The following is a 57,189-nucleotide window of genomic DNA, read 5'->3' as shown; positions in this document are numbered from 1 at the left end:
CAGCCATCGTGGAGCAGCCACCGCCACGTGGCGCACGCACCACCATTTGGTTGGTCGCCGGGCTCTTCGCCTCTTCGATCGCGCTGATGGGCCTGCTGCCGATCGATCGCGTTGTTGCGGCGCCAGGACGCGTCGTGTCTCAGGCTGCGACAGTGACGATACAGCCTATAGAGACAGCTATCGTCCGCTCCGTGGAGGTGAGGCCCAATCAAATAGTGCGTGCCGGACAGATACTCGCGCGTCTGGATCCGACTTTCGCGGTCGCCGATCTCAGCACTATAGAAGCACAGGCGGCGGCGCTTTCTGCGGAAGTCGCTCGCCTGCAGGCGGAAGCCGACGGCGTCGACTACATACCGACTAGCTCGCCTCAGGCACTTCTCCAGGCCACGGTATTCGCGCAACGCCGAGCAGAGCTTGGGTTCCGCATGGACCATTTTGGCCAGCGCATGGAAAGTCTCCAGGCGGGTGTCGACCGTGCGCAATCGGAGATAGTTTTTCTCCAGCGTCGCCTTGGCGTTCTCACGCAAATCGAGTCGATGCGGGAAAATCTCGCGCGGCAGGAGATTGGCAGCCGCCTAAATCTCCTTTTGGCAGCTGATTCCCGCCTCGAAGTTTCCCGCGCCCTGTCAGCGGCTGAAGGAACGGTGCGGACTGCCGAGCGTGATATCGAGGCGATACGCGCTGAACGGAACGCCTTCCTGGGTCAATGGAGGACGAGGACAGCGCAGGACTTGGCCACTCGCCGAACGGAGTTCGCTGACGCCGATGAACGGCTAAACAAGGCTCGGTTGCGACGGACCCTTGTCGAGATGCGCGCGCCTATGGATGCCGTGGTTCTCGAATTCGGCCGTACGGCACCGGGAGCAGTGCTTCAGAGCGGCGAGTTACTGATGACGCTTGTTCCGCTCAACGCCCCGCTCGAGGTTGAAGCGGATATTCAGGCCCGGGACATGGGATTCATCGCGCCAGGTGATCGCGTCGCCGTCAAACTGGAAGCCTATAATTTTGTGCGCCACGGCTTGGCGCGGGGGGCGGTACGTACGGTTAGCGAAGACACGTTCGGCCGCGATTCTAACCAGCCCGGGCGAGAGCAAAACACTCAGCTTCGGCCTGCCTTTTATAGAGCACGCATCGCGATCGAGGATATATCGGAGCTACGCAATCTCCCCGCGGACTTCCGACTCACGCCTGGCATGCCAGTCGCGGCAGACATTGTAGTCGGGCATCGGACGATCCTAAGCTACCTTTTCGAAAGTGCGATGAGTGGCATGTCCCGCGGCATGCGCGAGCCATGACATTCTCGCCTCCGAACCAACGCGTTGGCCGGAGCTGGTGGGCGGCGGCGTTGCGGTTGTTGGGTGTTGGTGCTCAGGCTCGGCCAGCTGGTCCTCCAGCTGCAAGGCCGGGCGATGATAACAAAGCCGAGCTGGTGGACGTTACAGTACTGGCGCGTCGCGCGATGGCCGGAGACACATCCGCCTGCTATGCTTTGGGTCTCACTTTCCTCGATGGTCGCGGCGTGGTGCCGAGTGCCGTCGAGGCGGAACGCTGGCTCACACTCGCTTCCAATTCGGGGCACCCTTCTGCCAAGGCCGCTTTGGCTGCAATGGCCCTGCAGGGTGCGACGGGAACTGAGCACCAATCCGGGCTATTCGCGGAGGCGCCCCGCGGAGGCGCCCCAGATTTGGCTTTAGCAGCAAGGTTGTCGGCCGAGGCGGCCGAGGCGGGGGTACCGGAAGGCCAGGCCCTTTTTGCATATCTGCTGGCCACTGGAAGCGGGATTCCCGAGGATCACACAGCCGCCGAGCACTGGTATCGCAAGGCGCTTGAGGCCGCTGACATTCCTCAGGCCATGCTGGGCCTGGGCCTGATGCGAATTTTCGGCATGGGGTCGCCTGCGGATCCTGCTGAAGGGGCCACACTCGTTGCAAAGGCCTCAGACGCTCAACTCACCGCGGCGACGTATATGTTGGGCGTATTGCATCAAAGCGGAACGGGGGTCTCAGCCGACGCTGGAGCCGCGGTGGGATATTATAGGCAAGCGGCTCAGGCCGGTCACCGAGCGGCGCAGGCGCGCCTTGGCCTACTTCTTCTCGAAGGGACGGAGACCGTCGTCGCGGACGTCTTACAGGGAGAGACTTGGCTACGCCGGGCAGCCCTAGCTGGCGACACGGAGGCAGCAGCTCTTCTAGGAGACCGTTCCATCCGAAGCGATGAAGGCCTGCCCCCCAATTATCTGGAGGCCATAAACTGGTACCGCCTTGCGGCAGACGGCGGGCATCGCATGGCGCAGCGTGCGCTTGGCATGCTTCTCATATCGGGTAAGGGGGGCATACTCGACACAGCCGAGGCGATCCGGCTCTTCTCACTGGCTGCCGATGCTGGGGACGAGCATGCGAGTGCGGATATCGGCAATCTGATTCTGGGAGGACTGCGCGAGGGCTCCGAGTTCGCCAAGGGTATTGTTACTTTTTTCGATGAAAAAGCCAGGAATGGTGACCCTGTGGCCGCCTACAACCTTGCCGTTTGCTATCTTCACGGCGTCGGTGTCGCGCCGGACCATGAAGAAGCAAAAAAATGGCTGCGCGAAGCGGCAACCTCAATAAACAACGCTCAATATTGGTATGCTAGATTGATTTCTGAGAATGGCTCGGAGGACGAACTAGTCGAAGCGCGCACTTGGTATCTCGAAGCGTCTAATGCAGGTTTGGTTGACGCAACTGCCGCATTAGCCGAAATGTTGGATAATGGGCGGGGTGGACCTTCAGATCCGGCGTTCGCCCTCAGCCTGTACATCCAAGCGGCGGAGGCAGGTCACATCGGTGCCATGTTTGGTGCTGGAGCAATGCTTCAGGGCGGACATGGCATTATGCCAGACCCGATTGCAGCAAGGGACTGGTTTTATAAGGCGGCCGCCCAAGGGCACCCGGAGGCCCGGTTAATGCTGAGGAAATTGGGTGAAAGCGAAATGGGACACACCTCCGGAAATCGTACTTTTTAGCAAAAACGCACCCCCCACAATTGCAATATAATATTTTTGGCGATTTTACAATATGCGCAAATGTGCGCATTATCGCCGTTGAAATATATGCTAAATTTCCTTAATCTAATCTAGAAATCCGGCGTAATGGGAAATCAAGCGATGTCTGGAACGGTTACTCTGCCTGGCGGCACGGCCCTGCCAACCACAATTACCGTGCCGTCAGAGGTGCAGGGCTTGGCACAAAGCGCTGCTTCGCAGTTGACGGCGATAATTGACGCTGGGGGTACCGTCAGCACGATCGCGCCAGGCGACACCCCGACACCCCTTTCCCCCGGCGAGCAGGGCATCATTCAGCTTGTCACGACCGGGCCTTCGGGTGGCACTGTCGCCTTGGGAGATGGCTACAATGCCATTCTCATCACCGGCAACGACGCGCCGACCACTGTGGTCGGAGGCAGCGCGAGCGGCCAAGTTATTATCGGGAACGGTCCATTGGTGGCGAATACCGGTACCGGCAGCGCGACCGTAACCGGCGGCTTTGGTAATAACCTGATCGGTACCGCGGCAACGGGTTCTCAGGGTGCTCGCATTGGAACGGGTGACGGCAATGACACTATCATTGCGGCAAGCGGTAACAGCACCATAACTGCTGGCACGGGCAGTAACCTCATTAGCTTGGGCGCGGGCAATAACGTCGTTTACTCGCAGGGCGTCGATAGCATTATTGCCGGCTCGGGCCAGGATACCATTGGTGTCGAGGCCGGCAATATTGTGGTTTGGGGCGGCGCGGGCGCCATGACATTCATCGGCGGCACCGGAAGCGCCACCGTGGCAGCTGGCTCGGGCAGCGCAACCATTTTTGGCGGCACGGGTGGAGGTATTTTCTCTGGCGGCCTGGGTGGAAACAACGTGTTGGTCGCTGGCAGCGGCCAGACCACCGTCTTTGGTGGCGGCAGCGGCAGCACGCTGTTCGCTGCAGGTGCGGGTGGCGATATGCTCGTTGCTGGGATAGGCAACCAAACTCTGAGTGGTGGCAGCAGCACGGGGAATAACACCTTCTTCGCCGGCTCCGGGGTCAACATTATTGGTGGTGGGACAGGCAACGATACCATCTTTGGCGGTAGCGGTGTGGCTACTGTACGCGGCGGCGCTGGCGCCGATGTCTTCGCCTTCGTCAACGGATCGGGTGGAGCGAATGCGGTGGTCCGCATTGAAGACTTCACTGTTGGCACTGACCGCGTTGCACTCTCGGGCTTCGGCACGAACGTGGCCTCCGTCCTGGGGACGCAGACGGCCGCCTCGGGCGGCGGAACGCAGATCACGCTGAGTGACGGTACGCGTGTGGTGTTCGGTAACATGAGCTCCGTGTCTGGCAGCGTCTTCGGCTGATACTCGGAGCGCTATTTGCGGCGATGGGCGAGCGGCTATGCCGCTCGCCCCCGCTACACCCAGCCGGATGCGTGCATGTCGACATGGGCTTCGCCATCACCAGACCATCCGGCCGCTTTTGCTGCACGGAAAGGTCGAGTTCTGTTGGCGGCTGGGCAGCGGGAACTGGCTATTTCCTGGCTTGACCGAGCTGCCCGCCTCGCTCCCGAGGATGTTTTTGTTCGCCTCTCCCTCGCCAGTGCGATGGCTGCTGCCGGTGATGGGCACGCACGCCGTCTATTCGGCGAAATGGTGCGCTGCGGGGGACCGAGGGAGGCATTTCTAGGCCTCGCCATTCTTGATTTCCGGCAGGGAAAACTCCTGGAAGCATCGAAAACGCTCGGGACAATGCTGCAGCACTTCGCTCCACCCGAGGGGCCGGCGATGATGAAGGCTGCCGAACAAATCTCGGAAGCGTGTGGTCTGCCGGGTTGGGTCAGCTCTAATGCGGATGGCGAGGTCACTGTTCATCTTCGGCAGGGAGTGACGGCTAAGCCGACCGGTAGGATCAATGGAACAGATATCCCATTTGTCTCCGTGAAACCTTCCTCGGCAGGCAGATGGTCCAGCCGCTTATCCGAGAGCCAATTCCATGGCCTCCTGAGCGTCGAGGCCGCCGGCCTTCCTCTCCTTGGAAGTCCGCTCGATGTGAGCGTCCTTCGTCGCCTGGAAGGCGTTGTCCAGGCACTCGACGGCGGCCTGAAGGGGTGGATTCGCTATCCTGCGGATCCAGACAAAATTCCCTACATCGACATTACGCCTGCCGGTTCTTCCCCTACCGCAAGCTTTACCCTGGCGACGACCGGCCTCGATCAAGACAGTTCGGCCCCAATTGTGACGGGTGGGCAACGCTGGGCGTTTCAAATGGCTCGCCAGGATATTCCCTGGCTCGGGCCGCTCCACGTTACGTGCCCTGGTGGCCGTGCCCTCTTTGGCAGCCCGATCGATCCGACACTGGACGAACGCACAGCTTTGCGTGCGGCCTACCAGTTGCGAGACGTTACCCTGGCCCATCCAGGATGTGGTCACGAAGCGGATTATACGCGGCCCCTCCCTGCCATGGCCCCCATGCCGCAGCGAACACCAAGTATTGTTTCGCACGCGCCGGGCATCGACGTGATCATTCCCGTCTACCGCGGTGCCGCGGAGTTCCGGGCCTGCCTGGACTCGGTGTTGCTAGCCGATACGGGTGCAGTCCGGATTATCATCGTGGATGATGGTTCGCCCGATCAGGAGCTGCGCGCGGAGGTGGCGGCTGCGCAAAAGTATGTCGGCGTTGAGGTGCTTAGTCATAGCCGCAATCTCGGCTTCCCGGCGGCGATCAATACAGGCCTGCGCGGCAGTGCGGGCCGGGACGTCGTGCTTCTCAATAGCGACACCCTGGTTCCCCACGGTTGGCTCGAGCGACTGCGGGCCGTGGCCTATTCGGCATCTGATATCGGAAGCGTCACGCCGTTCACGAACAACGGTTCGATTGCATCCTACCCCGATCCAGGAGGCAACGAAGCACCGGATGGTTTGGATGGCCTGACGGCCCTGGATCAGGCGGCATGGGCGGCGAACGGGGCGGGTTCAGTCGAGCTTCCGACCGGCGTCGGCTTTTGCATGTACATCCGGTACGACTGTCTTGCAGAGGTAGGCCATCTGCGAGACGATGTCTTTGCACAGGGCTACGGTGAGGAGAACGACTGGTGCCTGCGCGCCCGCCGTCTTGGTTGGCGGCACGCCCTGGCCACTGGTGTCTTCGTGGCGCATCTCGAGGGCCGATCATTCGGGCCGGCCAAGACCCATCTGATGCGACGTAATGCAGACATCCTCGAAGGGCTTCATCCTGGCTACGGAACCCTGGTGCGGCAATTTCACGCGCGGGATCCTCTGGCTCCCGCGCGACGCGCCATTGATATCGAGCGTTGGCGGCAGGCGAAGTCCGCGGCGGGCGCTATCATCCTCATCACGCATCGCCGCGGCGGCGGCGTCGAACGCTTCGTAAGCGAACGGGCCCAGGCACTCCGGGTGGTTGGGCTGCGTCCCATCATCATGCGCCCGTCAAGCAATACGAAGTTGGCCGCGTGTGTCCTTTCTGACGGTACCGGTGCCAATTATGCGAACCTTTGTTTTGCGCTACCCGACGAGAAGGAATCACTGCTCGAGCTGTTGCGCGAGGAAGGCGTACGACGCGTGGAAATCCATCACCTCCTCGACCACGGGCCAGAAATATCTAGTCTTGCAGATGAATTGGGAGTGCCTTTTCATATTGCCGTGCATGATTATGCATGTCTTTGCCCCCGTATCAGTCTCCTTGGACGAAACGGGCGATACTGCGGCGAGCCCGATCTGCCAAGCTGCTCCACCTGTGCGGAAGATTGGGAGGAAGGCGGTGATCAATCTGATGTCGCCGGCCTGAGGGTCAATTCAAGGAAGCTGTTTCAGAGAGCACAACTCATAACGGCCCCATCGCTGGACGTTGCGGACAGGCTGACCCGGCATCTTGGCACGCTAAGCAGCCTTCGCGTGACCCCCTGGGAGTCGCTGCAGGGGACCGATAGCCCGCTTAAGGAGCGCCACCTCGACATGGGCCAGGACGCGGTCCTAGCCGTCGTCGGAGCAATTGGACGTGAGAAGGGTTACGACGTGCTGCTTGCCTGCGCGCGAGATGCGGAGCGGCGAGGTCTTCCCCTTAGTTTCCTGGTCGTGGGTCGGACTATGGATGACAATCGTCTCCTGCGTACTGGGCGCGTCTTCGTCACCGGCCCTTATCAGGAGGGCGAGGCTGAGGATTTGCTCAAACGACATGCACCAGCCGCAGGCTTCGTGCCATCGGTAGTACCGGAGACTTGGTGCTTCGCCCTGACCGAGCTCCTGAAGGCACGGCTGCCGGTTGCTGCTTTCCACCTTGGCGCCCAGGCTGAGCGCTTGGAGGCAGTGCGGGGCAGTTTGCTGCTTCCGATTACTGATACGGCGCCCGCAATCAACGCGGCGCTCCTCGAATGGCTCGGCTTTCCGACGCGATCCTCAGATGACGCGAATGAAACTGCCATTATTGCGTAATCATCTTGAGTTCAGGTGCACATATGAAAAACCATCCTCCTGCCATCTCACCGATCCAGACTGCGGTCCAGGTCCTTTCGTTTGATCCGGGCGTCTACAGCGTGAGCTTTAGCCCTGAACGGATGCAGGACAGCGATATCGGCTTCAGCTTTCCGCGTGCCCGCCTTGATGCGCCGACGGGCGGCGAAGGCCTCGTCATCGTCGCATTGCAGGGGGAGAATGGTTGGCTCTCACGTCCCGGCGATGTTGCCATGGTGCAGGTTGCGGGCGCCAGGATGAGCCTGCTCCTGACGACCTATCAGATCGAAGGCGCAAATGCGCCCGCGTTGCTGCGCGTTAGCCGTCTCGACAATGCTATGGCGGTACCGGCACCGGCTCCTGAGAAGGCAATAACCGCGTCGGCGTCGGGTCTGGTGCACATCGGTGCCCAAGGAGACACGCCCTTCGGTTTCGATGGCTGGGCTGGGGCCGCCCTAGGGGCGGATGGCTTGATCGAAGGATTTTCCCTTCAGCCGCCAGCGGGGCTGGATCCGACTGCTATCGAATATCAGGGCATCCTCGGCATCGATTGGAAGACGCCTTGGTCCAAGGGTGGCGAGTTTTGCGGCAGTCGGGGTCTTGCGCTTCCGTTGCTCGGTTTCGCTATCCGTCTACAGGCGGACGCGGCCGGCTCCTATGGCTGTACTTACCAGGCACGTTTTGCGGATGGCAGCATCATCGAGGCGGCCGATGGCGCACCATGCGAGGCATCCTCGGCAGCAGCCCTGGTCGCCATTTCGGTTTCCTGGGTTGCCCGTGAGAATGTAGCGGTCCCTCCAGTGGCGCCAACGCACGAGATCAATCCCCCAAAGCGGACATCCTCGGCCAGTCTGGCCAAGTCAGCGGTGCCTTCTTCAGAGCCTACCGCCGCGAAGCCCGGAGCCTCCAGGAAATCGGCCACGGTCCCCAAAGCGATCGCTCCAAAATCGCCTTCATCATCCGCGCCTGCCCGTCAGAAAGTTGCGCCCCCCTCCTCGGTTTCGGCCAGCGAGATCAGCAAACTAAAGAAGACGTCGGGGGCTACCCGGCCTAAATCCGAGGCGCCGCCTCCAAAGACGGCCGCCGCCAAGGCTGGAGCCTCCAAGAAATCGGCCGTAATCCTTCCAGTGGGTGATCCAAAATCCGCATCACCATCCAGGCCCGCCGGTGATAAATTCGCCCCGCACTCCTCGATGTCGCCGGAGGAAATCAGACCATCGAAAAGGGGGGCCGCAGCCGGCCGGTCTAATTTAGTGGTGCCGTCGCCGAAGCCTACAACTTCCAGGAAAGCAGCCAAGATTTCCTCTGCCAGCGCCCCAAAATCTGCCTCTACGCGCAATGGAAGAAACAATACTGACAAATTAGCGCCCAAAAAATCGGCGAAAATTTCGGCCACACCTGCACCAAAAGCCAAAAAGCGCTCCAAGCGCCCTTAATTTTATGGCCAGAATTGCTTGTAGCGAAATCCATTCCGCCAAACTGTCATTATGACTCTAGGTGCGGAACGTTAAAGAGCAGGTAAGCCGTGAATTTTCTTTTCGTGCATCAAAATTTTCCTGGGCAGTATTTGCACTTGGCCTCATGGCTGGCCTCGTCTCCCAAGCATAACGTGGTCTTCGTAAGCGAGCCGAACGAGAACTCCCTTGCAGGTGTGCGGCGCGTTCCTTATCGGCCGGTTCGCGGATCCATGCTGGGCATCCATCCCGATGCCACAGAGTTCGAGGCGGCCATGATTCGTGCGACTTCCGTAGCGCAGACCTGCGCCGAGCTTGCGCGGACCGGCTATCGACCTGACTTCATCATTGGCCACAATGGTTGGGGCGAACTGCTGAATCTCAAGGACATCTGGCCGAAGGCCATCCTCGATGGATATTTTGAGTTCTTCTATAAACTCGAAGGCGCAGATGTAGGCTTTGACGCAGAATTTCCTCTTCCCGAGCACGATCGATCTCGTGTGCGAGCGAGGAATGCAGTGAATCTTTTGGGCCTAGAAGTATGTGATCGCGGACATACACCTACTCGGTGGCAACATAGCACCTACCCTGGCTGGAGTCGCCGCAAGATCAGGGTAACCCCTGAAGGGGTAGACCTCTCTCGGTGCCGCCCTAATCCTTCGGCTATTTTCCAGCTTCCAGGTACTCAACATATGCTGAAGGCAAATGATCAGCCTGTTGTTACCTTCGTGGCCCGCAATCTTGAACCTTATCGCGGCTTCCACGTGTTCATGCGGTCATTGCCGAGTCTGCTACGAAATAATCGTGCCTTGCAGGTCGTGGTAGTTGGCGGTGAAGGCGTCTCCTATGGACAGCCTCCTCCGGCCGGAAGCTGGCGCGATTACATGCTGGCAGAACTCGATGGGCAATTCGAAAAAGAACGCGTACATTTCGTCGGTAAATTAACTTATCATGATTACATTACACTGCTTCAAGTGTCCTGGGTTCATGTATACTTAACTTATCCCTTCGTCGCCTCTTGGTCCTTGCGCGAGGCGCTAGCAACTGGTTGCTGCGTAGTCGGAAGCGACACAGAGCCGGTGCGAGAATTTATTGCGTCCAACGAGAACGGGGTGCTCGTACCTTTTTTTGATAGTGAAGGTCTCGCTGAAACAGTATCGGAACTCCTCTGCCATCCCGCACGACGTCGCGCGCTATCTCAAGAGGCTGCTCGCCGAGCGGAAACCTTTGGTCTACCAGCCTGCTTGGAGAATTTTGTTCGTAACCTCTGTCGAGGTTAGAGTCCTTGTGTGGACGGCTCCCTCGACGCAAGAGTTTTGGACGTTTTGGCGCCGCGGTCGGGTGCGGTCATGTGTCCGGCCTGTTGGTACGGCGCATGACCGCTGGCCCTGATGCAGTTCGCGGCCCGGCTCCCAATCAGTTCGTCGCGCTCGGAGGCGCAGGCCTCTAAACGGGTTTTGCCAGGCCCCGGGTTCGACCGGTTTGCCATCACGTCTTTTCACCCTCACACCCCGCCGGTCACGATGCTGACCGTCGGGATATCTTCCCGCCCTCAGGCTGCGGCGGCCACGCTGGGCGAGGCACGATAGCTGCCTCCCCTGGTGAGCAGCGCCCAGACGATGCGGGCTGTCTTATTGGCCTGCGCCACGGAGGCGAGGCGCGCCGGGCGGCGCTCCAGGATGCCCTTCAGCCAGGCGACCCCCGGCGTCGATTTCCTCCGCGCATGTCGGATCACCGCGGTGGCGCCCAGCACCAGCAGCCGGCGCAGGCTGCGGTCGCCTTGTTTGGAGGTACCCATCCGGCCAAGGCCGCGGGTTGGTGTTGATCAGGCGGCGGCCGCCTGTTGGGTTTGTGCTGCCTTCCAGTTCCATGGGAGCAACTCATGCAGGAGCGAGGCGGGTTGATCGGCGGTCCGTGCCAGCACATCGGCCAGCCACGCGCGCGGATCGACATCGTTCATCTTGGCCGTGACGATCAGCGAGTACATGGCCGCCGCCCTTTCTCCGCCGCGGTCCGAGCCCGCAAACAGCCAAGCCTTTCGGCCCAGGGCGATCCCGCGCAGCGCGCGTTCAGCGGCATTGTTGGTCATGCAGATGCGGCCATCGCCAAGGAACCGGCTGAACGCCTCCCACCGCGTCAGCATGTAGTTCATCGCCTTCGCCAGGTCGCTGTGGCGTGACATCTTCGCGCGGGTCTCCCGCATCCAACTTTCGAGCTCGGTGACCAGCGGCGCGATGTCCTTCTGCCGCACCGCCAGGCGCTGTTCAGCCGGCAACCCATTGATGGCGCGCTCAGCGGCAAAGATCAGGTCGATCCGCCGTACCGCCTCCGCCGCCAGCGGCGCCCGCGCCAACTCTGCCAGCTTGAACAGCTTGCGCCGGCCATGCGCCCAGCAGGCAGCCTCGGTGATCGGCCCGGGCTTGCGGCCTGGCAGATACAGCTCGTTGAACCCCGCATAGGCATCGGCCTGCAGGATCCCGGCATAACCGGCCAAGTGCCGCTGCGGATGCTCGCCGGTACGATCACGCGAGTAGCGGAACATCGCTGCCGGCGGCGCCGGCCCCCCGAATGGTCGGTCGTCGCGCACATAGGTCCAGGCCCGCGCGATGACCGTCTTGTCGCGCGCCAGCAGCGGCACGGTGGTGTCATCGCCATGCAACCGCGCGGCCGCCAGGACATGCACGTCGATCAGCCTTACCAGCGGCGCCAGCATGGCCGTGCAAGTGCCCACCCAGTCGGCGATGGTCGAGACGCTGAGCTCGATGCCCTCTCGGGCAAAGCTTTCGCTCTGACGGTTCAGCGGAAGGTGCTGGCCAAACTTCGCTTCCAGGATCATGGCCAGGAGGTTTGGCCCGGCGCGGCCGCGGATGATGGGATGGAACGGCGCTGGCGGCTGGGTGATGACCTCGCAGGAACGGCAGCTGAACCGCTCGCGCACGGTCTGCACCACCTTCCACTGGCGCGGGATCACCTCGAGGGTCTCGGTGACATCATCGCCCAGCTTGGAGAGCTTGCCGCCGCAGCAGGGGCAGGCGACAGGGGCGGCAACCACCACCCGCTCGCGCGGCAGATGTTCCGGTAGCGGTGCGCGTACGGGCTTGCGTGCCGGGCGATCCACCGTGGCATCCTTCGGCGCTGGCTTCTCGGCTGCGGCCGCCGCCTCGCTGGCCGCGGTGACCAGCTCGTCGAGTTGCAGTTCCAGCTGATCGATCAGCTTGCGGCCACGCTCGGAGGAGGCGCCGAACTTGTCATGCTTGAGCTTGGCGATCAGCAGCTTGAGTTGCAGGACCAGGGCCTCGGCACCCGAGGCGCGGGCCTCGGCCTCGCGCCGCGCCGCCTGCTCGGCCGCCAGTGCCGCGCGCAGCATGTCGATATCGTCAGGCGTGGAATCCGGCGCGGGCATAACGCTGCGAAGTGAATCACGCGCTGTTTCGGACCGCCAGCACTATCCGGCGACTTGCGGGCGCCAAGTGTGCTGCGGGTTCCGCCAGTCGATGCCGTCCAGCATATAGGCCAGCTGCGATGCCGAGATGGCCACCGCGCCATCCGCCGGGGCGGGCCAGATGAACCGGCCGCGTTCCAGCCGCTTGGCGTAGAGCGACATGCCCAAGCCGTCATGCCAGACGATCTTGATCAGCGAGCCGCGCCTGCCGCGGAACACGTAGAGGTCACCGGCATGCGGGTCACGCCCCAGCGCCTGCTGCACCTGCAGCGCCAGACCGTTCATGCCTCGCCGCATGTCGGTGTGGCCCACCGCCAGCCACACCCGCGCGCCCGCGGGAACGGGGATCATCGACGAAGCGCTGCCAGGACGCGATGCAGCCCGACGGCGCCGACCGTCTCGCTCACCCGCAACGTCGTGCCATCCGGCAGAACGATCTCGATCCGAGGGTCCGTCTCGACCGGCACGTCAGCACCCGGGGGCGCAGCTGGAGCCTCGGGTGCGGCCAACACCCGCATGGGCAGGAAGGCTGGTTGATCCACCAACTCTCCGCGCCGATGCGCGTCCCGCCACTGCCACAGCAGGCCACGGCTGACCTCGTGCCGCCGAGCTACCTCCGCTACCGTCGAGCCCGGCTCCTCGAGCTCGGCCAGGATCCGCAACTTCTGCTCCGGCCGCCAGCGCCGTCGACGCTCGACCCCGGTGATGATCTCCATCCACGCCTCCGTCCTTACCGACGCTCACAAGAGCGCCCGTACGAACACAGGACAGGTTTAGCCGCGCCGCGGTAGGCGGTGCTCGCCGGACGGGTACGTTTGGAGATACCCCCCTGCCGCTGCTTACCGCCGCTGCTGTTCTGCTTGGGCACCAGCCCGATCCAGGCCGCGAACTGACGGGCGGAGCGGAACTGGCTGGGGTCGGTGACGGTGGCCACGATGGCCGATGCTGTGATCGGCCCGATGCCAGGGATGGTGGCAAGCCGCCGGCTGGTCTCGTTGTCCTCGTGCCAGGCCAGGATGGCTGCCTCGATCTCCTCTACCCGCTTGGCCTGCGCCTCCAGTTCGGCGGCGAGTTCACCGAGTGCCTTGCGGGCCAGCACTGGCACATCGACCTTATCCTCCGCCATGAGCACGGCAACCAGATCCGCCACCCGCCCGATCCCCTGGGGGGCGGTGACGCCCAATTCGGCCATGTGCCCGCGCAGCGCATTCACCAGCATGGTCCGCTGCCGCACCAGCAGCTCGCGTGTCCGGTGCAACATCAGCACGGCCTGCTGCTCGGCGGTCTTGATCGGCACGAAACGCATCGTTGGACGCGTCAACGCCTCGCAGATCGCTTCCGCATCCGCAGCATCGGTCTTGCCCCGCTTGACGTAAGGCTTCACGTAACTGGCCGGCATCAGCCGCACCTCATGGCCCAAATCCCTGATTTGGCGCGCCCAATGATGCGCCGTGCCGCAGGCCTCGATGCCGACCAGGCATGGCGCCAGCGCCTCGAAAAATCGCAGCACATCCGTACGTTGCAGCTTGCGCCGCAGCACAGCCTGGCCCGACTTATCCACGCCGTGCACCTGAAACACGTGCTTGGCGATATCCAGACCGATCGTGGTAATCTCCATGGCGGACGGCTCCTTCCTGCTCGTTGCTCGCAACAGCCACGAGCTTGGCACATCGATGCCGAACAGGAGCCGTCCACCGCATCAGTTTGATAATCAGCGATGGGCCACGCGACGCAGCAGCAGGGCGCCCATTGCGACGTGGATCATGGCCTCGGACACGTCGAGGCGCTTCTCGTAGTCGCGGACCAGCCGCCGCCAGCGGATCATCCAGCCGAAGGTGCGCTCCACGACCCAGCGTCGCGGGATGACCTCGAAGCCCTTCGCCGTGTCGGATCGGCGGACGATCTCGACGACGAAGTCGAGTAACGCAGCCTTGTCCATCAGCTTGGTGCGGTCGTAGCCCGCGTCGGCGAACAGGTGCTTCAACCAAGGCCAGCGCTTGCGGATGGCGGCGAGGATCGTCTGCGCGCCAACGCTGTCCGATACGTCGGCAGGCGTGAGGTTCACCATCAGCAGCCGCCCATCGGTATCCACCGCGACGTGCCGCTTGCGGCCGACGATCTTCTTCCCGTGTAGCTGCTGCGTGAATTCTCCCCGGAAGTGCTGGCTGAAAATTCCTCAGTCCAGCGCGACTGCCCGCGCCCGGGGGTGAGCCCCCGGGCGCGGGCGGCGCCGGCCATGCCCGAGGATGCTGACCGGCATCACGGGAGTCGTCGGTGGTCACCCTTGGGGAGCTTGTCATGATCCTGGATCTTCATCGGCAGGGATTGAGCGTCTCGGCCATCGCGCGGCGCACCGGCCACGACCGAAAGACCGTCCGCAAATATGTCGAGCGCGGCCTGGAGCCGCCGACTTACACTCCGCGGCCGCCCATGCCCTCGCCGCTGGCGCCCTTTGATGCCTTTCTGCGGGATCGGGTCGGGCGCTTCCCTGACCTGACCGGACGGCGCCTGTGGCGAGAAATCCGCGAGCTCGGATTCACCGGCGGCTACGCCACGGTGACCGACTTCCTCCGCACCGTCCGCCCGCCAGTCGAGCCGCCCTTCGAGCGTCGCTTCGAACCCCTGCCAGGCCGCCAGGCGCAGGTGGATTTCGCCCACTTCAAGGTCCGCTTTGAGGATGATCCCCGCACCGAGCGCATCGTCTGGCTATTCTCCATGGTGCTCGGCCACAGCCGCATGATGTGGGCCCGCTTCGTCGCCCAGCAGGATCTCGCCACCGTGCTCCGCTGCCACGTCGCGGCCTTCGCCGCGTTAGGCGGCGTGCCGGAGCAGATCCTCTATGACCGCATGCGCACCGCCGTTCTCGGCGAGGTCGATGAGCGCGGTATCGTGTACAACGACAAGCTCCTGGCGCTCGCTGCCCACTACGCCTTCGTGCCGAAAGCCTGTCGTCCCTACAGGGCCAAAACCAAGGGCAAGGTGGAGAGGCCGTTCCGCTACGTCCGCGAGGACTTCTTTCTGGCCCGCAGTTTCCGCAGCCTGGACGACCTGAATGCCCAGTTCACCCAGTGGCTCGACCAAGTCGCCAACCGCCGCCTGCACGGAACCACGGGCCGCATCGTCATCGAGCACTTCGCCGAGGAACAGCCGACCCTTCGGCAGCTGCCGGCCGGGCCTTTCAATGCCGTGCTCCGCCTCGAGCGGCGCATCTCGCACGAGGGTATGATCTCGGTGGGCGGCAATTTCTACTCCGTCCCCGACGGCACGCGCCGACGCCCCGTCGAGGTCCAGGTCACCGCCTCCGAGGTCCATATCCTGGAGGACGGCCGCCTCATCGCCGCACATCCAGTGTTGGAGGGGCGCGGCCGGCGCCGCATCGCCGAGGGACACCGCAGCCTCCCGCCGCCCCACAACAGCGCCACACCGCGTGCAGGCGCCGCGGCGTCACCATCGGTAACCGCCGCGGCAGCTGGCGTGGCACCACGCTCGCTCGCCATCTACGATGGCGGTCGGCCGGCGCCTGGCCACCGGGGAGGCCGCGCGATGAACGCTGCACCCGCCACTCTTGATCGCATCCGCCGACACTTGGTCGGCCTAAGGATGCCGCGCTCCATCGAGGTGCTGGATCACCTGCTGCGCCAACTCGAGCGCGGCGAGATCTCTCCCCTCGAGGCGATCGATCAGCTGCTCGACGAGGAACTCAGCCTGCGCGAGGGGCGTCGCGTCAAGGCAGCCCTCAAAATGGGCCGGCTGCTGAACATCAAAACGCTGGCCGGGTTCGATTTCTCGTTCCAGCCCTCCCTCGACCGCAACCGCATCCTCACCCTCGCGGGCCTCGACTTCATCGATCGGCACGAGGTGCTCCACTTCCTCGGCCAGCCCGGCTGCGGCAAGACCCACCTTGCCATCGCGCTCGCCGTCGAGGCGGTAAAGGCCGGACGCAGCGTCTATTTCACCACGCTTGCCGAGCTGATCGCCTCGCTCGCTAAGGCGGAGCGCGAGGGCACCCTGCGCGAGCGCATCCGGTTCCTCTGCCGCCCCCAACTGCTGGTCGTCGATGAGATCGGCTACCTGCCCGTCGTCCCCGGCGGCGGGAACCTGTTCTTTCAGCTGGTCAACGCCCGCTACGAGCGCGGCGCCATGATCCTCACCTCCAACCGCGGCTTTGCCGAATGGGGCGAGGTGTTCGGCGACACCGTCGTCGCGACCGCGCTGCTCGACCGCCTGCTCCACCACGCCATCGTCGTGCGCATCGAGGGCGCCAGCTATCGCCTCCGCCGCCATGCCGACCTGCTGCCCGACAGCGCCGGTACCCGGAACATCCAGCAGTCCCATCCACGACCACGACGGCGCGGCAGACCGCCGAAGGCACGCCTTCCCGAACTCACCGCCGCGACATAGCCGCCAGCCGAATTGGGGAACTTTCACCCAGAACTTCTGAGGAATTCAACCTCAGCATTGACACGGTCTGCCATGGGCCGAAGTGCACCGGCAGCATCCGCCAGCCGCCCGCACTGCGGGCCGTGTAGCGGATCGCGTTCAGCACCTCCCGCAGGTCAACCGCTGGTTTACGCTCCCGCCGTGACGGCTTCGGCAGCAGCGGCTCGATCCGCGCCCACTCCTCGTCCGTCAGGTCAGACGGGTAGCGCTTCGTCTTTCGGCCAAGCTCAGCCATCCGGCATCGGGTGTCTCGGGTCCACATCCCGAGCTTGAATCACCCCCGGCCGCGCCGCGCCAAGCCATTCTCAAGCGATCACTTACGCCACCACCCAAGCCCTGCTTGCGCATGCACGAGGCACGTGGGTTCGTGCCCCCGCAGTCAGCCAACCAAGCCCCTTGTTGGTTTTATCCAGGCTACTCCAAGCATGCAAAATATCAGCAAAAAACAAACAAAGTGGCGATGGTGCCGGCCGGCATTTGCTGCCACTTGTAACTTACGCTGGCTGCGCTGTGGCAAGTCTTCGGCTTGCAACGTGGCTATGTTCGATCCCTCATCGCCGCCGGGTGGGGATGGGTGGCGCCGCGCTCCGGCAAGCGCGGATCTATTTCCGTTTGGTGGGAGCGTGCCGGCTTCCATTTCAGGTGTCCTGTGTCGTCATCACTTGCCCAGTCCGATATTCCCCCGACCTTGGTCGTGACCTCCAGCGGGGAGGCCGCCTTCGAAGAGAACGGCACGGGGCCGGTCTACACCGCAATGGGCATTGACCCGGAGGGGGACCCGCTGACTTGGTCATTGAGCGGTGACGATGCGGGGCGGTTCAACATTGACGCCGGCACAGGCGTGGTGACTTTCAAGGTGCCGCCGAACTATGAGGCGCCGTCCGATTTTGATGGTGATAACATATACCGTATCGTGGTGTCGGTCACCGACAACATCGAGTCCAGCGCGTCGCTCGATGTCGCAATCACGGTGACGGATGCCAATGATGCGCCGCAGATCACTCTTTCGCTGCCGCTGGCCGTAGAGTTTGGCACCTTTGCCGACAATCCCTTCGCCGGCATCAGTGTTGGGTCCTTCAGCGCGCCGGCCTTTGCCGATGTTGATGGGGATGGTGACGTCGACCTTGTGGTGGGCGCGGGTGACGGGCCGCTGCTGGCCTATGAAAGGAACGGTGCCGGCTTCAGCCCTCTCGCCGTCAACCCCTTTGCCGGAATCAGTGTTGGCTCCCGCAGTTCGCCAGTCTTTGCCGATCTTGATGGCGATGGCCGCGCCGACCTGGTGGTGGGGAACGTTGACGGCACATTATCGGTCTACCTGCAGACCGACTTTGGTTTCACGCCTGATCCTCTCGATCGTTATGCTGGTCTCCAAGCGGGCGGTGCGGCAAAGCCAGCATTCGCCGATTTGGACGGCGATGGCAGCCTCGACCTCGTCGTATGGACGGAGTCAGGCGTTCAGGTGATTGGCCAGGTCGGCGTTGCCTTTACCATTGACCCTCTCGCCGGTGTTGGCGGGAGCATCCCTAACGCGCCTGCCTTCGCAGACCTGGATGGCGATGGCGACTTCGATCTCGTCATGGGGGCGCAGGACGGCACTTTGGTTGCCTATGAAAACACTGTCGATGGCTTCAGCGTATTCGCGACCAATCCCTTTGAGGGCGTCGACATCGGCGATTCCAGTTCGCCCAGCTTTGCCGATCTGGATGGCGATGGCGACCTCGACCTTGTGGTGGGGGATTCTGCCGGCACGCTGACAGCCTATGAGAACACGGGTGGCCCTCTGGTCCCCTTCGTCGAGAACGACACCGGCGTTGTATTCACCGCGACGGGCACCGACCAGGACGGCGATGCATTGACCTGGTCGATTAGCGGCGGAGCAGATGCGCTGCTGTTCGCGATAGACCCCGTCACAGGGGAGGTGAGTTTCGTAAATGCGCCGGACTTCGAGGGCCCCGCCGATGCCGGCGCTGACAATGTCTACGACATCATCCTCACCGCCGCCTCGGATGGCGGTCTGACCAGCACCCCTCAGGCCGTCGCCATTACGGTGGCCAACGTCAACGACGAATCCTCTGTGTCCATCGCGGCCACCTCTGGCAGCAAGGCGGAGGGTAACGCTGGCACCACCAGCTATACCTTCACAGCCACACGCACAGGCGACATCTCAGTGCCGCATACAGCGAACTGGGCTGTCACAGGCTCGGGCACCAACGCAGCCGCAGCAGCGGACTTCGTGGGTGGAGTGCTACCCACGGGCACGGTAGCCTTTGATATCGGCGAGACCAGCAAGACGATCACCATTGAGGTGGTAGGCGACGCTGCTATCGAAAGCGACGAGGGCTTCACCGTCACCCTGAGCAGCCCTAGCACGTGGCTGGTGATTGGTACGGCTTCTGCCACAGGCACCATCATCAATGACGATGCCTCTGTGTCACTCGCAGCCACCTCTGCAACCAAGGCAGAAGGTCAGAGCGGCACCACCAACTACACCTTCACAGCGACACGCACAGGCGACAGCTCTGTGGTGCACACCGCTGCCTGGGCTGTGACAGGGTCAGGCACCAACGCAGCCGCAGCAGCGGATTTCGTGGGCAATGCGCTGCCCACTGGCACTGTGACCTTTGACATCGGCGAGACCAGCAAGACCATCACGATCGAGGTCGCAGGCGATGCCTCTGGCGAAACGGACGAGGGCTTCATCGTCACTCTCAGCATTCCCAGCACGGGACTGGTGATTGGCACCGCATCTGCCACGGGCACGATCGTTAATGATGATGCATTCGTCGGCACGCCCAACGCAGACACGCTCACAGGGTTGGCTGGGAATGACACCCTGATCGGCTTGGGCGGAAATGATGTGATCGATGGGGGCGCTGGCGTTGATCTGGCTTCCTTCAGCGGTGCGCAATCCGCCTATCGTCTTGGCTATGACGGCGCCACACTCATCGTGTCAGGTCCTGACGGTACGGATAAACTTTCAAACGTCGAACTCTTGAGCTTTGGTGGCGCTGCACCCGTGCTGGTGAGTTCGCTCCAAGGCTTAGAACCATTGGTGACTGTGCTAACGGGCGGCGTATCGACCCAGATTCTGCCTGACCGCTATGTGGGTCCTGTTGCCTGGCTGGAATATCAGACACTGGGAAGTCCCAATAGCGATGTGGTGATCGGCACGTCACGCAATGACTTCTTCAATCTGTTGGGTGGTGATGACGCAGCCAACGGCGGAGCGGGCGATGATGTGTTGGATGGCGGCACAGGCTCCAACTTCCTCACAGGTGGCGCTGGTCGCGACGACTTCTTCCTGGATGGTCGCGGAGGCACTACCACCTGGGCAACCATCACAGACTGGGAAGTGGGTGAGCGTCTGTCGGTGTTCGGCTGGCTTCCTGGTGTGAGCCAGGTGCTGTGGGTCGACAGTGCTGGTGCGCCTGGCTGGGAAGGCGTCACCATGCACGGTGATCTGGATGGCAATGGCGTGATCGACACCTCAGTGACCTGGACGGGTCGCACACGAGACCAACTGCCCGCGCCGCTGCAGTACGACGGTCTACTATGGTTCACGTGACCTGAGGTCCAGGTAGCGTGCGGACACTAAGCCGGCGTGTGGTGTTTTTGCCGGCCCCGGTTTTCTGGACAAACGGTTGCAAGATGCGGGGCGCCTGAAATCGGTGTCGTGGCTTACGGCGCAAGCAAGCAGTGCTATCCGCGATAGTTTATGAAAACAGGGCAAACGGTTAAAATTTATGATTTTAATTAAATAAATATTTTCATTTATAAATAAAATACAATAAATATTTCCTGCATTGTTGTCGTTTATTTTAATGCTTTTGCGTGCGGGTTGACCTGCCGTGCGCGCGATCCAGAAAGAGGCCCAGTTGATATGACAGCGACGTCGCCGCGTTGGCTTACGGCACGCGCAGCATCCACCGCGTTCATGCGCTGCCCGAACTGCACAGCCAGCATCATGCAGCGCCCGGTGCTGGAAGTGCCCACACCTCGCGGAGAGTGGCTTCGCTTGTTGGCGTGCGAGGCATGTGGCGCGCATTTTTTCGAAAAGCTGGCCGTCGGAGATTATGCCGAGGATCCGCCGGGCGGCGGTGCCGCTTTGGCGTTTTATCTGCAGCAGGGCGCAAATATGGGCGGCATGGCTGTGCGGTTGGCCTCTCTCGGCCGCCAGCCCGGTTCGCGCTACCTTGAAATTGGCTGCGGGTTCGGCCTTGGACTCGACATCGCGCGCCGCACTCTCGGCTGGGACGTGACGGGCCTCGACCCGTCTCCTTTTGCCGCAGCCGGACGTGACTTGCTCGGCCTGCCCATCACGCCGCGCTACCTGCTTTCCGATGATCCGCTGGGCGAGAGTTTCGATGTCGTCCATGCCTCCGAAGTCCTGGAGCATGTGCCTGATCCGCTTGCCATGCTGATCACACTGCGGCGCGCGCTTCGGCCGGATGGGACATTGGTGCTCACCACCCCGGCAGCCGAACTGATCGCGCCCGAAACGGGGGAAGGCCTGCTCATCCCGCTTCTCTCAGCGGGCTGGCACATGGTGATCCAATCGCGGGCGAGCCTTGCGATGCTGTTGCGTCGCGCCGGTTTCGACGAGGTGAATGTAACGCGTGAAGGTGCGCAGCTGATCGCCATCGCCGGCGCGCCGCCCCATGGCTCCGATAACGATCGCGCGCCCTATCTTGCTTGGCTGGCCGCGGCGTCCAGCGCCGTGCCGCCCACCTCCGACCTCGGGCTTGGCGTGCGGGCACGCCTGTATCGGGAACGAAGCGCCGCCGGCGACATGCCCGCCGCCATGGACGCATGGGATGATCTGGAGGCAGCGGTCACAGCTCGGTTTGGCCGTGGGATCGAGAGCTTCGATACGGCAGCCGGGACCCTGTCCCTGGAAGCCCTGGTCGCGCGGGAGCCGGTCTGCCTGGCGGGGGTGCTGTTGCACAGGGGACTGGAGAAGCTCCAGCGCGGCGAACCCGCGGAGCACCTGCTGGCCGCCGCCGCGGCGGCGGCCGGGCGTTTGCGCGCCGCCTTGCGGGCCATCGGCTCCGATGATGGAGACGCCGAGGAGGTGGGCTTCGTCGCAACCCGCGAGCTTGTCGTCATGGCAGCGCTGCGGGGCGACGGCGGCATCGCAGCCCGCATCGAGGCGCTGATCGGGGCCGGGGGCATGCGCCACGCGGAGGTCGCGGTCCGAGGCTGCTTTGTCGCGCTGGTCAATCGCGGCGCATTGGAGGAAGCACGCCGCATTGCGGAGGCGATGCCGGCCGAGTGGTGTGCCATCAACGACATCGGCCCGATCAGCCAGGCAGATGCATCGCTCGCTTATTGTCGCGCCGTGATGGAATTGCAGTTGGGGCTGGAGAAGCTCCAGCGCGGCGAACCCGCGGAGCATCTGTTGTGCGCCGCTGCGGCAGCGGCCTGGCGTTTGCGTGCCGCCCTGCGGGCCATCGGCTCCGATGATGGAGACGCAGAGGAGGTGGCCTTTGCCGCAACTCGCGAACTTATCGTCATTGCCGCGCTGCGGGGCGACGGCGGCATCGCAGCCCGCATCGAGGCGCTGATCGCAGCCGGGGGCATGCGCCACGCGGAGGTCGCCGTCCGAGGCTGCTTTGTCGCGCTGGTCAATCGCGGCGCGTTGGAGGAAGCACGCCGCATTGCGGCGGCGATGCCGGCCGACTGGTGGAACATCAGCGAGGTGGGCCCGATCAGCCATGCCGAAGCGTCGCTCGCTTATTGCCGCTCCGTGATGGAATTGCAATTGGCCGACGGGCGTCGGCGCGATGCGCTGGACTGGTTGCGGGTGCTGCGTGCTGGCCTGCTACGGAGCTTCGCTACGGGCGACACCGCCGCTGCCACGGTTCTTTACTGGCCGGCAACCGAGGCCGCGGCCCTTGGCCTGAGCATGCTTGGTGAGGCGGATGCGGCGGCCGCACTGGTTCGGGAGGCCGAAGCAGAGGTCGCTCATCTGAACAGCTTTCCGGCGCGGTCAACCTCGTGAGCGGGCTTCATCGCCTCGCGCAGAAAGTGCGATTCAGCATCATCATCTTGTGGCGGAGCGTGGCTGCCCATATCCATTTTTGGATCGCTGCGGGCGACACGAAATCCTGTGTGCACACCAATATGGAGGGCGAGGCGCCACCGACCGGCAAGGTCTGCATCTTCGTCCACTATGATGGAGGCGGGGTCGTGCACCGTCATTCACGACGCTACATCGATGCCCTTTTGGCCGAAGGCTTCTGCATCGCCTTCGTCACTAATTCGGGCATCACCAGGGAGAGCCTGGATTACCTGTCCGGTCGCTGTATCCGGATCATCTTGCGCGACAATCGCGGCTATGATTTCGGAGCCTATCGCGACGGCATTCTGAACTTGGGCATCGAACTGGAATGCCTGTCCATGCTGGTACTGGCGAATGACAGTGTCTATGCTCCCTTATCGCCCCTCGCGGGATTGTTCGACAAGATGGATTTCGCGAGCGCCGATGTCTGGGGTGCGACTGACAGTTGGCAGAAGCGATATCATCTGCAGAGCTACCTCGTCGCCTTCGGACCGGCTGCACTGACCCATCCGGCATTCTCCGAGTTTTGGCGCGGAGTGAGAAATGTTCGGTCAAAATGGGCCGTGGTGAAGCATTACGAAATCGGACTTACTCCCGCGATGCAGGCGGCAGGACTGCGCTGTGCCGCAGCCTTCCACTATCAGGCGCTGATCCGTCACGCCCAGGCCATTGTCGAGGCTGAGAGCCCGCCTCCCTCGCATGCTATGGCAAACCTGATCAGGGCTGCCGCTGAGCGGGCGCTGCATGCTGCGGCACGGCGCAGCGCGTCCAATCCCGTGATTGACCTTTGGCTGCTGCTGGCCGATGCGGGAGGGCCCTTCATCAAACGTGAGTTGCTGCGCGACGATCCAACACGGGTACCAGACCTCTTCGCCTGGCACCGCATCATGCAGGACCGCGCGCCGGATCTCTACCGGGATGTGATGGACGACCTGAAGCGTGTGATGCGTCGATCCGCGCCGTGATGAATATTGGGCGAGAGAACAGTGGCCTGCCCCCCTGGGGTGGCCCAGCGGCGAGCAGATACTGCTGCGGCTGGCCGCCGGACACCCATCTCATCTCGGAACGGCGCAAGGGGGCGAGCTGTAACCGGGGCGTGGCCGCCTGGGCCAGCAACGTACCGCCAGTTGCCTGCTACTTGAGCCGCGTGACGGTTGCGGAGATTGTTTTCGGGATCGAGCGCGTCGCCGACCCTGGCTTTCGCGCGGAACTCGAAGCCTGGCTGCACGATGGGGTTCGCGCTTGGTTCGGCGCGCGGATCCTGGAGCTCGATGAGGCTGTGCTAGTCGCATGGCGCCACCTCGTCGTCGAAGGCCAGAAAGCGCGATACGCCTATGCTCAGCCGGATGCGCTGATTGCAGCAACGGCGCGCATCCATGGCCTCGCGATAGTCACTCGGAATGTCGATGATTTCGTGCACGCGAAACTGCCGATCCTGAACCCTTGGGACAAGGGCCAGCTGCGAACGAAACCGGAACTCAGAGAGTTTCCGCGCCCAGCTCCCTTTCCTACGCCAGTTCACCCATCCTTCTCCAGCACCGCCTGGATCGCCGCCGGGTCGCATTTGATCTGCACCCCCGCGCGCTCCAGCTGCAATTTCATCGGCGCGCGGCTGTCCTGCTCGCCCCAGCCGCGGTTCAGCGCCTCGTTCATCTCCTCCAGCGTCAGCTGGCAGAAGCGCATGGGCACGCCGAGTTCGCGCGCCATGGTCACGGCCAGCGTCACATCCTTGTGCGCCAGCTTCAGCGCGAAGGCCGGCGGCTCGTACTGGTCGATCAGGAACTGGTCGGCCAGGCGATCGAAGACGCGGCGCCGCCCATAGGCGCCCTGGCGCACGGCCGCCCAGAGGTCGAGCGGATCCATGCCCCCCTTCACGCCCATCGAGAACACCTCCGCCATCACCACCTGGATCGCGTAGCCCGCCATGTTGTGCACGAGCTTGGCGACCGTCGCGCTGCCGATGGGGCCGAGATGCGCCGCCTGGTCGCCGATCGCGTCCAGCACCGGCTTGCAGCGCTCATAGACGGCCTTGTCGCCGCCCACCCAGATGGCGAGCTGGCCGGTCTCGGCCCCCTTGGGCCCGCCGCTGACCGGCGCGTCGAAGCCGAAGGCGCCCTTTTCCGCCATCGCCTCGCCCACGCGGCGCATCAGCGATTGCGCGTTCGTCGAGAGGTCGAAATAGGCCGCGCCGGGTTGGATGCCGGCCAGCAGGCCCTGGGGGCCGAAGACCACCGCCTCCACCTCCTTCGGGCCGGGCAGGGAGGTGAAGACCACCTCGCATTGCTCGGCCACCGCTTGCGGCGTTTCCGCCCAGATGGCGCCGGCGGCGATGCGGTTGGCCCCGGCCTCCCGGCGGATGTCGTTGATGACGAGCTGATAGCCGGCGCGCTGGAGATTGGCGGCCATGAAGGCCCCCATGGTGCCAAGCCCGATGAACCCGATCTTCATGCTGTCGTTCCTCCCTGTTCTGGTTGGGGGCAGCATGCCGCCGCCGGGCGCCGCGCGCCATCGTGTCAAAAAACATGGTGCGAGGCGAAGACGCTGCCCTAAGCTCCGCGCGTGAGAGCGTGGCGCGGATGAGACGCCACCCCGCAGGGAGAAACGATCCATGCTGAAACGCCGCGCGGCGCTCGCCGCTCCGCTTGCCCTGGCCATGCCTACCCTGGCCATGCCTGCCTTGGCCCAACCCGCCTGGCGGCCGGACCGGCCGATCCGCGTCATCATCCCGCATGCGCCGGGCGGCGGGACGGATGTGGTGACGCGCGTCCTGGCCGAGGCGGTGGGCAATGCGCTGGGCCAGCCGCTCGTCATCGAGAACCGCACCGGCGGCGCGGCCGGGCTGGTGGGCACGGACCTCGTCGCGAAGGCGGCACCGGATGGCTACACCATCCTGGTCAACAGCAGCGCGCAGGCGATCACGCCGGCGCTGGTCGCGCGCATGCCCTATGACGCGGTGAACGACTTCGCGGGCATCGGCATCATCGGCTTCGCGCCGCATGTGGTGGTGGTGAACCCCCAGCTCCCGGCCCGCACCTTCCAGGAGCTGCTGGCCCTGCTGCGCGCCCATCCTGGCCGTTACAACCTGGCCTCGGGCGGCATCGGCAGCGCCATCCACCTGGCGGGCGAGATCCTGCGCGCCAGCGCGCAGGTGGATTTCCAGATCGTGCAGTATCGCGGCGGCGGCCCCTCCATGCTGGCGGTGCTAAGCAACGAGGCGCAGATGAGCACGCCGGATATTCCGGCCGCCACCGCCGTGGTGCGCGCGGGCTCGGCCCGGCCGCTGGTGATCGCCGCGGCCGAGCGCAGCCCGGCGATGCCCGATGTGCCGACCTCGGCCGAGGCGGGGCTGCCCCAGTTCATCGCGGAGATCTGGTTCCCGGTGCTGGCGCCCGCACGCACGCCGCCGGCCGTTGTCGCCGCACTGAGCGCCGCCTTCCAGACCGCGATCGAGCAGAACAAGCGGCGGCTGACGGAACTGGCCGTGCAGGTGCGCCCGGGCTTCACCACCTCGGAACAGGTGATGGGCTATGTCCGCGCGCAAATGGAGCGCAGCGTGGCGCTGCTGCGCGCGGCGGGGGTGCAGCCGGAATAGCGCGCTCAGCCCAGCGCGGCCGCGACCTCCGCAAGGGAAGGGCGGTCCGCCGGGCGCGGCGCGAGACAGCGTTGCGCGACGGCGCTGAGCGCGGTCGCCGCCGGAGCCAGCGCGCACAGTTCCTCCAGCAGGATGCCGAGGGCGCGGGTCTCGATCCGCGTCAGGCCAGCATCGGCGCCGAGCAGGGCCGCCGCGCCGAAATCACCGAGAACGGCCGCGCCCGTCATGCCGTCCCACAGGATGTTGTGCGCGTAGAGGTCGCCATGCAGCACGCCCGCCGCGTGCAGATGCGCGGTGGCCGCCGCGATGCCGCGCGCCAGCGTCAGGGCCGCCCCGGGCTCGAGGCGAAGGCGGGGCGCATAGACATCGCGCGTGCAGCTCTCCGGGCTCGGCCGCCCGGCCAGCACGCGCCAGTGCGGCGGGATGAGCGGCATGAGCAGCGCGGCCTGGCCCTCGGGATGGTCCCGCACCTCGCCCAACGCGCCCACCAGGTTTGGATGCGCCCCGGCGGCGAGGCTCGCCGCCATCTCGTGGCGCGGCAGGCCGTCGCTGGTCATCGCCCCCTTGAAGAGCTTGAGCGCGACCTCGCGCGGCGCGCCATCGCGCCAGAGGGCCTGATGCACGCGGCCCGAGGCGCCCTCGCCCAGCAGCGCGCCGGGCGTCAGCGCGGCCCAGGGCACCAGCCGCGCGGCGGGCAGCGCGCCTTCCAGCGCCGGGTTCCCCGCGAGGCCGAGCCAGGCCAGCGCCGGATGCTCGCCCAGCCACCCCGGCAAAGTCCCGAACCGATTCGCGCCGAGGCGCAGCAACTCCAGCCCGGCCGCCCCGGCCAGGCTTTCGGGCAGGGCCGTGAGCTCATTGCCGGCGAGCATGAGCTTCTGCAGCGCGGGCCGCTCGCCCAGCGCCGCCGGCAGTGTGGCGATGCGGTTGTCGGTCAGCGTCAGCCACCGCAGCTTGGGTGGCAGCGCCTCGGCCGGCACCTCGCGCAGGCCGGTGCCGCGAAAGCCCACCTGGCTGAGTTCGGCGCAATCGCCCAGCGCGGGCGGCAGCCGCGCGAAGCGGTTGTTCGAGCCGAACAGCACGCGCAGCCGCGTGAGGCGCCCGAAATCGGCCGGCAGCTCCGACAGCGCATTGCCGCCGAGGTCCAGCACCTCCAGCGTCTCCGCAAGGCCGAAGATCTCGCGCGGGAATTCCGTCAGGCCGCAATGGGCCAGGCGCAATTCGCGGGCGCCGGCGAGGTCGCCGCGGCGCAGGGCATCGAGGGTCATGCGCCTGCCTTACCGCAGATCACGCGCGGCGCCATGCCGCCCCTTGCGCCCCGCACACCGCCCCCTCAACCTGCCCGCATGACGCCCCTCATCTTCCGCTACGACGTGCACAGCCCCTGGTGCTACCTGGCGGCGCTGCGGATCGAGGGCATCGCCGCGAAGCACGGGCGCGGCGTGGAATGGCGGCCGGTCTATCTCGCGCGGCTGATTGACGCGATTGACGGGCGCCGCCCGCTGGAGGCGAACCCCGCCTTCCTCGCCTGGTACAGGCAGGACCTGAAGGACTGGGCGGCGCTCGGCGGCGTCACGTTGCGCTATCATCCGCGTTATCCGCTGCGCCCGGCCCGCGCGCTGCGCGCCGCCTGCTTCGCCAGCGCCGAGGGCAAGGGCGGCGCCTTCGCCCGCGCCGTGCTGCGCGCCTATTGGAGCGAGATGGGCGACATCGAGGATCTCGACCAGCTCGGGCGGCTCGGCGCGGAGGCGGGGCTCGACGCGCAGTCTGTGATCGCCGCCACCAGCGAGGAACGCTGGAAGACCCAGCTCGCCGCCAACACCGAGGAAGCCATCGCGGCGGGCGTCTTCGGCCTGCCCATGGTCACGGCCGATGGAAAACTCTTCTTCGGCAATGACCGGCTGGATCTGCTGGATCGCTTCCTGGCGGGGTCGCTGCGATCCTGACCCGCCCGCAAGAAATGCCGGGCTTGCGCCAAGTGCATGGCCCGGCCGATGATCCCACCCAGAGAGACACCTTCCCGGAGAAGCCCGACCATGACCGTGACCCGCCGCACCCTGCTGGCCGCCGGCGCCGCCGCCCCCCTGATGCCGGGCCTGGCCAGCGCCCAGGCCCGCTGGCAGATGGCCACCCCCTATCCGGACGGGAACTTCCACACCCGCAACAACCGCGCCTTCATCGAGGCGGTGCAGACGGCGACGAGCGGCCGCGTGCAGGTGCAGATGCATTCCAACGCCTCGCTGCTGCCCATGGCGCAGATCAAGCGCGGCGTGCAGCAGGGCCAGGTGCAGCTCGGCGAGATCCTGCTCAGCGCCTATGGCAATGAGGACCCGTTCTTCGAGATTGACGGCGTGCCTATGCTGGCGCCGACCATCGCCCAGGCCCGCCGCCTGAACGAACTGACCCGCCCCTTCATCGAGGCGCGCTTCCAGCGCCAGGGCCTCTCGCTGCTCTACACCGTCGCCTGGCCCAATTCCGGCTTCTACACCAACACCCCGGTGGATACGCTGGAGGCGCTGCGCGGTTCCCGCTTCCGCACATTCAGCGTGATGACCAACCGCTTCGCGACGCTGATCGGCGCCAACCCCGCGCTGATCCAGGCCGCCGAAGTGCCGCAGGCCTTCGCCACCGGCGTGGTGAACGCGATGGTGACGAGTGCGGCGACCGGCGTGGACAGCAGCGCCTGGGATTTCAGCCGAATCTATACGCCGGTCGGCTTCACCCACACGCGCAACGCCGTCTTCGTGAACCGCCGCGCCTTCGAGGCGCTCTCGGCCGCCGACCAGGCCGCGATCCGCACCGCCGCCACCGCGGCCGAGGCCGCCGGCTGGCGCCTGGCGGAGGAGGCGATCACGGCGAGCGAGGCGACCCTGGCCCAGCGCGGCATGACCGTCGCCCGCCCCTCGCCCGCGCTGCTGGAGGCGCTGGACCGCATCGGCCAGGAGATGACGCGCGAATGGGTCGCCCGCGCCGGCGAGGATGGCGCCCGCGTCATCGCCGCCTATCGCGGCTGAGTGAGGGGGCAGCGCCCAAGCGCTGCCCAGATGCAGGACCCGGTTGCGCAAGCGGCGTGCAGCGCCGCCGCGCACCGGGCTTGCCGCTTGCCATAAGCCCTTGCCCCGGCCCGGCGGCCGGGCCGAACATCGCGTGACACCACGCCCTGCGATAATCCCCTGAGGCACCCCGCCCATGACGATCCTGCGCCGCGCCCTGGATGGGCTCTACCTCGTCAGCGCCGGGCTCGCCGCGCTGTCGCTCTTCGGGATTTTCGCCACGATGATGGCGCAGGTCTTCCTCCGCCAGGGCAATATCCAGCTGCCGGGCGCGGACGATTTCACCGCCTATCTCTGCGTCGCCACCACCTTCTTCGCGCTGGCCTACACCTTCAAGCGCGGCGAGCTGATCCGCGTCGGCCTCTTCATTGACAAGGCGGGGCCCGGGCTTCGGCGCCTCATCGAGATCGCGGTGCTGCTGCTCGCCGCCGCGCTGGTCGCCTACATCGTCTACTGGACCTTCTCGGACGCCATGTTCTCGCGCGAGATCGAGGAGGTGGCGCAGGGCAGCGTGCCCTTCCTGATCTGGATCCCCAAGCTCGCCATCCCCTTGGGTTCCGGCATCCTGCTCATCGCCATCCTGGATGAGCTGGCGATCGTGCTGCGCGGCAAAAAGCCGAGCTACGTCCGAGCGGCCGAAGAACGTGCCGCGCGCGGCGATTTCTCGGCGGAGATGTAAGCATGGAACTCCTGCAACTCGCGCTGCTGCTGCTCGTCCTGCTCTGCCTGCTGCTGGGCAGCGGGCTCTGGATCGCGTTGGCGCTCGCCGGCACCGGCTATGTCGCGATGTCGCTGGTGAACCCGACGCCGGGCCTCTTCCTCGCCTCGGCCTATTGGGAGAGCACCGGCTCCTGGACGCTGGCCGCCCTGCCCATGTTCATCTGGATGGGCGAGATCCTGTTCCGCACGCGCCTCTCGGAGGAGCTGTTCAACGGCCTCGCCCCCTGGGTACGGCGCATTCCCGGGCGGCTTCTGCATGTGAACATCCTGGCCTGCGGCATCTTCGGCAGCGTCTCGGGCTCCTCGGCCGCCACCTGCGCCACGGTCAGCAAGATCGCGCTGCCCGAACTCAAGCGGCGCGGCTATGACGAGCGCGTGGCCATCGGCAGCCTCGCCACCGCGGGCACGCTCGGCATCATGATCCCGCCCTCCATCATCATGGTGGTCTATGCGGTGGCGGCCGAGGTCTCGATCGTGCGCGTCTTCATCGCGGGCATGATCCCCGGTGCCATCGTGATGGGGCTGTTCAGCCTCTACATCATCATCTGGGCGATGCTGAATCCCGCGAAGCAGCCGGCCGCCGGGCCGGGGATGAGCCTTGGGGCGAAGCTGAAGCAATCCGCGCAGCTCATCCCGTGCATCCTGCTGATCGTCACCGTCATGGGCTCGATGTTCCTGGGCTGGACGACGGCGACGGAGGCGGCGGCCTTCGGCGTGCTGGGCAGCCTGGTGCTGGCCGCCGTCACACGCTGCCTCACCTGGCGCAGCTTCGTGGAAAGCCTCGCCGGCGCCACGCGGCTCTCCTGCATGATCCTGTTCATCCTGGCGGGTGCGGCCTTCCTGACCAAGGCGATGGCGCTGACCGGGATCCCGGCCGCACTGGCCGCCGCCGTGGCGGGCGCGGGGCTGGGCCCCTTCGCCATCATCGGCATCCTCACCGTCGTCTATCTGATCCTGGGCACGGCGCTGGACGGCGTCTCGATGATCGTGCTGACCACCTCCGTCGTGGTGCCGATGGTGCAGCTCGCCGGGTTCGACCTTGTCTGGTTCGGCATCTTCATCATCCTGCTGGTGGAGATCGCGGAGATCTCGCCGCCGCTCGGCTTCAACCTCTTCGTCATGCAGACGATGACGGGCAAGGAGCAGACCGAGATCGCCTGGGCGGCGCTGCCCTTCTTCATGATGCTGGTGGTGACGGTGGTGCTGATCACGATCTTCCCCGGGATCGTCACCTGGCTGCCGGATTATCTCTTGCGGCAGTAGCCGCAAGAGTTTTTGCCGCCCTCAGGCACGTCACGCCGGCGGCGTGCCTTCGGCACGACGCGCCGCCTCCGGCGGCTTGGCTTCGCGCCGCGGCGGTTGTGCCAACCGTGAAGTCGGTCTGGGCGCGCCGGCCGCGTTGCGGCCGGATACTTGGTGGGCGGCGCTATAGCTTGGTGGGTGTCGCTTCGGCGACCGCGTAGCGCAGGCGCACCACGCCGTTCGGCCAGGTCTGGGTGTCCAGCAGGTTGAGCCGGCCCGGTGGCGGGTGGCCGCCCGCGAAGAGGGGGACGCCGCGGCCCAGCAGCGCCGGCATCACGAAAAGATCCAGCTCGGTCAGCGCACCCTCGGCCAGCAATCCCGCGATGAGCTTGCCGCCGCCGACCACCCAGACGCGCTCGGGCAACGCCGCCAGATGCGCGGCGAGCGAGGCGAGGTCGCCCTTCCAGGCTTCCACGCCCTCGGGCGCATGAGCGATGCCGCGGCGGCTCAACACGAGGCAGCGCTTGCCGGCATAGGGCCAGGCGCCGGAATGCAGCACCTGGTCATAGGTCGCACGCCCCATGACCAGCGTGCCGATGCCGGCGAAGAATTCGCCATAGCCGTAATCCGTCGCCTGGAAGGCTTCGAGCCAGGCGACGGAGCCGTCCTCCGCCGCGATGAAGCCGTCCAGGCTTGTCGCGATGTAGGCGACGCGGACGGTCACGTTCAGTCCTGCCACTTCACCTGCATGAAGGGCGCCGGGATCAGCAGCTTGCTTTCCTGGCTGGCGATGAAGGGGCGCACCTTGGCCAGGTAGTTCAGCCAGTCCTGGTTGGCGAAGAGCTTGGTGCGGCGCTCGGCGCGCTCAGCGAGGCTCTCGTAGCCCCACATGTGGATCACCTGGTTCAGCGGCCCGAATTCGGTGGAGTAGTAGCCGACGAGGCGGCCCAGGATGGGCTTCTGGATCGCGAGCCCCTCCGCCGCATAGGCCTTGATGTAGTCCCCGATCTTGCCGGGATGCATGGTGTAGATGCGCTCTTCGACGAACATGGAGTCGTTCTTTCCCTCAAACGCCGGCGGCGGCTCCGCCGCCTTGGCTTCGCGCCGCAGGCATGTGGCGCTGGTTGATAAGGCGGTCGCGGCGCGCCGGCCGCTTTGCGGCCGGATTCTCGGTGCGCGTCGTTTCCCCTTCCAACGTCGCGCGCGTTGGAAGGGCTGTCCAGCCATCCCCACTGGCCGCCCCCCGGCGCCCTGTCGTGGCTTCATCACGACAGGATGAGCCCAGCCTCCAGGATCAGCGCCAAACCGGGGCCCCCATCAAAGCGCCGCAGGCGATTTGATGGGGAACTCTGTGGGGCCCCCGCGAAGACGCCGAAGGCGGGTTCGTGGGGATTACTTCGTCACGAAGGCCTTCTCGAGGACGTAGGTGCCCGGCGCGTTGTTGGTGCCCTCGGTGAAGCCCCGCGCCTCCAGCAGCGCCTTGCAATCGGCGTTCATCGCCTCGCTGCCGCAGATCATCACCCGGTCATGCGCAGGGTCGAGCGGTGCCACGCCCGCCTGCTTCTCGGCCTCGCCGGTCTCCAGGCGGGTGGTGATGCGGCCCTGCACGGGGAAGGGCTCGCGCGTGACGGCGGGCAGGTAGATCAGCTTCTCCGAGACCATCTCGCCCAGCAATTCGTGCTCGCGCAGCTCGCCCGTGATGTAGTCGCGATAGGCGAGTTCCTTCACCTCGCGCACCGTGTGGGCGACGATGATCCGCTCGTAGCGGTCATAGACCTCGGGGTCGCGCATCAGGGACATGAAGGGGGCGAGGCCGGTGCCCGTCGCCAGGAACCAGAGGTTGCGCCCTGGCAGCAGGTTGTCGGGGATCAGCGTGCCCACGGGCTTGCGGCCGATCAGCACGCGCTCGCCCACCTTGATGTGCTGCAGGCGCGAGGTGAGGGGGCCGTTCTGGACCTTGATGGAGAGGAACTCCAGATGGTCCTCCCAGGCGGGGCTCACCATGGAATAGGCGCGGGTCAGCGGCTTGCCGTCCACCATCAGCCCGATCATCGCGAACTGGCCCGAGGTGAAGCGCAGCGTCGCATCGCGCGTGCATTTGAAGCTGAACAGGCTCTCGGTCCAGTGATGCACCCAGGTGACCTCTTCGGCGAAGAAGCCCGGCGGCGCGGTGAGGATGGGTTGGGTGTTCGTGTCCATGGCAGGCGTTTTGCGGCCCGTGACAGGCGCGCGCAAGCGGGGAATGATGGGGGCATGGCTGATTTCATCCCTGCGCATGACCCCGAGACCGACCCGCCCGTGGGCCCGCCCGTGGACACCACGCCCCGGCCCCTGCCCGCGCGCATCCCCCACAAGGGCCGCAGCGTGGACCTCGAGGTGCTGCACATGCGCCATGTGCCGGATCTCTGGCAGGCGGCGCAGAGCGATGCGAGCGGGGCCGGCTGGGCCTATATGGGCTATGGCCCCTTCGCCTCCGAGGCGGCGCTCGGCCAGTTCATCGGCGGGTTCGCCACCACGCATGACCCGATCGCCTGGGCTGTCCGGCCGCATCGCAGCGGCACGGTGGATGGCTGGCTGACGCTGATGGAGATCCAGCCGGCCAACGCGCATATCGAACTCGGCAACATCTGGTTCAGCCCCCGCATGCAGCGCACGCGCGCGGCGACGGAGGCGATGTTCCTGCTGATGCGCCACGCCATGGAAGACCTCGGCTACCGGCGCCTCACCTGGAAGTGCAACGCGCTGAACGCGCCCTCGCGGCGGGCGGCGAAGCGGCTCGGCTTCACCTATGAGGGCACGCTGCGCGCGGTGATGACCATCAAGGGCCGCCGGCGGGACACCGCCTGGTTCTCCATCCTCGCCGATGAGTGGCCGGCCCGGGCCGCCGCCATCCAGGCCTGGCTGGATGACGGCAACTGGGATGCGGCGGGCCGCCCGAAGCGCTCCCTCATGGCCGCCGAATAAACTGGCCGAGAGACGGGTTTCGTCCTAGGTTGCGTCATCGCAACGTCACACGGGAAACGTCAGATGACAGGCATTGATTCGGGCGACGTGCTGGCCTGGGCCCTCATCGCGGCCGGTGCCGTCTGGGCCTTGACCTCACGGCACATGTCGCTGGGCCCGGCGCTGGCCGCCGCGGCGCTGGCCGCCATGGTCACCAAGGGCGCGCTGGTCGGTTTCGTCTAGGGTCGCAATATTGACGCAGCCGCAACAAATCCGTCGCGGCCGCGTCATCGTGCATGGCTAGGCGGGGGCCTCCCTTCCGGAGGTTTCCCCATGCGCCATCTTCTGCTCGCCACCGTCGCCGCCCTCGGTCTGATCGGCCCCGCCGCCGCCGATACGCGCTTCGAGGCGCGGCTGGTCGGCCAGGCGATCCTGCCCGCCGCCACCTTCCTGGCGCCCCCGGCCGACGCGCCCGAGTATTTCCGCCTGTCCGGCCGCTTCGCTGGCCCGGGCAATGCCCGGAATGAGCAGGCCGGCAGCATCCCCGGCGTGACGCTTCCGGGCTATGGCCCGCGCCCCACCGGCCTCGCCATGCCCTTCCCCGGCCAGCCGCTCCAGGGCTTTTCCGGCATCAAGCCGGTGGGCGATGGCAGCTATTGGGTGACGGGCGACAATGGCTTCGGCAATCGCCGCAACAGCCCGGACGCGCTGCTCATGATCCATCGCGTGCGGCCGAACTGGCAGAGCGGCGCGGTGGCCGTCGAGAACACCATCTTCCTCTCCGACCCGAACCGCGTGACCAGCTTCGTGATCCAGAACGAGGCGACGCCGAACCGCTACCTGACCGGCGCCGATTTCGACGTGGAGAGCATCCAGCCCCTGCCCGACGGGACGATGATGATCGGCGACGAGTTCGGCCCCTATCTGCTGCATTTCGATGGCCAGGGCCGCCTGCTGCGCGTGATCGAGACGCGGATGGAGGGCGAGGTGCTGCGCACGCCCGATCATCACGCCAACCTCATCCCCGCCAACCCGACCGCCGGTGTGCCCCACCGCGTGCGCCGCTCCGGCGGCTATGAGGGCATGGCGCTGACGCCGGATGGCCGCACCCTCTGGGCGCTGATGGAGCAGCCGCTCTTCGCGCCGAACAGCAACCAGCCCGAAGGCCAGTTCCTGCGGCTGCTGGAATTCGACGTGGCGCGGATGGACTGGACCGGCCGCACCCTGCGCTACCGCCTGGAGCCGGGGGCGACGGCGATCGGCGACTTCAACTTCATCGACGAGCGCCGGGCGCTGGTGATCGAGCGCGACAATGGCGAAGGCGATGCCGGCCGCGCCTGCGCCCAGGGCGTCGAGAGCACGCATGCTGCGCCCTGCTTCGCCATGCCGGCGCGCCTCAAGCGCATCTACCTGGTGGATGTCGGCGCGCCGGATGCGGAGGGCTTCATCCGCAAGATCGGCCATGTGGACCTGATGGCGATCCAGGACCCGGACCGCGTGGCGCGCCAGCGGGGCGACCGGGCGGCGGGTGCGTCCGACACGGTCTTCACCTTCCCCTTCTTCACGATCGAGAACGTGGCGATGGTGGATGCGGATCACATCATCGTCGGCAATGACAACAACCTGCCCTTCTCGGCCGGGCGGCACCTGACGCGCGCGGATGACAATGAGCTGATCCTGCTGCGCGTGCCGGAGCTGCTGCGGGCGCGTTGAGGCGCCCGCACTTGGCGCATTCCGGCCGCCCCTCTACCATGGCAGGGTTCTTCCAGGGTCCCCGCCATGACACTCTCCGATGATGTGAAGGCCTTCATTCCGGGCGAGCGCGTGACGCACGCGCCGCTCGGCTCCGGCGTGCTGGACGGGCTGACCTTCGCCGTGAAGGACCTCTTCGACGTCGCGGGCTCCGTCACCACCTATGGCAATCCGGATTGGGGCCGCACCCACCCTGTCGCCGCCGCCACCGCGCCCGCCGTCATGGCGCTGCTGGAGGCGGGGGCCCGGCTGGTGGGCAAGACCAAGACGGTCGAGCTCGCCTATGGCCTGACGGGCGAGAATGTCTGGCACGGCACGCCCATCAACCCGAACGCGCCCGATCGCTTCCCGGGCGGTTCCTCCTGCGGCTCGGCCGCCGCGGTGGGCGGGGGGCTCGCGGATTTCGCGCTGGGCTCGGACACGGGCGGCAGCGTGCGCATCCCGGCCAGCTATTGCGGCGTCTTCGGCATCCGGCCGAGCTGGGGGGCGGTCAGCCTCGCCGGCGCCTGCGGCCTGGGGCCGAGCTTCGACACCTGCGGCTGGTTCGCGCGCTCGGCCCGCGTCCTGCAGGCGGTGGGAGATGCGCTGCTGCCCGAGGACACGCTGCCCAATGTCGCGCAGCTCGCCCCTGTGCTGAAGCCGCAAAGCGTCTGGATGAACGCCGATCCCGCGACCGCCCATGCGCTGCAGCCGGCGCTGGAGGCGGTGGAGCGCGTCACCGGCACCGGCACCGCGGTGCGCGTCGAGGGGCCGACCAACATCCTGGCCCAGACCTACGAGAATTTCCGTTGCGCCCAGGCGCAGGAGGCCTGGGCCACGCTCGGCAGCTGGATCACCGCCACCAATCCGCAATTCGGCCCGGGCGTCCGCGAACGCTTCGACGCGGCGCGCGACATGGACCCCGCCAAGGCCGCCGCCGGCCGCGCTTACCGCAAGCGCTTCTCCGTCCGCATCCGCTCGCTGCTCGCGGGGGGCGCGGTCTTCGCCTTCCCGACCTCGCCCTTCCCCGCGCCGCTGCTCACCGCCTCCCAGGCGGAGCAGAACGCGGTGCGCGAGCGCAGCATGGGCGTCACCGCGCTCTCCGGCCTCGCCGGGCTGTGCGAGGTGACGATCCCGGCGGGGCTCGTGGATGGCGCGCCGGTCGGCCTTTCGCTCGTCGCCGCCCCGGGGCGGGACCGCGCGCTGCTCGACCTCGCGCTGCGCGTCTCGGCGGAGCTTGGCCTCGCATGATCATCCGCGACGCCACGCCGGGCGATATCGACGCCATCACCGCCATCTACGCGCATCATGTGCGGACCGGCACCGGCACCTTCGAGGAGACGCCGCCGGACGCGGCGGAGCTCGGCCAGCGCATGGCGAAGGTGCAGGGCGCGGGGTGCGCCTGGCTGGTGGCCGAGAATGACGGCTGGATCGTGGGCTATGGCTATTACGCCCAGATCCGCGACCGCAGCGCCTATCGCTTCACGGCGGAGGACAGCATCTATGTGCGCGACGACGTGCGCGGCATGGGCGTCGGCAAGGCGCTGGTGCAGGCGCTGATCGAGCACGCGACGGCCAGGGGCTTCCGCCAGATGATCGCTGTGATCGGCGACAGCGAGAATGTCGGCTCCATCGGCCTGCATTCCTCGCTCGGCTTTCGCCAGGTCGGCACGATGAAGGCGGTCGGCCTGAAGTTCGGCCAATGGGTGGATGTGGTGACGATGCAGCGCCCGCTCGGCGAGGGCGAGCGCACGCTGCCCGACTGAGCGCGCCGCTCGGCCCCAGCCCCTCAGCCGAGCCCCAGCGCCCGCAATTCCGAGATCGCCGCCCTGACCGGCGTGAAGCCCGAGACGGCCTCCAGCGCGGCGAGGCGCATGCGGCGCTGTTCCACCTCGGAGAGGGAGAGCATGCGGCGGATCGCCTCGGCCACCGCCGCGTCATCCGTGGTGTCGGCCAGGAAGCCGCTCTCCCCATCCGCGATGAAATCCACCGCGCCGCCGAGCGCGGGGGCGAGCACGACGGCGCCGCAGGCCATGGCCTCGGCGGCGCTGCGGCCGAAGCCCTGGTAGTCGGAGAGGTCGAGGAAGATGTCGGTGGCGCGCATCAGCTCGGCCACCTCCAGCTGCTTGAGGCGGCCGAGCAGCGTGACCCCCTCGGGCAAAGCGAGGCCATGGGTCGCCAGCTCCTCCGCGTCGCAGCCGAAGGCGGTGATCGCCACGGGGCCGAATTCGCCGGCGGCCAGGCGCGCCAGCATCCGCAGCGTGCGGCGCGGCGCGCGGCGCGGCGTGGCCGGGCGCACCATGGCCACGACATGCCGCACCGAGGCCGGTGCGCGGCGGACCGGGCGGTAGATGCCGTGGTCCACGCTGGGCACCACCAGCGCCGCCGCATGGCCGTGCGCCGCCTCGACCATGCCGGCGAGCCAGCGCGTCTTGGCGAAATGGGTGCAGTCGCGCAGCACGGCATAGCTGGCGATGGCGAGCGCGTGCTCGGTACTGCCGGCGCGATAGAAGAGCGGCTCGTAGTCCTGCACGTAATAGGCGTGGCGGAAGCCGAGGCCGCGCGTGGTCTTGTGCGTATCCGCGATGGCGTGCGCCGAGGTGTTGGTGGTGGCCACCGCCACATCGGCCTCGGCCAGCAGGGCGGCCAGCTCGCGCGCGCCGTCGAAGGCGGCCATGCCGCCCTCCGCCACCCAGGGGAAGCGGTCATAGGCGGCGCGGAAGAAGGGGGCATTGGCCTGGTTCACCAGGATGCGCGCCTCGACGCCGAGGTCGCGCATGGCGTCCACCTCCTGCACCACGGAATGCGCGCCGCCGCCGCCGCCACCCACCGGAAGAACGAAGGAAACGCGCGCCATCTTCAATCCTGTCCTTTGGCCAGCTCCGCCGCCAGGTTGCTCAGCCGGGCGCGCAGGCGGCCCAGCGGCGCGCAATCCTGCATGATGCGCTCCAGCGCCGGGACGATGACGCCGGAATGCTTGTTCGTCATCTCGAGCCCCCCCGCGCGGGAGAGGCGCGCGCGCGCCGCCTGGCCGAAGCTGACGCTCTTGTGGTGATAGACGAAGCAGTCATCGGCCAGCGTCAGCCGGAAGCCGGCCTGGCGCGCGCGCAGGCAGAGGTCGGTCTCCTCGCCATAGCCCATCGGGAAGGCATCCTCGTCATAGAGGCCGACGCGGTCGAACACCGCGCGCGCGATCAGGGTGCAGAAGCCGTTGAGCACCGGGAATTCGGGATAGGCGCGCTCCGACAGCTCGTCGAGGAGCGCCTGCATGCGCGCGAGGTGGCACGGCGCGATGATGTCATTGGTGGACCAGCTGCCATCCGGGCGCTTGGCCGCCGGCACGCTCTGCCAGGTGGCGGCGTTGGAGAGCGGGCCCACCATGCCCGTGCCCGGCCGCGCCAGGGCGGCGGCATGCAGCCGGTCGAGCCAGCCCTTCGAGACCAGCGTGTCGGAATTCAGCACCACCACCCAGTCGGCGCCGGTCAGCATCACGCCCTCGTTGATGGATTTGGTGTAGCCGCGGTTCACGTCCCGCCGGTGCAGGATGAAGCGGGGGTCGGCGGCGGCTTCGGCGCGCAGCATCTCGGCCGTGAAGTCGCGGCTGGCGTCATCCACCATCACCACCTGCATGGGCCCGGTGGCGGCGGCGCGCAGCGCGTGCAGGCAGGCCCGCACCTCGTCATGCCCGTTGTAGACGGGCAGGATCACCTGGGTGAAGGGATGCGCGTGCCCGGCCGGCCGCGCCGCGAGGGGGGCGGCCAGGGGGGCGGGCAACGGCGCCTGCCACAACCCGGGCAGCAGCGGATGCGCCGCGCGCCCGGCCTCGCCATGCACCCGCACGAAGCCCATGGCATGGGCGAAGGCGCCGTCCAGCCGCGCATCCTCGAAGACGGGCCGCTCCGGCAGGGGCGCGGGGCCGGGGCTGGGCAACCAGGCGGAAAGGCCCTTGGCCGAGAGCGCCGCGAGGCCGAGCCAGACGCCGCCCTCGGCCAGCAGCGCGGCCTCCTCCTCCGTCAGGGTGAGGCTGACCAGGTGGTCGGAAGGGCGGCGGAAGAGCGTGCCGCGCCGGAGCCGCCGCAGCGTGTGGAAGGCGGCGCCCTCGCGCCGCTCCAGCGTGATGTCGAAGCGCGCCTTCACATGGGCTTCCGTGGCCTCGGGCAGCCAGGCGGTCACCTCCCAGGTGAGGGGCTGGCCGGCGGGCGCGGGGCCGAGATGGAGGTGCAGGCGGATGGCGGGCGCCACCGCATCGGCCAGCAGGCGGACGCCGCGGCGCAGCGCCTCGGGCGCTTCGCCCGCCTCGGCGAGGAGCTCGAAGCGGAGCCGGCCGGCGGCGGCCTCGGCCTCGGCCAGCACGCCCTCGGCGATGGGCAGCAAGCCCCCGGCGGCGCGCGTGCCGGCCAGCCCGTCGGGCCAGCGCAGGCCGAGGCCCGCCTCGGGCGCCGGGCCCGCGTCTCCCCCTGGCCCTGGCGCGGCTTCCGGCGGCGCGGCGAGGGTGAGGGGCGAGCCCTCCAGTTCATGCCCCGAGAGCATGTGGAAGGCGCGGACCCGGCGGGCCACGCCGTCGCGCAGGAGGGGGGGCGGCGCCCAGTCGAGGCGGAAGCGGCCGCGGGAATCGCGCTGCGGCCCGGCGGTGACGATGCTGGTGGGGGCGCCCTCGATGTCCAGGCCGATCTCGGGCGGTTCGTCGGGCGTGAGAGGATCGGGCGCGGCCCAGCCGGTCAGCCCGGCGGCGCCCGCCATGGCGCGGATCTCGCCGCGAGGCTGGAGGGCGGCGAGGAGCGCGGCCTCCGGGCTGGCCTCTCGGGTCTCGGCGCTGCCATCCATCGGCTCTGTTGCCATCTCCGCATGAACTCTCGGCGCCGGGGGGATGGCGCCTGTCGGCGCCTGCGGGGATAGCGCGTTTCCGCGCCCGGGGGGAGAGCGGAGGTGCCGCGCCGCTTGAGCCGCATCAGGCGCGGGGATACACCGGACTTCGTTCATCGCCGATGAAAGGGGTTTCTCCTGGACCAGGACGCGCCTGCCGGCCCCCCGCCGCCCCGCCTGCTGGTGGTGGCCGCGCGCCACAGTCCCGCGGGCGAAGCGGCGCGGCTGCGGGCCGCGGCGGAAGCGGCCGGCTTCGCGGCGCGGCTGCTCTGCGGCGCGGGCGGGCATGAACCGCCGCCCGGCATCCGCCTCTTCCAGCCCTTCGCCGACGGGGCCTTCCTGGCCGAGGCCGAGCCCGGCTACGACGCGGCGGAGCTGAGCCAGAACGACGCCGACCTGCTGCGCCGCCTGGCGCGCTGGCTGGCGGAATGGCCGCCCGACCTCGTCCACCTGCAGGACCTCTCGCCCTTCGGGATGGAGTTCCTGGGCCTGGTGCGCAGGACCTGCCCGGCCGCGCGCCTGCTGCTGTCCCTGACGCCGGAGCTGGCGGGGCGCATCGGCATCCTGGGCGCGCCGCGCGGCTTCCTGCATGCGGCCCCGCTGCGCCGCTTCCTGGCCGAGGCGACGCTGCTGCTGCCCTGCGAGAGCCTGATGGCGCCCTGCCTCGGCTTCGGGCTCGATCCGGCGCGGCTGGTGCTGGAGCCCGGCCTGCCGCCGGAGGTGCAGCCCTGCCCGCTGCCGCCCACCGGGCGCTTCCTGGTGGTGGCCGGCTTTCCGGCGGATGAGGCCGGACGCGCCCTGCTGGCCGCGACGGCGGGGCTGATGGCGGGATTCGCCCGCGCCCCCCTCCTCGACATCCGCGCGCCGGAGGAGGCCGCGGCCGCGCTGCCCGGCGCGCATCTGGCGCTGCTGCCCGGCCCCGATCCGGAAGGGGTGGCGCGCCTCGCACAGGCCATGGGCCGGCCGGTGCTGACCGTGGGCGAGGTGGCGATGAACCCGACGGCGCTGGCGCATCACTTGCTGGACCTGGCCGAGGCGCCGGAGCGCCTCACCGCCCCGCCGCCGCCCGATGCGGAGGCGGCGGCCGCAGCCCTCTTCGCGCGCTATCGCGAATGGGCGGCGGACCCCGCCCGCATCGCCCCGCCGGCGAGGATCTGAGCCATGCCGGAGACGCTGCACCCGCCCTTCGCACAGGCGCTGCGCTTCAGCCCGCGCGCCGTGGCGCGGTCGGAGAGCGCCAATTACCACCAGGGCGAGGATATCCGCCTGCATCTGGTGGTGCGCGGGCATGAGGGGCGGCCCTGCCTCATCGTGAATGACTGCCTGGGCGGGCAGTGGGGCGAGGAGCTGCGCCTGCCGCTGACGCCGGAGGAGGCGCTGGCGCCCACGGTCGAGGTCGCCTTCACCGGTGGCGGCATCCTGGTGCAGATCCTCGGCGAGGCGCCGGTCGCCTTCCGGCCGGGCGAGGCACCGCCCCAGTCCCTGCTGCCGCGCCATGGGCCGGATGTGACAGCCACCCCAGCCGAACTTCCGGCGGAGAGCGCCCCCGCCGCCGCGCCCGTCACCGGGGATGGCGTGATCGAGGCGGCGGCCGGCCTGCCCGGCACCGGGCACCGGCTGCTGGTGCTGCGGCTGGCGGATGCGGGGCTGGAGGCGGCGCTGGTCCAGGCCCCCGCGCCCATGCGGCTGCGCGATGCGGCCGGCGCCGGCACCGCCGCCCCTGCCCTCTTCTGCGCCCTGCCCGGCGGCGGGCTGCTCGCCGCGATCGCCGCCCCGGGCGAGGCCGCCGTCACGGGCGCGGAATTGCTGCCGCCGGGCCGCCCGCCCCTGCACCTCTCGCCCGCACGCGGTCTGGCCGAGGCGCCGCGCCCCATGCCGGCGGAATTCGTGAACCGCCTCGCCGCCGCGCAGGGACCGGCCAAGCGCGAGATGGAACGCCTGCTGGCGCGCGGCTTCACCGGGCGGGACACGCTCGCCTGGCTTTCGGCGCCGGTCCGGATGCGCGTCGCCCGCGGGCTCCGCACGCCCGAGGGGCTGCTGCTGCAAGGCTGGCTGCACGACCCCCAGGGGGCCATCCGCACGATCCGGCTGCGGGCGGGCGAACAGGCCTGGCCGCTCAAGCCCGGCGCCTGGCTCGACACCATGGCCTGGGACGGCGAGGGCGGGCGCGGTTTTCTCGCGCGCGCCCCGGTGCCGGTGAAGCTGGGCGAGGCCTGGCTCGACGTGACGCTCACGAGCGGCGAGAGCGGCACGCTGCCCCTGCCCGCGCCGGAAAGCGCGGAATTGCCCGCGCTGCGCGCCATCCTGGCCGAGGCGGGCGCCATCCCCGAGGCGGCGCTGGACCATGCCTTCGGCAGCGTGCTGGGCCAGCCGCTGGTGGCGCTGAACCGCCAGCGCCTCGCCCGGCCCATGGCGGTGGAGGAGCGCGCCTTCGGCACGCCGCCCGCATCGCCGCGCGCGAGCCTCGTCATCCCGCTGCATGGGCGGCTCGACATGATGGCGGCGCAGATGGCGCTCTTCAGCGCCTGCCGCATGGCGCGGGACGAGGTGATCTTCGTGCTAGACGATCCGCCGCGGCGGGCGGCGGCGCTCGGCCTCGCGCAATCCGCCTTCGACCGCTTCGGGATGCCGCTGCGGCTGATCCTGCCCGGCGAGGCGCGGGGCTTCGGGCCGGCCAGCAATCTCGGCATGCGGCATGCGAAGGGCGAGGTGGTGGTCTTCCTCAACGCCGATGCCTTCCCGCAGGGCACGGATTGGCTGGATCGTCTGGTGGAGGCCGTGGCCGATCCTTCGGTGGGCGCGGCGGGGGCGCAGCTGCTCTATCCGGATGGCAGCCTGCAGCATGGCGGGATGGCGCTGGAATCAGGCCCGGGCGGATGGCTCTTTCCCGAGCATCCGGGCAAGGGGCTGCGCCCGCCGGAACCCGCGGATGGGCCGCGCGATGTGGAGGCGCTGACCGGCGCCTGCCTCGCCTTGCGGCGGGAGGTCGCGCAGCGCTTCGGCGGCTTCGACGAGGATTACGTGATCGGCGATTTCGAGGATGCCGATCTCTCGGCGCGGCTGGCGGAGGCCGGGCTGCGCCGCGTCATGGTGGATGCGGCGAGGCTGGTGCATCTGGAACGGCAGTCGCAGGGCCGCGCGGATGAGCAGGCGGGGCGCTGGAACCTCACCCTGCTCAACGCCTGGACCTACAATCATCGCTGGAGGCGCGGCTGATCAGAAGCGTTCGGCCCGGTAAGGCGTGGGGTCGAGGAAGGGCGCCTCGCCGCACATCATGTCCGCCAGCAGGCGGCCGGTGGTGGGGCCGAGCGTGAGGCCCTGATGGGCGTGGCCGAAGGCGCACCACGCGCCGGGCTGGCCGGGCAGGGGGCCGATGATGGGCAGCATGTCCGGCGTGCAGGGGCGGATGCCCATCCAGGGCGTCTCCTCCACGCGCTCGGCCAGCGGCAACAGGCTTCGCGCAATGGGTTCGGCGCGTTCGAGCTGGATGGGCGTGGGCGGCGCGTCATTCGCCGCGAATTCCGCGCCGGTGGTCAGCCGCACGCCGGCCCGCATGGGCGCCAGCAGGAAGCGGCTTTCGGTGTCGAGCATGGGGCGGTTCAGCGTGGCATTGCCGCGCATCCGGTAATGCCGGTGATAGCCACGCTTGCCGAAGGTGGGCGGCGCATAGCCGAAGCGCCGGGTGAGGTTCGCGGCGGCCGCGCCGAGGGCGATGACGACGTCCTCGGCCTCGATCGGGTCCTCCGCGCCCTGTACGCGCCAGCCGCTGCCCGCGCGTGAGAGCGTCATCGCATCGCCGTGCACGAAGCGGCCGCCGGCCGCCTCGAATTGCCGCGCATAACTCAGCGTCAGCGCGTGCGGGTCGCTCACCGAATAGGGATCGGTGAAGTGGATGGCGCCGAGGCGGCTGACCTGGAGATGCGGCTCGGCCGCCGCCAGGCCCATGCTGTCCAGCACGGTGTAGTTGACGCCGTGATGCTCATGCGCCGCGCGCGCCTGGGCCAGGGCGGCGTCGAAGGTCGCGGCGTCGCTGTAGAGCTTCATCCAGCCGATGGGGCGCAGCAGCGCCATGGCCTCGGTGCCCTCCGCCAGCGCGCGGTGCTCATCCAGGCAGGTGGTGATCAGGGCGGCGAAGGCGCGGGCGGCGTGTTCATAGCGGGTGGGTTCGGAATGCCACCAATACCGCAACAAGGGCGAAGCGAAGCCGGGCAGCGCGCCCGGGTGGTAATGCACATCGAGCGCGGTATTGCCCGCGATGCGGCGCAGTTCGGAAAAACTGCGCGGGAAAGGGTGCGGGTGCACCGCCTCGCGCTGGATCAGGCCCCCATTGCCGAAGGAGGCGCCCTCGCCCGGCGCCTGGCGGTCCAGCAGCGTCACCGCGCGGCCGCGCCGTTGCAGGTGCAGCGCGACCGAGACGCCCACCATCCCCGCGCCGAGCACGATCACCGAAGCCGCCATGCCACCCCCATCCGCATCACGGCGCGCAGCATGGCCGAGGATTCCGGAATGCGTCCATGGATGTCCGGATGACTTGCCCGCAAGAACCGGACTAGGCTTCCCGTACCCACGGGAGAACGCCATGACCCTGAGCCGCCGCGACGCGCTGTTCCTGCCCCCCGCCCTGGCGCTGTCGGCCCCCGCCCTCGCGCAGGACATGCGCGCGCGCACCCTGCGCCTCGTGCCCTCGACCGACCTCGTCTCGCTCGACCCGGTGATCTCCACCGCGCTGGTGGCCGTTCAGCACGGCTATCACGTCTTCGACACGCTCTATGGCGTGGACGGGCAGATGCGCGCGCGGCCGCAGATGGCGGAAGGCCACCAGGTCAGCGCCGATGGCCGGGTGTGGACCATCCGCCTGCGCGAGGGGCTGCGCTTCCATGATGGCGAGCCGGTGCGCGCCACGGATTGCGCGGCGAGCCTGGCGCGCTGGGCGCGGCGCGACACCTTCGGCCGCGTCTATGCGACGGCGGTGGAGGCCTATGAGACGCCCGATGACCGCACGCTGGTGATCCGGCTGAAGCGCCCCTTCCCGCTGCTGCTGGACGCCATCGCCAAGCCGCATTCGCAGCCCGCCTTCATCATGCCCGAGCGCATCATCCGCGCCGCACCCGATTCCCCCATCACCGAGGTGGTGGGCTCCGGCCCCTATCGCTTCCTGCGCGAGGAATGGTCATCGGGCCATCTCATCGCCTATGGGCGCTTCGACGGCTATCGCCCGCGCGCCGAGGCGCCGGAATGGACCTCGGGCGGCAAGGTCGCGCATTTCGAGCGGGTGGAGTGGCGCGTCATCGCCGACAAATCCACCGCCGTCGCCGCACTCATCCAGGGCGAGGTGGATTGGATGGAATCCGTCCCGCATGACCTGCAGCCGCTGGTCGCGCGCAACCGGCGCATCCGCACGCAGAACGCGGACCCGCTCGGCTCCGTCGTCGTCATGCGCTTCAACCATCTGGTGCCGCCCTTCGACAATGCGGCGCTGCGGCGCTTCGTGCTGATGGTGGCGCGGCAGAGCGACTACCTCACCACGGTCGCCGGCACCGAGCCGGGCGCCTTCCAGGAATGCCGGGCGATGTTCCCCTGCACCATTCCGGGCGTCGAGGAGATCGGCCGCGAGACCTTCGGCCGGCTGGCCGCGGGCGGGCCCGCCATGGCGGAGGCGCTGCGCGCCACCGGCTACAAGGGCGAGAAGGTCGTCATCCTCAACCCGGCGGACAATGCCACGCTCGCGCCGCTCGGCCCCATCACGGCGGAGCTGCTGCGGCGCGCGGGGCTGAATGTCGAGCTGCTGGACATGGACTGGGGCACGCTGCTGCAGCGGCGCAACAATCGCGGGCCGGTGGAGCGCGGCGGCTGGAGCCTCTTCCACACCACCTGGCCGAGCATCGCCATCGCCAATCCGGTGCTGAACACGACCGTGCGCGGCGAGGGCGCCACCGGCTGGCCCGGCTGGTTCGAGAGTGCCGAGATGGAGCGCCTGACCAGCCAATGGCTCGACGCGACGGACCCCGCGCAGCAGGCGCGGCTGATGGGCGAGATCCACGCGCTGGCGCTGCGCGAGGTGCCCACCGTGCCGCTCGGCATCTACTACCCCAAGACCGCCTATCGCGCGGAGCTGACAGGCGTGCTGGGTGGCTCGGTGCGCTATCCCTGGAATGTGCGGCGGGCGTGAATGACGGCCTGCGGCGTGAAGGCGATGTCGTCCACCGGATAGAAGGGGCGCGCGACGGTGAAGGGCATCTCGGCCACGCGGTAGGAGGAGAGGCCGGGCGTGTCCACCGTCACGCATGCGCCGATGGCGGCGAAGTTCAGCGTGAAGTGATAGCCGGAGCGCACCACCACCACGGCGTGGTCTGACGGCTCCAGCCCCATGGCGCGGAAATAGCCGGGGTCGAGATAGGAATAGGGGAAGGCGGTCAGCGCCAGGTTCAGCTTCCCCACGCGCAGCACGGCATAGGGGCCGATCAGCGCGCGCTGCCCGGCCTCGGCCGGGCCGGCATAGGTGAAGGCGGCGCCCTCGGCCGCGGCGATCACCTCGCCCGTCACGCTCACGGGCGGCATCATGGTGGAGATGCGGCCACCGGCTTGCAGCGTCACCGTGGCGCCCACGCCCGCCGCTCGGCAGGCGGCGACGGCCTCGGCATCGGTCAGCGGCAGGATGGCGGGAAGCTCCCGCCCATCGGCCAGCAGCGCATGCAGGATCACGGTGCTGTCGCCCGGCGCGCCGGCCGCGACGCGGTCGCCCTGGTCGCCCAGGATCAGGGTGCGGCCGGGGGTGGCGCGGGCCAGCGTTTCCTCCAGGCCGGGGTATCGGATGATGGTCTCGGCGCGGGTGGCCCAAAGCGCTTCGGCCAGATCCTGCACCAGGGCGCGGGCCGCTTCCGCCTCGCCATTCCCATAGGCCATGACGACCTGGCCCAGGCCCGGCACGTCGAGGAATTGCTGCGCGTTGAAGATGGAGGCATCCACCACCGCGCCGGAAGCGACGGATGCCGCCGCCCGGGCATGCAGGCCGATCAGCGGCGGTTCATCCGTGCGGTCGCGGCCGAGGGTCAGCATGGGCAGGTGGGCATGCGCCAGCACGGGCGTGAGGCGCCCCTCCAGCATGGCCAGCGCCGCGCGGCCGGCGCGTTCGCCCGTGGCGCCCTGGTCGGCATGCGGGTTGGTCAGGTAGCCCGCCAGCAGGTCGCAATCGCGCAGGATCTCGGGCGTCACATGCGCGTGCAGGTCGAAGGCGGCGGTGATGGGCATGTCCGGGCCGACGATGCCGCGCAGCGCGGTGATGAGGACCCCCTCCGGATCATGCAGCGAGGGGGTGAGCATGCCGCCATGCAGCGGCAGGGCGATGGCGTCGAAATCGCCGCGCCGTGCGGCCTCGCACATCAGGCCCAGCACCTCCTGGAAGACGCCCTCCTCCACCGGGCCGCCGGATTGCGCGCGGAACAGGGTGGGGACGAGGACCTCCGCGCCCGCCGCCTCGGCCGCGGCGATGATGCCGCCCAGCGTGGAATTGGTGCCGCGCGCCTTCGCCAGCGCATCGGTGCCGGTGGTGATGGTGAAGCTGTCCCGCCCCGTCCGGACGGGGGTGAAGCTGTGGGATTCCTGGGAAATGCCACCAGCCAGGATGCGTCGGCGCGCCATGGTCAGCCGAGCCCCGGCGGGCGATGCTGCGCCCAGGGGCGCGCCTGCTCCAGGATGGCGCCGAGCCGCAGCACATCCGCCTCGGCCCGCCAGCGGCCGACGATCTGCAAGCCGAAGGGCAGCCCATCCGCCCCGAAGCCCGAGGGCACGGTAAGCGCCGGATGGCCGGTCAGGTTGAAGGGGTATTGCGGCGAGGTCCAACCCTGGCGGGTGATGCCGCACTTCACGCCATCCACCTCCACCTCCTCATTCGCCGCGTCGAACACCGCCGGCAGCGCGGTGCGGGACATGGTGGGCATCATCAGCACGTCGTAACGCTCCAGCAGCGCCTGGATCTGGCGGAAGAGGCGCGTGCGGGCGAATTGCGCCTCGCGGAATTGCGCCAGCGTGAAGCCCTCGCCGCGGCGCATGAATTCCAGCGTGACGGGGTCCATCACGTTCTGGAAGCGCGGGAGCTGGGCCGCCAGCAGCACGGTGAAGTTGGCCTGGTAGAGGATGCGGCCTTCCAGCTCGATCCAGTCGATGGCGTCGGTGATCTCTTCCACCTCGGCGCCGAGATCGGCATAGGCGGCCAGCGCCGCGCGCGTGCCGGCCTCCACCTCCACCGATGTGCGGGGGTTGGCGCAGCGCATGAGATAGCCGATGCGCAGCCCGCCGAGGTCGCCGCCGGTCAGGCCGGGCGAGAGGGGAAGGTCCGGCCCCGCGCCGGCGGACCAGGGGTCGCGCGAGAGCACGTCGGCCTCGGCGGGGCCGCGCAGCACGCGATACATGAGCGCGGCGTCGGTCACGGTTCGCGTCATCGGGCCGGAATAGGAGTTGTTGCCGAAGCCGTCGCGCGCGCCCTCCAGCGGGATGGCGCCCAGCGTGGGCTTGAGGCCGACCAGCCCGCAGCAGGCGGCGGGGCCGCGGATGGAGCCCGCGCCATCCGTGCCGAGCGCCATGGGGCCGAGGCCCGCCGCCACCGCCGCGGCGCTGCCGCCGGAGGAGCCGCCGGCGGTGCGCTCCAGGTTCCAGGGGTTGCGCGTGATGCCGAAGGCGGGGCCGTCGGTCAGGCCCTTCACGCCATATTCGGGCGTGGTGGTCTTGCCGAAGAGGATGGCGCCGGCCGCGCGCAGCCGGGCGACGGGGACCGCGTCGCCCTTCGCGGGCGCGGCGTCGTCGAAGATGCGGCTGCCCATGCGGGTGGAGGCGCCCTGCACGTCCAGCAGGTCCTTCACGCCGATGGGGATGCCGTGCAGCGGGCCGAGGGGCAGGCCCGCCATCACCGCCGCCTCGGCCGCCTTCGCCGCCTTGCGGGCCTCCTCGGCCATCACGGTGACGAAGCAGTTGAGGCGCGGCTGCTGCCGCTCCACCGCCGCCAGCACGGCGTCGAGATATTCGACGGGCGAGAGGCGCTTCGTTCGGATCAGCGCGGCGGCGCGGTGGGCGGGAAGGAAGAGCAGGTCGGACACGGGCGGGCCTCGGTGATGGCCAGCCAGCTTCGCACCAATTCAGGCGGCGTCCAGCCGCAGCACGCGGCCGCGCGATTCATCGGTCAGCAGGAGGAGAGCCCCGTCAGGGGCGAAAAGCACCTGGCGCATGCGGGCACGGCCCCAGAGCAGGCGCTCCTCCGCCACCACCGCATCGCCCTCCATCTGCAGGCGCAGCAGGCCCGGCGTGTTCAGGCAGGCGATGTAGAGCGCGCCGCGCCAGAGTGGCTGGGCATGCGTGGGCGCGAAGTTGATGCCCGAGGGGCTGACCGAGGGCGTCCATTGCCGCACGGGCTCGCTCATCCCGGGGGCCGAGGTGCGGCCACCCGCGATCTGCCGGCCGGAATATTCGCGGCCATAAGTGACCTCGGGCCAGCCGAAATTCCGGCCAGGGAGGATGAGGTTCAGCTCATCCCCGCCGCGCGGGCCGAATTCGGCGAGGAAGAGGCTGCCGGTGGCCGGATTGAAGGCGATGCCCTGCGGGTTGCGGTGGCCATAGGTGAAGATCTCGCCCCGCAGGCCCGCCTGGCCGAGGAAGGGGTTGTCGTGCGGGATCTCGCCCTGGCGGGTCAGGCGGATCACCTTGCCGGCCAGGTCGTTCAGCTTCTGCGCGCGCTCGCGGCTGTTGTTGCGGTCGCCCGTGGTCAGGAAGAGATGCGCGCCATCGGGCGAGAAGGCGAGGCGGCCGCCGTAATGCAGCCTTCCGCGCTCCTGCGCGGGGGTCGCGTCCAGTACCGGACGCACCGCCTCGAAGCCGCGCGGCGTGAGGCGCGCGCGGGAGAGGCGGGTGAGGACGCCGCCCTGAACATAGGTGGCGGAGGTGAAGAAGACCTCCGAGCTGGTGGCGAAATCGGGCGCGGGCTGGATGTCGAGCAACCCGCCCTGGCCCTCGGCCACCACCTCGGGCAGGCCGGGCAGGGGCGCGGAGAGGGTGCCGTCGGGCGCCATCAGCCGGGCGCGGCCGGCGCGCTCGCTGAGCAGGAGGCGGCCATCGGGCAGGAAGCCGCCGCCCCAGGGGTTTTCCAGGCCGGAGGCGAGGACGCGCCAGCGAAAGGCGCCGCGCTCGCTGCGTTCCGTCTCGGATTGGGCGCGCGCGATCCCGGGCGTGGCGAGCAGCGCGGCGATCAGGGGGCGGCGGGGGAGGGACATGCGGGCTCCGTCATGGCTGGCACAGAGATGGGAATGATTTGTCACCTGCCAGCGTTTCCCGACGCGGGATGATTGGTTTAAGCGGGGGCGCATGTCCGGCCCCGCCTCGTGACGCGCGCGAACACCACACCGCCCCGCCTGCGCACCCGCACGCTCTTCGGCGCACGGCGGCGCGTGGCGACGCGCCGGGAGCCGCAGCCGCCCAGCTGGCGCCCCGCGCCGCCGCGCGCCCGCTGGCGCCCGCCCGAGCCGCCGCGCGCGGTGCTGGGCTTTCCGGCCTATTGGATCGGCTCGATCGCCGCGCATCTTCTGGTGGCGGCGCTGATCCTGTTCTGGCCGGAGCCGCGGCCGCGCCCCTCCAACGAGATGCCGCCGCCCAGCTTCGACATCGTGTTCGAGGGCGGGCAGCTGGAAAGCCCCATGGCCGAGCCGGTGGAAGGGGTGGAGACGCCGCCCGCCGTGCCCTCGCCGCCCAACCAGGCGCCCGTGCCGCCGCCGCCGAGCGCGCCGCCCATCCCCTCGCAGCCCGCGCTGCCGCCGGTGCAGCAGGCGATGCCCCTGCCGCCGCCACCGCCGCCCATGCCGCAGATGCAGCCGCCGCCGCCGGTGACGGTGCCGCCCCTGCCGCAGCCGCCGGTCCCGCCGCCGCCCGTGGTGGCCGAGGCGCCGCCACCACCGCTGCCGCCCCTGCCGGGCGCGGTGGAGCTCTTCGTCCCGCCGACGGAACTGCGCCTGCCGGACCGTCTGGCCGAGAGCCTCCCCCTGCCGCCACCGCCGACGCCCCCCGCGCCGCCACAGCGCCAGCCGAGCCCGCCCCAGCCGCAACAGCAGCAGGCGCAGCGCGCCCAGCCGGCCCAGCCGAACCTGCCCGGCATCTGGGTGCCGGGCGGCGTGCAGCTCGGCCGGCCCGCCGCCCCGCCCGCCGGCCGCCCGCAGGCGCGCGGCACGGATACGACGGTGGACCCGCGCTTCCTGGAGGGCCGCCCGCGCACCGATCCCTCGGTGCGGGTGACGGGCGCGCAGGTGGGCGCCGATTGGCGCGCCGCCTTCCGCCGCTGGCTGGACCAGAACCTCAGCTACCCGGAGCGCGCGGTCGCGCTGGGCGAGGACGGGGTGGTGCGGGTGGTGGTGACGGCCGCCCCCGACGGCACGGTGCGAAATGTGCGGCTGGTCGGGCCCTCGACCTCGCCCTCGCTGAATTTCGGGACGACCTTCCCCTTCCAGGGGGCCCGGCTGCCGGCTTTTCCGCCCGGAGCGGACCCCAATGGGGTGACGATCGAGCTCACGGTGAACTATGTGCTGATCCGGCGCTGATTCCGGGGACTCACAACCCCCTGTTTCTGAATCCGAAAGTCAGCCGCCAAGGCTTTTCCACAAGTTTCTGGCGAATCGAAATTATCCAGACCTTGTATGTCAATCCTCTATTTTGCTACTCTATCTAGTATCAGGGACGGGGGATTTCATTCCATGGACTGGACGAACGAAGCCATTGACCGCCTGCGCGCCCTCTGGGCCGAGGGGCACTCAACCGCCGAGATCGGTCGCCGGATGGGCATTTCGAAGAACGCCGTCGTCGGCAAGGCGCATCGCCTGGACCTGCCGGCCCGCCCGAGCCCGATCCGCCGCGATCCGGCCACGCCGCGCCCCGTCGCGACCGGGCGCCGACCCACCCTGCCGCCGCTGCGCGCCGCCATGCCCATCGCGGCCGCCCCGCGCCGGGAGGAGCCGAAGCCGGCGGCACCCACCATCCTGGCCCTGCCGCCCAAGCCGGCGGCGAGCGTGGTGCGCGCCTTCCCGCGCGTCAGCAGCAAGGCCTGCTGCTGGCCGATCGGCGAGCCCGGCACCAAGGGCTTCCGCTTCTGCTCGGACCCCGCGATGACCGGCAAGCCCTATTGCGCCGAGCATGCGGCGCTCGCCTATGTCCGCGTGAAGGACCGCCGCGAGGACGCGGCCTGAATTCAGGCTGCGGCTTCAACCCCATCGGGGGCGTTCCGCGCCCCCGATGCGAGACGGCGCGCGCCGCCGCGCCGCTTCGGATTCCCCGCAGGATGAGAAGCTTGGGCTCGGCTTGGCGCCTGCCCTGGGCGTATTGCTCCGCAAGGCCTTGAATCCTGCCCGCAGGGCGGTATCGCCCCTTCAGATCCCGCGTTAGGCTCGCACCCCATGGCCGGTGTGGTGCTGCAACTCTGTGCCCTCATGATCTTCGTCGTGATGGACACGATGCTGAAGCTCATGACGGCGGAGTTCCCGGTGCTCCAGATCATCTGGGCCCGTTTCATCTTCTCCTCCCTCACGGTGGCCATCGCGCTGCGGATCGCCATGGGGCGCTTCCCCTGGCGCTCCCGCGCGCCGGGGCTGCAGGCGCTGCGCTCGCTGCTGCTGGCGGCCTGCAGCCTGCTCTTCACCGCCTCGGTCGCGCGCATCCCGCTGGCCGATGCCACGGCGGTGGGCTTCGCCTCGCCGCTGATCACCGTGGCGCTGGCCGCCCTGCTGCTGGGCGAGTGGGTGAGCCCGCGGCGCTGGTTCGGCGTGGCGCTGGGCTTCGTGGGCGTCCTGGTGGCGGTCCGGCCGCCCTTCCTGACCGGGGCGCCGCTCGACTGGGCCTATCTGCTGCCGCTCGGCACCGCCACCATGTTCGCCTTCTACCAGATCCTCACCCGGCGGCTGGCGGCGCTGGATGACAGCCGGGTGACGATCTTCCACACCGGGCTGGCCGCCGCCCTGGCCACCAGCCTGGCGCAGCCCTTCGTCTTCGTGGCCCCCGGCGCGATGGAATGGAGCGTGCTGATCGCCATCGGCATGCTGGGCGCCCTCAGCCACGGGCTGCTGGTGCTGGCTTACGCCCGGGCGCCGGCCAGCCTGCTGGCGCCGCTCTCCTATACCCAGCTGATCTGGGCGACCCTGGCGGGCATCCTGGTCTTCAGCGACTGGCCCGACGAAATCACCCTGCTGGGGGCCGTGATCATCGCGGCCGGCGGCGTGCTGACTGCCCTGCCGCAGCGGCCCCGTCCGGACCCCCTCCGCGCGGAAACCCATACCGGGAATGCAACATGACCTCCACAATCCCGCTTGCACGCCCCCCATGGCCGCGCTAACCCCTGAGCCCGATCGAACAGGGGATCGTCACATTCCAACCTTTGGGCTTTCCGAGGGCGAGCGCGCCCATCCCCGGGCCGCGCTGGACGCCGCCTCCGTCCGTGACGCCTACCGGCGCTGGGCGGGCGTTTATGACCTGGTCTTCGGCGGCGTTTCGGCCTTTGGCCGGCGCAGCGCCGTGGCCGCCGTCAACCGCATCTCGCAGACCGCGGGCCGCCGTATCCTGGAAGTGGGTGTCGGCACCGGCCTCGCCTTGCCGCATTACCGGCCGGACCTGGACGTGGTCGGCATCGACCTCTCGCGCGACATGCTGCTGAAGGCGCAGGAGCGCGTGGCGGCCGAGCGCATCACGGCGTGCCACGGCCTGCTCGAGATGGATGCCGAGAACACGGCCTTCGCCGATGACAGCTTCGACATCGCGGTGGCGATGTTCACCGCCTCCGTCGTGCCGGATGCGCGCAAGCTCTATGCCGAGATGTCGCGCGTGGTGCGGCCGGGCGGCCACCTGCTCTTCGTGAACCATTTCGCGGCGGATGACGGCTTCCGCTGGTGGCTGGAGCGCACGACGGCGCCGCTGGCGCGCATCCTGGGCTGGCACCCGGACTTCAAGCTCAGCGACCTGCTGGGCGAGGGCGAGGCCGAGATCGAGCGCATGGAAGCCTGCCCGCCATTGTCGCTCTTCACGCTTGTCGAAGTGAAGAACTGAAACGGCCGCCGGGGCTGGCCGACGCCGCGCGCGGCGTCTGAGGGCACGCCAACGACGTATCCGCGCCGAGTAGCCGCGGCGGAACGCTTCAGCATTCTGAAGCCAAGGCCGCGGATGCGGCCGCCCGGCGTCTGAGGGCAAAAGATGCAAGCCCGCCTGACAAGGCGGGCAAGTTACGCCACATGGAGGGGTGATGACCCCTTCCGCGAAACGCCCGGTCCCTTGGCAACGCCTGATCCTGCCGAGCTTCCTGGCGCTGCCGGTGCTCGCCCTGCTGCTGGGCCTCGGCGCCTGGCAATTGCAGCGCCTGGCCTGGAAGAACGGGCTCCTGGCGGAACTCGCCGCCGCCCAGGCGCGCGGGCCGGTCGAGGCCACGGGCAACCCGCCCCCCTTCGCGCATATCACCGCCACAGGCCGGTTCCGCCCGGGGGCCGAGGCCATGCTGGGCCTGGAGGTGCGGGGGCCGGTGCTGGGCGGCAGCCTCATCACCGTGCTGGACCGCCCGGGCCAGCCGCCCTTGCTGGTGGAGCGCGGCTGGGCACCGCTGGAGCGGGGCGACCAGATCCAGCGGCCGGTGGGCGAGGTGACGGTCAGCGGCTATGCCCGCTATGCCGACCGGCGCGGGCTTTTCGCCGCGAAGGATGATCCGGCCAACCGCCGCTTCTACAGCTTCGACCCGCGCGCGATCGCCGAGGCGCTGGGCGCCCCGGATGCGGCGCCCTATGCGCTGACGGTGGTGGTGCCGGGCGCCGCCCCCCTGCCCTCGGGCCTCGGCTCCACGCCGCCGCCGCAGCGCGGGCCCGTGCCGGATGCGGCGCATGGCTTCCCTTCCCCCAACAACCCGCATCTCGGCTATGCCGTGACATGGTTCGGCCTGGCCCTGGCCTGGACCGCGATCTTCCTCCTCTGGGCCCGAAGACGGATCACCGACGCATGAGCCACCCCGCCTATCTCCGCCTGACGCAGCGCGCCGCCCGGCTGGGCGCTTTGGGGGAGGCGGCGGCCATCCTGCATTGGGATGCCAGCACCATGATGCCGCGCGGCGGTGGCGCGGCGCGGGGCGAGCAGCTGGCGACGCTGGCCGGCCTCGCGCATGACATGATGACCGCGCCCGAGGTGGCGGATGATCTCAACGCCGCCGAGGCGACGGGCGAATGGGAGGCGGCGAACCTCGTCCTCATGCGCCGCGCCCATGCCCGCGCCACGGCCCTGCCCACCGCGCTGGTGGAGGCGACCGCGCGCGCCAATTCCGCCTGCGAGAAGATCTGGCGCGAGGCCAAGGCGAAATCCGACTTCGCCATGGTCCGCCCCGCTTTGGAGGAGGTGCTGCGCCTGCAGCGCGAGACGGCGCAGGCGCTTTCCGCCGCCACCGGCCTCGCCCCCTATGACGCGCTGATGGAGGGCTACCAGCGCGGCGTGACGGCGGCCGAGGTGGAGCCGGTCTTCAACGCCTATGAAGCCTGGCTGCGCGACGCCCTGCCGCGCGCGGAGGAGATCCAGGCCCGGCGCGGCGCCCCCCTGCCGCTGCCCGGCCCCTTCCCGGTGGAGAAGCAGCGCGAGCTCTGCCGCCGCCTCTCGCTGCGGCTGGGGCTGGAGGCGGATCATTCGCGGCTGGATGAGAGCGTGCATCCCTTCTGCGGCGGCACGCCCAGCGATGTGCGCATCACCACCTTCTACAGCGAGGCGGACCCGGCCAAGGCGCTGCTCGGCGTGCTGCACGAGACGGGGCATGCGCTCTATGAGCGCGGGCTGCCCGAGGCCTATGCGCGGCAGCCCGTGGGGGAATCCGCCGGCATGGCGGCGCATGAATCGCAAAGCCTCATCATCGAGATGCAGGCCTGCCGCAGCGACGCCTTCCTGAGCTTCCTCGGCCCCGAGCTGCACAGGCTCCATGGCGGCGATGCCGCGCCCTATGCGCCGGCCAATCTCGCGAAGCTCTGGCGCCGCGTGTCGCGCGGCTTCATCCGCGTGGATGCGGATGAGGTGACCTATCCCGCCCATGTCATCCTGCGCTTCCGGCTGGAGCGCGCGATGATCGAGGGCCGGCTCGCCATCGCCGAGCTGCCCGGCGCCTGGGCCGAGGGGCTGCGCGGGCTGCTCGGCATCACGCCGCCGG

Annotated in this window: 44 protein-coding genes and 6 pseudogenes (2 of these 50 only partly in view); 32 read left to right on the top strand and 18 right to left on the bottom strand. The window is 68.1% G+C overall.

Going from position 1 to position 57,189, the window contains the following annotated elements; translation table 11 throughout:
• The 7 genes and pseudogenes from ACQ860_RS14160 to ACQ860_RS14130 all read left to right on the top strand — a co-directional run.
• Window positions 1–1,295, top strand: partial view of an HlyD family type I secretion periplasmic adaptor subunit gene (locus ACQ860_RS14160; protein WP_431303987.1) — the 3' portion only. It extends 82 nt beyond the left edge of the window; 1,295 of the gene's 1,377 nt are visible here — the last part of the coding sequence; its start codon lies off the left edge, out of view; the stop codon is at window positions 1,293–1,295.
• Window positions 1,292–1,567 (top strand): annotated as a pseudogene (locus ACQ860_RS14155) (hypothetical protein); the annotation flags it as partial. The gene ACQ860_RS14160 and the pseudogene ACQ860_RS14155, both read left to right, overlap by 4 nt.
• A gap of 135 nt (window positions 1,568–1,702) precedes the next feature.
• A complete protein-coding gene (locus tag ACQ860_RS14150) occupies window positions 1,703–3,001 on the top strand; it encodes a tetratricopeptide repeat protein (protein WP_431305759.1) in 1,299 nt (432 codons plus the stop codon).
• Window positions 3,002–3,142: 141 nt separating this feature from the next.
• Window positions 3,143–4,372, top strand: a complete 1,230-nt coding sequence (locus ACQ860_RS14145) for a beta strand repeat-containing protein (RefSeq protein WP_431303986.1) — start codon at window positions 3,143–3,145, stop codon at window positions 4,370–4,372.
• Window positions 4,373–4,447: 75 nt separating this feature from the next.
• Window positions 4,448–7,459, top strand: a complete 3,012-nt coding sequence (locus ACQ860_RS14140; RefSeq protein WP_431303985.1) for a glycosyltransferase — start codon at window positions 4,448–4,450, stop codon at window positions 7,457–7,459.
• A gap of 23 nt (window positions 7,460–7,482) precedes the next feature.
• Window positions 7,483–8,913 carry a hypothetical protein gene (locus ACQ860_RS14135; protein WP_431303984.1) on the top strand — a complete coding sequence of 477 codons (1,431 nt, stop codon included), beginning with the start codon at window positions 7,483–7,485 and terminating at the stop codon, window positions 8,911–8,913.
• A gap of 89 nt (window positions 8,914–9,002) precedes the next feature.
• Window positions 9,003–10,211 (top strand): glycosyltransferase family 4 protein, encoded by a 1,209-nt coding sequence (locus ACQ860_RS14130; protein WP_431303983.1) that lies wholly within the window; start codon window positions 9,003–9,005, stop codon window positions 10,209–10,211.
• A gap of 272 nt (window positions 10,212–10,483) precedes the next feature.
• Here ACQ860_RS14130 and ACQ860_RS14125 read toward each other — a convergent pair.
• The 6 genes and pseudogenes from ACQ860_RS14125 to ACQ860_RS14100 all read right to left on the bottom strand — a co-directional run.
• Window positions 10,484–10,726, bottom strand: a pseudogene (locus ACQ860_RS14125) (IS110 family transposase); the annotation flags it as partial.
• 30 nt (window positions 10,727–10,756) lie between these two features.
• A complete protein-coding gene (gene tnpC / locus ACQ860_RS14120) occupies window positions 10,757–12,334 on the bottom strand; it encodes an IS66 family transposase (RefSeq protein ID WP_431303982.1) in 1,578 nt (525 codons plus the stop codon).
• Between the two features lie 42 nt (window positions 12,335–12,376).
• Complete coding sequence (gene tnpB / locus ACQ860_RS14115; protein ID WP_431303981.1) at window positions 12,377–12,724, bottom strand: IS66 family insertion sequence element accessory protein TnpB; 348 nt, start codon at window positions 12,722–12,724, stop codon at window positions 12,377–12,379.
• Window positions 12,721–13,089 (bottom strand): IS66-like element accessory protein TnpA, encoded by a 369-nt coding sequence (gene tnpA, locus ACQ860_RS14110; protein ID WP_431303980.1) that lies wholly within the window; start codon window positions 13,087–13,089, stop codon window positions 12,721–12,723. The genes tnpB and tnpA overlap by 4 nt, the downstream gene beginning before the upstream one ends.
• A gap of 95 nt (window positions 13,090–13,184) precedes the next feature.
• Window positions 13,185–13,991 (bottom strand): annotated as a pseudogene (locus ACQ860_RS14105) (IS110 family transposase); the annotation flags it as partial.
• 93 nt (window positions 13,992–14,084) lie between these two features.
• Window positions 14,085–14,546 carry an IS5 family transposase gene (locus ACQ860_RS14100; RefSeq protein WP_431305758.1) on the bottom strand — a complete coding sequence of 154 codons (462 nt, stop codon included), beginning with the start codon at window positions 14,544–14,546 and terminating at the stop codon, window positions 14,085–14,087.
• Window positions 14,547–14,647: 101 nt separating this feature from the next.
• Here ACQ860_RS14100 and istA point away from each other — a divergent pair.
• Both istA and istB read left to right on the top strand, forming a co-directional pair.
• Window positions 14,648–15,920, top strand: a pseudogene (gene istA, locus ACQ860_RS14095) (IS21 family transposase).
• Complete coding sequence (gene istB / locus ACQ860_RS14090) at window positions 15,917–16,774, top strand: IS21-like element helper ATPase IstB (protein WP_431303979.1); 858 nt, start codon at window positions 15,917–15,919, stop codon at window positions 16,772–16,774. Before istA ends, istB begins: the two are co-directional and overlap by 4 nt.
• A gap of 61 nt (window positions 16,775–16,835) precedes the next feature.
• On the opposite strand, the pseudogene ACQ860_RS14085 reads toward istB, so the two are convergent.
• Window positions 16,836–17,075 (bottom strand): annotated as a pseudogene (locus ACQ860_RS14085) (transposase); the annotation flags it as partial.
• Window positions 17,076–17,339: 264 nt separating this feature from the next.
• Between ACQ860_RS14085 and ACQ860_RS14080 the strand changes: the two are divergent.
• The 4 genes and pseudogenes from ACQ860_RS14080 to ACQ860_RS14065 all read left to right on the top strand — a co-directional run.
• Window positions 17,340–20,378, top strand: a complete 3,039-nt coding sequence (locus ACQ860_RS14080) for a beta strand repeat-containing protein (RefSeq protein ID WP_431303978.1) — start codon at window positions 17,340–17,342, stop codon at window positions 20,376–20,378.
• 399 nt (window positions 20,379–20,777) lie between these two features.
• Window positions 20,778–22,814: a methyltransferase domain-containing protein gene (locus tag ACQ860_RS14075; protein ID WP_431303977.1), complete on the top strand. Its 2,037-nt coding sequence runs from the start codon at window positions 20,778–20,780 to the stop codon at window positions 22,812–22,814.
• A 59-nt stretch (window positions 22,815–22,873) separates the two neighbouring features.
• The gene (locus tag ACQ860_RS14070) at window positions 22,874–23,839 is read left to right on the top strand and encodes a rhamnan synthesis F family protein (protein WP_431303976.1); all 966 of its coding nucleotides are present in this window, start codon (window positions 22,874–22,876) and stop codon (window positions 23,837–23,839) included.
• Window positions 23,839–24,228 (top strand): annotated as a pseudogene (locus ACQ860_RS14065) (hypothetical protein); the annotation flags it as partial. The gene ACQ860_RS14070 and the pseudogene ACQ860_RS14065, both read left to right, overlap by 1 nt.
• Window positions 24,229–24,392: 164 nt before the next feature.
• On the opposite strand, the gene ACQ860_RS14060 reads toward ACQ860_RS14065, so the two are convergent.
• Entirely contained in the window at window positions 24,393–25,322 is a 930-nt protein-coding gene (locus tag ACQ860_RS14060) for an NAD(P)-dependent oxidoreductase (protein WP_431303975.1), read from the bottom strand.
• Between the two features lie 160 nt (window positions 25,323–25,482).
• Between ACQ860_RS14060 and ACQ860_RS14055 the strand changes: the two genes are divergently transcribed.
• Window positions 25,483–26,466, top strand: a complete 984-nt coding sequence (locus ACQ860_RS14055; protein ID WP_431303974.1) for a Bug family tripartite tricarboxylate transporter substrate binding protein — start codon at window positions 25,483–25,485, stop codon at window positions 26,464–26,466.
• Between the two features lie 5 nt (window positions 26,467–26,471).
• Here the strand turns inward: ACQ860_RS14055 and ACQ860_RS14050 are convergent, their stop codons facing one another.
• Window positions 26,472–27,731 (bottom strand): leucine-rich repeat-containing protein kinase family protein, encoded by a 1,260-nt coding sequence (locus ACQ860_RS14050; RefSeq protein WP_431303973.1) that lies wholly within the window; start codon window positions 27,729–27,731, stop codon window positions 26,472–26,474.
• 78 nt (window positions 27,732–27,809) lie between these two features.
• On the opposite strand from ACQ860_RS14050, the gene ACQ860_RS14045 reads away from it, so the two are divergent.
• The 4 genes from ACQ860_RS14045 to ACQ860_RS14030 all read left to right on the top strand — a co-directional run bounded on the left by ACQ860_RS14045 (window position 27,810) and on the right by ACQ860_RS14030 (window position 31,499).
• Window positions 27,810–28,409 (top strand): 2-hydroxychromene-2-carboxylate isomerase, encoded by a 600-nt coding sequence (locus ACQ860_RS14045; RefSeq protein ID WP_431303972.1) that lies wholly within the window; start codon window positions 27,810–27,812, stop codon window positions 28,407–28,409.
• Between the two features lie 90 nt (window positions 28,410–28,499).
• The gene (locus ACQ860_RS14040) at window positions 28,500–29,477 is read left to right on the top strand and encodes a TRAP transporter substrate-binding protein (protein ID WP_431303971.1); all 978 of its coding nucleotides are present in this window, start codon (window positions 28,500–28,502) and stop codon (window positions 29,475–29,477) included.
• A 175-nt stretch (window positions 29,478–29,652) separates the two neighbouring features.
• Window positions 29,653–30,195 carry a TRAP transporter small permease gene (locus tag ACQ860_RS14035; RefSeq protein ID WP_431303970.1) on the top strand — a complete coding sequence of 181 codons (543 nt, stop codon included), beginning with the start codon at window positions 29,653–29,655 and terminating at the stop codon, window positions 30,193–30,195.
• Between the two features lie 2 nt (window positions 30,196–30,197).
• On the top strand, window positions 30,198–31,499 hold the full coding sequence (locus tag ACQ860_RS14030; protein WP_431303969.1) for a TRAP transporter large permease: 1,302 nt from the start codon (window positions 30,198–30,200) through the stop codon (window positions 31,497–31,499).
• Window positions 31,500–31,662: 163 nt separating this feature from the next.
• On the opposite strand, the gene ACQ860_RS14025 is transcribed toward ACQ860_RS14030, so the two are convergent.
• The 3 genes from ACQ860_RS14025 to ACQ860_RS14015 form a co-directional block, all read right to left on the bottom strand.
• Window positions 31,663–32,202, bottom strand: coding sequence for a dihydrofolate reductase family protein (locus ACQ860_RS14025; protein WP_431303968.1), 540 nt, complete (start codon window positions 32,200–32,202; stop codon window positions 31,663–31,665).
• A gap of 2 nt (window positions 32,203–32,204) precedes the next feature.
• On the bottom strand, window positions 32,205–32,528 hold the full coding sequence (locus ACQ860_RS14020; RefSeq protein WP_213616679.1) for an NIPSNAP family protein: 324 nt from the start codon (window positions 32,526–32,528) through the stop codon (window positions 32,205–32,207).
• 342 nt (window positions 32,529–32,870) lie between these two features.
• Window positions 32,871–33,677: a ferredoxin--NADP reductase gene (locus tag ACQ860_RS14015; protein WP_431303967.1), complete on the bottom strand. Its 807-nt coding sequence runs from the start codon at window positions 33,675–33,677 to the stop codon at window positions 32,871–32,873.
• Window positions 33,678–33,731: 54 nt separating this feature from the next.
• On the opposite strand from ACQ860_RS14015, the gene ACQ860_RS14010 reads away from it, so the two are divergent.
• The 5 genes from ACQ860_RS14010 (at window position 33,732) to ACQ860_RS13990 (ending at window position 37,918) form a co-directional block, all read left to right on the top strand.
• Window positions 33,732–34,442, top strand: coding sequence for a GNAT family N-acetyltransferase (locus ACQ860_RS14010; RefSeq protein WP_431303966.1), 711 nt, complete (start codon window positions 33,732–33,734; stop codon window positions 34,440–34,442).
• A 63-nt stretch (window positions 34,443–34,505) separates the two neighbouring features.
• On the top strand, window positions 34,506–34,664 hold the full coding sequence (locus ACQ860_RS14005) for a hypothetical protein (RefSeq protein ID WP_431303965.1): 159 nt from the start codon (window positions 34,506–34,508) through the stop codon (window positions 34,662–34,664).
• A 90-nt stretch (window positions 34,665–34,754) separates the two neighbouring features.
• A complete protein-coding gene (locus tag ACQ860_RS14000) occupies window positions 34,755–36,134 on the top strand; it encodes an esterase-like activity of phytase family protein (protein ID WP_431303964.1) in 1,380 nt (459 codons plus the stop codon).
• A gap of 66 nt (window positions 36,135–36,200) precedes the next feature.
• Window positions 36,201–37,403 carry an amidase gene (locus ACQ860_RS13995; RefSeq protein WP_431303963.1) on the top strand — a complete coding sequence of 401 codons (1,203 nt, stop codon included), beginning with the start codon at window positions 36,201–36,203 and terminating at the stop codon, window positions 37,401–37,403.
• The gene (locus ACQ860_RS13990; protein WP_431303962.1) at window positions 37,400–37,918 is read left to right on the top strand and encodes a GNAT family N-acetyltransferase; all 519 of its coding nucleotides are present in this window, start codon (window positions 37,400–37,402) and stop codon (window positions 37,916–37,918) included. The genes ACQ860_RS13995 and ACQ860_RS13990 overlap by 4 nt, the downstream gene beginning before the upstream one ends.
• A 23-nt stretch (window positions 37,919–37,941) precedes the next feature.
• On the opposite strand, the gene ACQ860_RS13985 is transcribed toward ACQ860_RS13990, so the two are convergent.
• Together ACQ860_RS13985 and ACQ860_RS13980 are read right to left on the bottom strand one after the other, a co-directional pair.
• The gene (locus ACQ860_RS13985; RefSeq protein ID WP_431303961.1) at window positions 37,942–39,009 is read right to left on the bottom strand and encodes a glycosyltransferase family 4 protein; all 1,068 of its coding nucleotides are present in this window, start codon (window positions 39,007–39,009) and stop codon (window positions 37,942–37,944) included.
• 2 nt (window positions 39,010–39,011) lie between these two features.
• The gene (locus tag ACQ860_RS13980) at window positions 39,012–40,991 is read right to left on the bottom strand and encodes a glycosyltransferase family 2 protein (RefSeq protein WP_431303960.1); all 1,980 of its coding nucleotides are present in this window, start codon (window positions 40,989–40,991) and stop codon (window positions 39,012–39,014) included.
• 210 nt (window positions 40,992–41,201) lie between these two features.
• Here ACQ860_RS13980 and ACQ860_RS13975 point away from each other — a divergent pair, with 210 nt between their 5' ends.
• Both ACQ860_RS13975 and ACQ860_RS13970 read left to right on the top strand, forming a co-directional pair.
• Window positions 41,202–42,173: a hypothetical protein gene (locus ACQ860_RS13975; protein WP_431303959.1), complete on the top strand. Its 972-nt coding sequence runs from the start codon at window positions 41,202–41,204 to the stop codon at window positions 42,171–42,173.
• 3 nt (window positions 42,174–42,176) lie between these two features.
• Complete coding sequence (locus ACQ860_RS13970; protein WP_431303958.1) at window positions 42,177–44,231, top strand: glycosyltransferase family 2 protein; 2,055 nt, start codon at window positions 42,177–42,179, stop codon at window positions 44,229–44,231.
• Here ACQ860_RS13970 and ACQ860_RS13965 read toward each other — a convergent pair whose 3' ends face one another.
• Entirely contained in the window at window positions 44,232–45,473 is a 1,242-nt protein-coding gene (locus ACQ860_RS13965) for an NAD(P)/FAD-dependent oxidoreductase (RefSeq protein WP_431303957.1), read from the bottom strand. It abuts the gene before it with no gap.
• 121 nt (window positions 45,474–45,594) lie between these two features.
• On the opposite strand from ACQ860_RS13965, the gene ACQ860_RS13960 reads away from it, so the two are divergent.
• Window positions 45,595–47,184: an ABC transporter substrate-binding protein gene (locus tag ACQ860_RS13960; protein ID WP_431303956.1), complete on the top strand. Its 1,590-nt coding sequence runs from the start codon at window positions 45,595–45,597 to the stop codon at window positions 47,182–47,184.
• On the opposite strand, the gene ACQ860_RS13955 is transcribed toward ACQ860_RS13960, so the two are convergent.
• The 3 genes from ACQ860_RS13955 to ACQ860_RS13945 are packed head-to-tail and all read right to left on the bottom strand — an operon-like array spanning window position 47,157 to window position 51,271.
• Window positions 47,157–48,653: a M81 family metallopeptidase gene (locus tag ACQ860_RS13955; RefSeq protein WP_431303955.1), complete on the bottom strand. Its 1,497-nt coding sequence runs from the start codon at window positions 48,651–48,653 to the stop codon at window positions 47,157–47,159. The genes ACQ860_RS13960 and ACQ860_RS13955 overlap by 28 nt on opposite strands.
• A gap of 2 nt (window positions 48,654–48,655) precedes the next feature.
• Entirely contained in the window at window positions 48,656–50,104 is a 1,449-nt protein-coding gene (locus ACQ860_RS13950; protein WP_431303954.1) for an amidase, read from the bottom strand.
• A 39-nt stretch (window positions 50,105–50,143) separates the two neighbouring features.
• Window positions 50,144–51,271 carry a PQQ-dependent sugar dehydrogenase gene (locus ACQ860_RS13945; protein ID WP_431303953.1) on the bottom strand — a complete coding sequence of 376 codons (1,128 nt, stop codon included), beginning with the start codon at window positions 51,269–51,271 and terminating at the stop codon, window positions 50,144–50,146.
• Between the two features lie 108 nt (window positions 51,272–51,379).
• Between ACQ860_RS13945 and ACQ860_RS13940 the strand changes: the two genes are divergently transcribed.
• The 6 genes from ACQ860_RS13940 to ACQ860_RS13915 form a co-directional block, all read left to right on the top strand.
• Entirely contained in the window at window positions 51,380–52,585 is a 1,206-nt protein-coding gene (locus tag ACQ860_RS13940) for an energy transducer TonB (protein ID WP_431303952.1), read from the top strand.
• A 153-nt stretch (window positions 52,586–52,738) separates the two neighbouring features.
• Window positions 52,739–53,227, top strand: coding sequence for a GcrA family cell cycle regulator (locus ACQ860_RS13935; RefSeq protein WP_431303951.1), 489 nt, complete (start codon window positions 52,739–52,741; stop codon window positions 53,225–53,227).
• Window positions 53,228–53,434: 207 nt separating this feature from the next.
• On the top strand, window positions 53,435–54,325 hold the full coding sequence (locus tag ACQ860_RS13930) for a DMT family transporter (protein WP_431303950.1): 891 nt from the start codon (window positions 53,435–53,437) through the stop codon (window positions 54,323–54,325).
• 28 nt (window positions 54,326–54,353) lie between these two features.
• Window positions 54,354–55,073, top strand: a complete 720-nt coding sequence (locus ACQ860_RS13925; protein WP_431303949.1) for a class I SAM-dependent methyltransferase — start codon at window positions 54,354–54,356, stop codon at window positions 55,071–55,073.
• 193 nt (window positions 55,074–55,266) lie between these two features.
• On the top strand, window positions 55,267–56,010 hold the full coding sequence (locus ACQ860_RS13920; RefSeq protein ID WP_431303948.1) for an SURF1 family protein: 744 nt from the start codon (window positions 55,267–55,269) through the stop codon (window positions 56,008–56,010).
• A protein-coding gene (locus ACQ860_RS13915) for a carboxypeptidase M32 (protein ID WP_431303947.1) crosses the window boundary here: on the top strand, window positions 56,007–57,189 show its 5' portion. 314 nt of this gene lie beyond the right edge of the window; only the first 1,183 of its 1,497 coding nucleotides appear in the window; its start codon is at window positions 56,007–56,009; its stop codon lies beyond the right edge, outside the window. The genes ACQ860_RS13920 and ACQ860_RS13915 overlap by 4 nt, the downstream gene beginning before the upstream one ends.

This window comes from Sediminicoccus sp. BL-A-41-H5, from assembly GCF_050632405.1.
Taxonomy (GTDB): domain Bacteria; phylum Pseudomonadota; class Alphaproteobacteria; order Acetobacterales; family Acetobacteraceae; genus Roseococcus.
This window is presented reverse-complemented; position numbering and strand designations above follow the sequence as displayed.

What these genes read in the sequence shown, in the direction of transcription:
- ACQ860_RS14145 (WP_431303986.1), top strand. Translation starts at nt 3,143, where the DNA reads ATGTCTGGAACGGTTACTCTGCCTGGCGGCACGGCCCTGCCAACCACA.
- ACQ860_RS14140 (WP_431303985.1), top strand. Translation starts at nt 4,448, where the DNA reads ATGTCGACATGGGCTTCGCCATCACCAGACCATCCGGCCGCTTTTGCT.
- ACQ860_RS14135 (WP_431303984.1), top strand. Translation starts at nt 7,483, where the DNA reads ATGAAAAACCATCCTCCTGCCATCTCACCGATCCAGACTGCGGTCCAG.
- tnpC (WP_431303982.1), bottom strand. Translation starts at nt 12,334, where the DNA reads ATGCCCGCGCCGGATTCCACGCCTGACGATATCGACATGCTGCGCGCG.
- tnpB (WP_431303981.1), bottom strand. Translation starts at nt 12,724, where the DNA reads ATGATCCCCGTTCCCGCGGGCGCGCGGGTGTGGCTGGCGGTGGGCCAC.
- tnpA (WP_431303980.1), bottom strand. Translation starts at nt 13,089, where the DNA reads ATGGAGATCATCACCGGGGTCGAGCGTCGACGGCGCTGGCGGCCGGAG.
- istB (WP_431303979.1), top strand. Translation starts at nt 15,917, where the DNA reads ATGAACGCTGCACCCGCCACTCTTGATCGCATCCGCCGACACTTGGTC.
- ACQ860_RS14075 (WP_431303977.1), top strand. Translation starts at nt 20,778, where the DNA reads ATGCAGCGCCCGGTGCTGGAAGTGCCCACACCTCGCGGAGAGTGGCTT.
- ACQ860_RS14060 (WP_431303975.1), bottom strand. Translation starts at nt 25,322, where the DNA reads ATGAAGATCGGGTTCATCGGGCTTGGCACCATGGGGGCCTTCATGGCC.
- ACQ860_RS14055 (WP_431303974.1), top strand. Translation starts at nt 25,483, where the DNA reads ATGCTGAAACGCCGCGCGGCGCTCGCCGCTCCGCTTGCCCTGGCCATG.
- ACQ860_RS14050 (WP_431303973.1), bottom strand. Translation starts at nt 27,731, where the DNA reads ATGACCCTCGATGCCCTGCGCCGCGGCGACCTCGCCGGCGCCCGCGAA.
- ACQ860_RS14045 (WP_431303972.1), top strand. Translation starts at nt 27,810, where the DNA reads ATGACGCCCCTCATCTTCCGCTACGACGTGCACAGCCCCTGGTGCTAC.
- ACQ860_RS14040 (WP_431303971.1), top strand. Translation starts at nt 28,500, where the DNA reads ATGACCGTGACCCGCCGCACCCTGCTGGCCGCCGGCGCCGCCGCCCCC.
- ACQ860_RS14035 (WP_431303970.1), top strand. Translation starts at nt 29,653, where the DNA reads ATGACGATCCTGCGCCGCGCCCTGGATGGGCTCTACCTCGTCAGCGCC.
- ACQ860_RS14030 (WP_431303969.1), top strand. Translation starts at nt 30,198, where the DNA reads ATGGAACTCCTGCAACTCGCGCTGCTGCTGCTCGTCCTGCTCTGCCTG.
- ACQ860_RS14020 (WP_213616679.1), bottom strand. Translation starts at nt 32,528, where the DNA reads ATGTTCGTCGAAGAGCGCATCTACACCATGCATCCCGGCAAGATCGGG.
- ACQ860_RS14015 (WP_431303967.1), bottom strand. Translation starts at nt 33,677, where the DNA reads ATGGACACGAACACCCAACCCATCCTCACCGCGCCGCCGGGCTTCTTC.
- ACQ860_RS14010 (WP_431303966.1), top strand. Translation starts at nt 33,732, where the DNA reads ATGGCTGATTTCATCCCTGCGCATGACCCCGAGACCGACCCGCCCGTG.
- ACQ860_RS14005 (WP_431303965.1), top strand. Translation starts at nt 34,506, where the DNA reads ATGACAGGCATTGATTCGGGCGACGTGCTGGCCTGGGCCCTCATCGCG.
- ACQ860_RS14000 (WP_431303964.1), top strand. Translation starts at nt 34,755, where the DNA reads ATGCGCCATCTTCTGCTCGCCACCGTCGCCGCCCTCGGTCTGATCGGC.
- ACQ860_RS13995 (WP_431303963.1), top strand. Translation starts at nt 36,201, where the DNA reads ATGACACTCTCCGATGATGTGAAGGCCTTCATTCCGGGCGAGCGCGTG.
- ACQ860_RS13990 (WP_431303962.1), top strand. Translation starts at nt 37,400, where the DNA reads ATGATCATCCGCGACGCCACGCCGGGCGATATCGACGCCATCACCGCC.
- ACQ860_RS13985 (WP_431303961.1), bottom strand. Translation starts at nt 39,009, where the DNA reads ATGGCGCGCGTTTCCTTCGTTCTTCCGGTGGGTGGCGGCGGCGGCGGC.
- ACQ860_RS13980 (WP_431303960.1), bottom strand. Translation starts at nt 40,991, where the DNA reads ATGGCAACAGAGCCGATGGATGGCAGCGCCGAGACCCGAGAGGCCAGC.
- ACQ860_RS13970 (WP_431303958.1), top strand. Translation starts at nt 42,177, where the DNA reads ATGCCGGAGACGCTGCACCCGCCCTTCGCACAGGCGCTGCGCTTCAGC.
- ACQ860_RS13965 (WP_431303957.1), bottom strand. Translation starts at nt 45,473, where the DNA reads ATGGCGGCTTCGGTGATCGTGCTCGGCGCGGGGATGGTGGGCGTCTCG.
- ACQ860_RS13960 (WP_431303956.1), top strand. Translation starts at nt 45,595, where the DNA reads ATGACCCTGAGCCGCCGCGACGCGCTGTTCCTGCCCCCCGCCCTGGCG.
- ACQ860_RS13955 (WP_431303955.1), bottom strand. Translation starts at nt 48,653, where the DNA reads ATGGCGCGCCGACGCATCCTGGCTGGTGGCATTTCCCAGGAATCCCAC.
- ACQ860_RS13945 (WP_431303953.1), bottom strand. Translation starts at nt 51,271, where the DNA reads ATGTCCCTCCCCCGCCGCCCCCTGATCGCCGCGCTGCTCGCCACGCCC.
- ACQ860_RS13935 (WP_431303951.1), top strand. Translation starts at nt 52,739, where the DNA reads ATGGACTGGACGAACGAAGCCATTGACCGCCTGCGCGCCCTCTGGGCC.
- ACQ860_RS13930 (WP_431303950.1), top strand. Translation starts at nt 53,435, where the DNA reads ATGGCCGGTGTGGTGCTGCAACTCTGTGCCCTCATGATCTTCGTCGTG.
- ACQ860_RS13925 (WP_431303949.1), top strand. Translation starts at nt 54,354, where the DNA reads ATGGCCGCGCTAACCCCTGAGCCCGATCGAACAGGGGATCGTCACATT.
- ACQ860_RS13920 (WP_431303948.1), top strand. Translation starts at nt 55,267, where the DNA reads ATGACCCCTTCCGCGAAACGCCCGGTCCCTTGGCAACGCCTGATCCTG.